Source organism: Microscilla marina ATCC 23134 (genome assembly GCF_000169175.1).
In the GTDB taxonomy this organism is placed as follows: domain Bacteria; phylum Bacteroidota; class Bacteroidia; order Cytophagales; family Microscillaceae; genus Microscilla; species Microscilla marina.
The window spans coordinates 1-57,671 of the sequence record NZ_AAWS01000054.1; the positions used below are offsets into that span (position 1 = coordinate 1).

Below are 57,671 nucleotides of genomic sequence, written 5' to 3' on the forward strand. Positions count from 1 at the left end.
AATCAAGAGCGATGCGCAGGCATTGGCAGAAAAAATCGGTGACTTGGTGTTGGAAATTCCAGCTAAAGCAAGTGAAACTGGAAAAATATTTGGTTCTGTAACTTCTACTCAATTGTCGGCAGCCTTGGCTAAAGCCAACCCTGAGTTCGAAGACATTGACCGTCGTAAAATCTCATTTGACAGCAAATCTGTTAAAACTTTGGGAGAATACGAAGCTACATTAGATTTGCATAGAGAAGTAAAACACACTATCAAATTCAAAGTGGTAATCTCTGAATAAGGAACCACCAATTACTTATTTAACACAAAAGCATCCAACCGGGTGCTTTTGTTGCTTTAGCCTATCTCATACACTCACTATGGATCACTTTCGTACCACTTTCAATATAGCCCCCAATCCTTTAGACATTGACTTGCATACGCCAGTTTTTAGCATAGGCTCTTGTTTTGCCAATGCAATGGGACAACGCCTACAACAAAACAAGTTTACTGCTTGTGTCAATCCATTTGGAGTTATATTCAATCCTTTGTCTATTTTTAAACTAATCAATGCAAGCCTATCTCGAGAAAAAGCAGCAGCGTTGATGAACGATGCGGCAATGGTAGAGCAACAAGGGGGATGGTACCACTATGATGTACACTCAGATTTTTACGCAAATAATGCGACAGCCCTCAGGCAAAAGTTACAGCATACTTTAGATACTACCCAACAGTTTTTACAAAACACCCAGGTAGTTATTTTGACCTTGGGTACAGCCTATGGTTATTTTCTCAAAGAGCATCGTTCCATTGTTGCCAATTGCCACAAGGTACCCCAACAATTTTTTGACAAACGTTTATTAACCGTTGAAGAGATTGCCCAAGGTTTTGAAGAAACTTACCAGGCTTTACAAAACATCAATGCCCACCTGCAAGTAATTGTAACGGTAAGCCCAGTGAGGCATATCAAAGATACCATTCCGTTAAATCAGGTCAGCAAAGCTACCCTCAGGTTGGCTTGCCATCAAATAAGTGAAAAATTTGCGCAAGTAGCATATTTCCCTGCTTATGAGTTATTGTTAGACGATTTGCGGGACTATCGCTTTTTCAAGGCAGATATGATTCATCCCACACCAGTGGCAGAAGACTATATTTGGCAAAAGTTTACCCAGGTTTTTATGAATGAGCAAACCCTTGCTTTTCTGAAGCAATGGGGCAAGATCAGACAAGCATTAAATCACCGATCTTTTCAACCTGGATCGGCAGCTCACCAAAAGTTTTTGCAAAAGTTACTTCAGCAATTAAACGGTTTGAAGGCAAAAGTAGATGTAACCGAGGAGTTGGCGCACGTAAAACAACAAATACTATAAAAAAAGCCCAACAAAGGTTGAGCTTTTCTATCTGTACAATGAGTTCAGGTTTATTCTTTGGCGAAGGTTGTTACAACTTCTATATTGGTAGTTGTTCCGTCGCTGGTGGTCGATGTTATCACTGTATACTGCATTGTGTTATCATCAATCAGCTTAAAGTTCTCAGTTACCTTTACGTTGTTAGCAACAGCAGAGAATTTTATTTCATCACCATCCAAACGCCACGAACCTTTAATATCAGTATCTGACGAACTACACTTTATTTCTCCAAAAGTTTTCAAATAACTATTATCTGCATTAAAAACTATTTTGTTGTCAAAAAGGCAAGGTGCAGTTGAGGCAACAGCTACCTCTTTTGTCACCACCTTTACATTAGTAGTACGCCAGGTTCCTATAAATTTTTCCTGGGTTGTTTTGGCAGTAGTGCTACCAGGTGTCGGATCTTCTTTTTTGTTTTTGCAAGCACTCATTGAAAGGGTCATAACAGTTAAGCAGGCGATTAAATATTTGATTTTTCTCATGTGAAAAACAGTTTAATTAAATATGATAATTACATTAGTGATCTGGAAAAAATAAGGTGTGCCAATTCAAGAAAATATATTGTTCTCAGACGATTCAAAAAAAACGGTGCATAGCCAAAGCTATGAAGCTTTTTTTTTGAGAAGAATGAGGGCAATAGATACACTTTAATGGCTCAAATTATTTATGAAAGATCACTTTTTGTACTAAATTCACTGAGCCATACGCGTTGATATACCGTCGGGCGAGGTGTTCTTATACGTAATGGTATAATGGTAATACAAACCTCATCTGTAGGTATATCAAAGAGGTCTGTCAGCTACAAAGAAGAGGGGGGAAAAACAATTTAAACTGATCAAGTAGAGAACATTGGTAGAGCAGAGAGTACCCCAAAAAAATAGCAGGTCTAATCTAAAAATCAGACCTGCTATTGTCAAGTTTTGAGGTATGTGGGCGATTCACTAAAATACTTCTTGATGCAAATAGTCAAAAATAGTTTGGGCAATCTTTATGTTGTTGACCTCTACATTGTTTGCCTTAGCACGAGCCGTTTTTACTGCTTCCAACAACTCTTCTATTCTTTGAATAAGCATTTTCTTTTGAGTAACTGTTATTTTACCCGAAAAATAAGTGGTTTCATATTTACCTACCTGAAAATCAAGGTATAACAACTCGGTTTGGGCGGGATGTTTTTCGGTAGCTTCGTATTTCACAATTACTTTAGGGCGCTTTACACTTCTAAACTTTACCTCTTCATCTGTTTTATACACTCCCTTCTGTGAGTCAAACTCCCACTTTTTGGTATGGTCTAAAGTAGGAATTGCCTGGTACATTTCCTTGATTTTGGCAAGGTGGGCTTCCAGGGCCAACAACGAAGTAGCCGAAAAAGTACCAAAATTGGTTTCTCCTACTATCAATTCTGATTTAGCAACATTAGAAGCATTGGTTTCCTCTTTAGAGATGTGGGCGTCTATGCCCGATACGATAGCGTCAAGGGCTGAATCCAGTTTTTCTTTGACCGTATTCACTATCTCTTTGTTTTCATCAGGTATTTGTTCTGAGTCCTCTTCTAATGGGACATATCGCTTGACCATCCCATCAAAATGGGTTTCTTTTTTAGTAAAAGTGTTTTTTGCTTCGCCAATGGCTTGATTAGATTTATGTTTACGGTCTTGCTCAACCGCTAGTAATTCATGGAGTTTGTTTGCCATTTTTTTAGGGTAATTAGGTGAATATATAAGCCACAATATACCAAGAAATCAAATAGATACAAGTAAGTTACACGTCAGATTTTAGATTTTCTGGTGTAGGTTTTTGGCAGTGTTTGTATGGGCTTGTCTTGTCTCAAAAATAGATATTTTCTTCAACATCCGTTTTTTAATTTTGATTATTTACTTTGTTGATTGATATTTACTAACTTTGAGTTGATATACTTTAAAAATCACCTTCTATTACAATTTAACTAATCAATCAACAAACAGACCTAGACATATCATTATGGAGTATCTATTTACCACAGAGGCAGCAATTAGCTTATTAAGCCTTACAGTATTAGAAATTATACTTGGGGTTGACAACGTGGTATTTATCTCAATTGTATCAGGTAAACTCCCCGCAGAGCAACAGCCCAGAGCCCGAAACATAGGTTTAATACTTGCCATCATACCTCGTGTGTTATTGTTGTTGGCAATCTCGTGGGTACTTACCTTGACCCAAGACCTGGTAGACCTTCATTTATTTGGATATCGTTTCGAACTTAAAGGAAAAGGACTTATTTTATTAATAGGTGGAATATTTTTGATCTATAGCAGTACCAAAGAAATTCACCATAAGATGACAGGCAAAGATGAGGAAGGGGGGAAGGCAGGAACAGCGTCATTCAGAAAAGTTATTTTATCTATAGTGCTGTTAAATATTGTCTTTTCTTTCGACTCTGTATTGACTGCGGTAGGACTTGCCAAACACGTAGAAATAATGATCATAGCAGTGATTATATCTTCCCTGATTATGATGGGGTTTGCGGGCAAAATCAGTGATTTTGTAAATGCCAACCCAACGGTAAAAGTGCTGGCGTTGTCGTTCTTATTAATGATTGGTATGTTATTGATGGCAGAGGCTATCGAGATCAACGGACACGAAGTAGAAGTGCCCAAAGGGTATGTGTACTTTGCTATGGCATTCTCTCTGTTTGTAGAGCTGCTAAACCTTAGAATCTCAAAAACAAACGAAAACTTAAGGCAAGAAGAGTAATTATCTAAATCAAAGAAGCGAGGATGTTTGAAGGTAACCCCATGGATGGGCAAACACGTCACTCACCTAAAAGCTTTTTGCCAGAAAGTGAGAGAATGCAAACCCTGCTTATACTTGTTTTCAGAAGACTTAAGGTGAAGTATAAGGAATACAACACCTGCTTTTTAGTCATGGGTATAGTTACCCAAAACAGTGATAAAAATAAAGTATACCAATAAAGATACGCTGTTCAATATAGTTATTTTTAAGCTAAGTACACTGTAAATTAAGTAAGTTGTCATTTAGTTCGAGTTTATTTTGTTTGCTGGCGATCTTTACAAATAGAGCATAGCCAAAGCTACGCGATTTTTGTAAAGAGAAGTCAGAGGGCAAAAGAAGCCGAAAAAAGCATAAGATATTTATTTTACAGTGTACTTAGTAACGGTTGAAAAATAAAATATCTTTTTGCAGCACATCAATGAAAATAGAAAGGGAATTAGCAATGCATTGATGGTTTTATTTTTTAGATTTCTTATGAAGTTCAACTCAATTCGTGAATTATACCAGCTTTATTTTAGCGAACGTCCTGCCACCCTGGATGTCCATCAATTTACCTTATTGGTAGAGTTTTTTCCCACCGTGCTTGTTGTTTTAAGCGATGGAGTGCTGGACGATAAAGAAAAAACTTATATCAAACGGTTGGCTGCCAGTGTAGGTAATATTTTTATGGAGGATGGGTATGCCCCTCAAAAGGCAAAGGAACTTGCGGTTATTTTTGGGGCAGAGTTTGAATACCTCATTCACCATCAGGACGAATGGAAAGACCAGTTTTTAAGTACCTTAAATGCACACTTAGAACGATTTCCTGAGCAGAAAGACAACATACTGGATACCATTTATCTTTTTGCTGAAGCATCTCAGGATCTTCAGTCTCCAGAAAAAGATATGATACTATTTTTGAAAGATGCCCTCAATCTGGAAGAAAATATATATTAAAAACACAGAAAGTTAGCCATTGTTTGTCAATGGCTAACTTAAATATACTCCAAAAGTAGCCTCATCATTTAATTCTGCCGTAATATGTTCCTTAAGGGTTGTAGATAGCTCGTATCCCACATAATCTGCCGCTACTGGAAACTTCTTATGACTGCGGTCTACCAACACGGCTATTTGCAGTTTTTCTACCCTTACATTAAAAAAAGGTTTAAGACTATAGGCAAGCGTACGTCCAGTGTTCAATACATCGTCTATCAATACCACCGTTTTGTTGGTAAGGTCTTCGGGTGGGCAATCCAGCGAAACATCTCCTTGAGTAGGGGTGGTTTTATTGAGACTTACCTTTACCATAGTGGGTGGGCGATTAGTGATTTGGGTAAAAGCTTTTTCCAGCATTTCGGCAAACAAATAACCACTTTGCCAAATTCCAGCAAAAACAATGTTCTCCTCTTGAAAATTATTTTCGTAAATTTGGTAAGCTATACGAGTAGTTTTTTGTAAAACCTGTTCTTTGCTTAATATAAGGTTTTGTTGCTCTAACATACACTCTTTTTTGAGTAATGACAAAATTGTTATACTGTCCAAAATTAAAGAAAACCATCTATTTGAAATCAACTTATGCTAAAAAAGTTAGAAAATACCTGGCTCGCCGATTTCTTTTCTTTGATATTCCCCAATTATTGTCTGGGTTGCGAAGCACCACTCACTAAAGGAGAGAAACAGTTGTGTACACGTTGTCTTTACGATTTGCCCCAAACCAACTATCATTTGCACAAAGACAATGTGTTGTCACAAAGGTTTTGGGGGAGGGTACCCATAGAGTATGCCTTCGCTTATTTAAAGTTTTCGAAAGGAGGGAAGGTGCAAAAAATCTTACACGAACTAAAGTACGACCATAACCAAACGATAGGCGAGATGGTAGGCAATTGGTATGGTCAGTTATTGATAGATGCAGCCTTGGCAAAACTGGATGGCAAGCAAGAACAAATATTTGATCTGATATTGCCTGTACCCTTGCACAAAGCCAAACTTAGAAGTCGAGGATACAATCAAAGCGATTGTTTTGCCAGGGGGTTGTCAGCTATTACCGATATACCCTGGTATGCAAATGTGCTTAGACGAAACAAAGCTACTAAAACCCAAACCAAAAAAGGGCGTATAGACCGCTGGAAAAACGTAGATAATATCTTTGAAGTGCTCAGGCCTGAGCTGGTAAAAGGCCAGCATGTTCTATTGGTAGATGACGTAGTGACCACAGGAGCTACGCTGGAAGCTTGCGCCAATAGTTTGCTCAAGGTAGGCACTGCCAAAGTAAGCGTTGCTACTATAGCTGTAGCCCTTTAAAAAAAACTTTTCTTTTGCAGGTTTTCTGCAATCCATTGCTCAAAATTCAAATAATCAAGACACTGATTTCGCTCTTTGGGTGAGCTGCCAACAAACAACTCCTCCTGAAGTTTGCCAAAAAGGTGTTGAAACTTATCTGGGGGTTGAGTACATATTTTCGAAAAAAAACTGAGCAACTTCTTTTCAAAAGTGGCTAACACCTTTTTTTCTTTCTTCAAAAATCTGCGGCAAGCTTCTACCGCATACTTAAGCACTATAATATTGCCTAGCTCAAAGTGTATAATAAGGTGAAGAAATCGAGTAAAACTTTGCAAGTCCTGACGCGAAGAATCAAACTTTGTAGCAAATATCATATTGAGCCACTGCAAAGCCTCAGGGTATTGCTTTTGCCTAAAATAAAGGTAAGCAAACTGGTAGTAGAAACATAACAAGTAATCGTCAGGAACAAGCGTAACCTGTGTTTGCAAAAAATCAGCTATTTCAGGAATCAAGGCTACCCCTGTTTCATAGGCATCAGTATCACGATAAAGTTCCAGCTCTAGGTTGTAGGTATGCAACTGTACCTTTAGATTGGCAGCAGTCACTGTTTTTACCTTATATTTGCTAGCAGCTGCCCTTATTTTTTGTAATAGCATCGGTATTGAGTCATATTGTTTCATGTCAAGCAACAACCCCACTTTATTGTTCAAGGCAGTAAGGTAAGCTCCCAAGTCTTCGGTGATATGTTTAGGGTTTTCTTCCAGTACTCTTATCAGGTCATCCACCACTTTTATTGCCTGTGTATAATCTTGCTTTGCCATTACATAATATGCCATCAATATATGATGATACAGTTTTTGTGCTTGTATGGTGTCAGCCTTGCTGGTATCTTGAAACCACTCATCAGTAAGCAGACTGTCAGGTTGATTTTTGTAAGGGGCAATGCGTTCGAACAAATTGATTGTCCAATCCCAATAATGGTGAAGATGGCTAAGTTTGGTCAGACACACCGTATTTTCTGAGTGTATGGCATTCAGCATTTTGCTTGAGTTTAAGCCAGCAGAGGTAGCAAGGCACAGCCGCCGTTTCCAACGGTTGACATCAAGTAGTAAATGCAAACACTCGTATTCCTGAGCCATGTGGCATGCCTTATTGATTACATCTTGGCATTGGGTGTACAGCTCTTTATGAAACAAAATTTCTATGTCTTTGAGCAAATCTCTCAACTCACTTTCTTTGGATAGTTTTGCGTGAAAGTTTCTGAGGCTCTTAAGAATTAATTGCGAAAGGTAGTTTTTAGTCACATGTAACTGCTTCGTAAAAGCCTGCTTCACAAAATATTGCTTGATAGCTGCTTCATCATAACTTTCCTGTTTGTCTATTGCCTCAAACAGCAAAAGGTAATTGTTGTGCTTTTGCTTGTCTCCTTTAGTGCTTGACGCAAATAGTTTAAAGTAGCGTTTTTCTGCCTTGGTGAGCGATTTTATTAGTAAAAACAGATTTTCTTTTTTAGACATAGACTTCTACGTTTTGAGCAAAAAATATGGCTATTTATGCCAATAAAAACAAGTTTTGCTGGCTTAGAAGTTTACGTTTTTTAAATATTTGCTATTATTTTTAGCGATTGCTCATTTATATTTACATCAACTAATTAAACAATCTCTATTATTTTTAATAAAACTAATTATGGCAAATGCAATCAATTGGTTCGAAATTCCCGCCAATAATCTTGAACGTGCGGTTGAGTTCTACAAAGCGGTACTGGGTGGCGAGTTTCACCAACAAGAAACCAACGGTGTAAAAATGGCTTTTTTACCAATGGATGGTCAGGGACAGGTAGGAGGTGCCCTATGTAAAAGCGAAATGCATATACCTTCGGCTGATGGAGCAGTGGTTTATCTTAATGGAGGAAAAGACCTGAGTACCCCTTTGTCAAAGGTGACCACAGCCGGAGGAGAAGTAGTCATGCCCAAAACAAAAATATCAGATGAAATTGGCTACATGGCTTTTTTTATGGACACAGAGGGTAACAAAGTAGCCTTTCATTCGCCTAATTAACCGCTTAATATTATTGAGTTACCATCAAAAATTGTAATTTCAAGTATTATCAAGAGTTTGTAATGACAAGCTCTCAACCTCAAAACTTTTAAAAATTATGACTACTAAAGAAATCGCCCAAAAGTACGTAGAATTAAACCGTACTGGACAACACATGCAGGCCTTGGAAGACTTATTTGCTAAAGATGCAGTAAGCATTGAGCCCAAAGGCACACCTACAGAGCACGCAGAAGGTTTAGATGCCTTGAAAAAGAAAAATGAAGAGTTTGCTACCATGGTAGAAGAAATGCATGGAATGGAAGTATCAGATCCCATAGTAGCTGATAACTTCTTTAGTTGCACCATGAAAATGGATGTTACCCTCAAAGGTATGCCGCGTAACCACATGGAAGAGGTTTGTTTGTACCATGTAAAAGATGGTAAAATTACATCAGAACAATTCTTTTATACGCCACCTTCTATGAATTAAAAATAGACTTATCATCCCCCTTGCCTTATCAAAATAGTCACAAGGGGGATAACTTTGATTTACTTCAATAAAAAAGCTACCGAAACCCAAAAGTTTCAATAGCTTATTAAAGTCCTGCCAATGATACGATATACCTACTGGTTGATCGTTTCAGAGTCTTTCTTTATATTAGTATTTAGCACTTCCTGTGTTTTGTTGCGTTGGGTCAGGAGGTAAATAAGCGCAACCAGCAATACCAAAATGAGGGCACCTAACCCAATGATAATATATAGAGACATATTGTTTTTAGAGGTTTCACCTTTGGCTTGGTTCTGCAATTTATCTATGTATGCATACAACCCAAGTAACAAACGTGCAGTATTGCTGTTTTCACCCAAAAAGTCTTCATTCTCCATGGCTTTGTGTAAAATGGCTTCAGCTTTCTTGTACTGCCCCAAGTGACTATACAATTCGCCAAGCTTCTCAGAGACCCGACTAATGCCTGCAATGTCCTTAGCTTGTTTTTTATAATCAAGTACTTGCTCATAAGTACTCAACGCATTTTTGTAGCTGGTTTCGTCTCCCAGGCGATAGTAAAAATCAGCGATGGCTTCCAACGCCTTCATAATACTCTGCTTATCTTGTAAATTTTTATAAATCTTCAATGCTTTTTGATAGTCGGCAATGGCTGTTTTAGCGTGATGTAATTCTTGATATTCTATAAATCCGTTATTCATCAACGCATCTGCTATTCCCTTATCATATTTGGCTTTTTGAGCCATTTCTAAAGCTTGTTTGGCCAAAAAAGCGGCCTTTCCCTGATGGTCGCGGCTATATTCATACACTAGAGCGTTTAAAGTGTTTATCTCCGCTTTTATATCTTTATCTTTTACCAATCGCCACATACGGTTTAGGCTATCAATCTTAGCACAATTTTGTGCTTGAACCTGGGGCATTAACACGATTGTAATTAGAATAAATAGCAATATCTTATTCATGATTATATAGATTTGTATCGCATATTTGTTTAAATGCAATAGGTTGATTTGATATATGGTTGACGAAAAGAGGTTTTTATACTTTCACAAGTGCAAAATTTTTACCAAAAACTTGTTATTTTGGAAAAAAACATAAAGTAGAACACTCAACGTACTTTCAGATATGTTCCCCAAAAATCAGGTAAAGCAGCTGGTTAACAGTTTATTAACTATTTCAAAACAAAACCCTTTACCACTACATGCTGAGCACATACATTTGCTGGTAGCTCAACTATTACACTACCACCAACACCAAACCTTACATAAATTACCCTATTTTATCGAAGAGTGTACACCTGCCATACAGCCGGGTATCACCCCATTTTATACAGCACTTTGCCATTGGTTAAACAACCCAGAAGAAGGTACTCAATTGTTGAGCCAGGCTTACAAAAGTGTTAGTATCAATGACTTATTGTTAATTTTAGGTCAAAGGCGTACCCCGGCAAGTATCACTACCGAACAAGCACTGCCCCCTTTAAGAAAACACCTGTCAACAGCATTTAGCACTTATCATAAACAACATACCTTGAGTGTGGGTGCCCGTGCCTGGTGCAAACACGTAAACCGTTCTGAGCAAGAGTTTTGGGGAGTAGTAAAGGGAAATGATGAAGAAAAAAATAAAGCAGCAGAAGAGTTATTAAATCACCTACTTGACAATACAACTTGGTGGAATGTGTTTGAGCATTACAAGCATGATTTGGTCTATGAGGTTCGTTTGCCATCAGGTCATGGGGCACGGTGGAGCGTAGGTGATATGAGGTTTATAGGGTTTTTGGAGCCATTTATTGAACAAGCATAAAAAAAACGGGCAATTTTTGATTGCCCGTTTCTGATATATATAATAAATATTTTCTACATCTTTTTTAGTAGTAATTGGCCTATTTCGGGGTCAGCCATAATAGACTTAAGGCTAGGATTGCTAGAGCTCACCAGGTCTTGTGCTGCAATTAGTCTCATATCATTGGGCAAAAAGTCCATCTTGAGAAATTTCTTAATATTATCTATCTGGCCTTGTTTAAACTTAGCCTCTGCTATAGTCAGATAGTTAATTAACCTGGTACAAATTACAGATAAGATGTCTACCCGTTTGGTTTTTTGATCTACCAAACCTTTTATTTTTTGGTAAACTTCTTTTTCAAAACTTTTGGTATTAATAATCTCTTCAGGAGTAATCAGTTTAGACAAGTCATTGTTTAGAAAAGCCATAAATGACGTCACTGTATTGCTATCCAAACAGGCATCAGCCAACATTTTTACCAGTCCAAGTTCTTTCTTTAAATCTTTAAGAGGTGAAATGTTTTCAAAGAATTGCACCAACGTACGGGGAGTGGTTCGTTCTCCTGTTACTGCCTCTGGGTAAGTAAGTACAAAACTGATTCCACGGGGGTCTACTCCATTTTGTTCGGCCCATAATGCCCATTTTTTCACATCAAATGTCAATGTAATGTGCATCATACGTGTAAGCATGGCAAAATCCATAGGGGTGACTGAGTAGTCGCCGCCGCCATCTGGGTTAGCCGTAAGAATGATATGCCATTTTTCGGGCAGTTTCCAACTTACCAACTCATAATTTTGGAGCAATTGCATGATACCTCGGAGTATACGGTCATCTGCGCGGTTTACATCATCAATTAATAATATGCCAGGACCTTCTTCTCTTGGAACCCAGTCAGGTGGAATAAAAACAGTGGAATTATCTTTTTCAGAGCTATTGTTGGTGTTAATAGCAGGCATTCCCAAGAGGTCACCCATTTCTTCAAATTGTGCGGGAGCTATATAAGTAAACTTGTATCCATTGGCTTTAGCAAAATTTTCTACAGTTTGGGTTTTACCAATACCGTGTTCCCCCCAAACACAGATAGGGGTTTTAAGTCTACCGCTGTTTTCAGCAATTTCATTGGTGGTTAAAGTATGTTTTACAAAGTTTATTAGTTCCTCAGTGTTACATTTTGTTCCGTAATATATATAACTGTTGTTTTTCATGTATTAAGTATGAAATGGTTTATTGCCGTACTAAAAAAGTGTTCTTTAAGATTCAAAGTTACACTTTTATACATACAATGAAAATAACTAAGAAGTTATATTTTTCTCACTTAAGAGAAGAAGAAATGTAGAAATTAAGAAGGGTAAAGATGGGTTATTGTATAATTTTTATGAAAACTAGTATTTAGCAGGGTAGATAATTTCGTTAATTATATGGATCAATAACCCAAAGCATGCTTGAAGGGAACATTTAGGTAGCAGGGTATTTCTTGCCTCGCAATAATTTGCCACAACATTTGCAAACAAATGGTTTTTGTAATTCATCAGCCATTATGTTTTTATCAAATGTAATTTCATCATTTGGTTTGAGGTCGTGTTGTGCCATTACTTTGCGTCCCACTATTTTAGCCGAGGGAGTACAATGATGATTGATGTATTGAGTATACGCATCTTCTATGTGTTTGGCTTTGCTTATTTGTATAGAAGTACTGGTTGCATCGGCTTTTATTGGTCCTCTAAGCTCGAACAATAACTCTCCTTTTTTGTAGGGACGTTCAGTATAAAGACCAATGAAACCATTGCTTTCTTTTAAATGCATGATTTTTTGAATGTTTATAATATTGCTTATATGCTATTTTTCTAACATAGCAAGAGGCAGTAGGAACCTTATGAAGGGCATGAAGTTTAGCTCAGGTGGCTATTGATATTCATCCAGCTTTTGAGGTCTTTGCCTAAAATAAACACAGGATAAGTGATAGAACCAAGGTAGTCAATACCTTCGCCCATACGTTGTACATGAACCCCTTTTACACGATAAATGCGGTATGCCATTGCGTCGGCCTCACCAATAATCATGTTGTGTTCTTCCTGGGTCACCACGTTGTAGCATTCCCACATGAGTTTATCCAGGATCTGCACTGATGACAGTTTGGTCTCAGCAGCCTGAAGGGTGTACTTGTTGATGGCTGTGCGTCCCATATGCCAAAAGTCTCTTGTAGGGATGTTTCCCATTTCAAAGAATTCTTTTAAGTTATAATTGAATTCTGTTTCGATGGCAAAATCTAAAGAGGGAACTTTTTTGGTTACTTTTGCTCCTCCTACAAATTCTCCTTCATGGGTTTTGAAAGCAAAGTAGTAAGAATGCTCAAATTGTTCTTTATCTTCTTGAATCATATGTTCCAGTTCTCCATCTACTGGCTCCCAGCCATTTCGTTTTTTGTAACTGTCAACATATACATCATATACAAACTTTGAATATTTTTCCAGGCTTTTGCGACCTACTTGACAAAATATTAAGCCATCAATAATACTTAATACTTTATCTTCTGTCAACGCCTGATTTTTAGCAGTCGATTTTTCGTTTATTGAATACATTTTATAACTCAAATTATCAGTTTTTCTAAAAAAATATAAATTCTTGAAACCTTTTTTTTGCCTTACCGTATTTCCTTGTAAGGTTAATTATATCTGATACCTTATACCCTTATTATTTATTTTGTTGCAAAGTAACGACAAAACCCGCGTAAAGTAAAGTCAAAATTTAATATATCTTACATACCATATTTTTTCATCAAATTTATTTAAATCAGCCTTTAGTAGTACAAAAAATACGACATGACAAATATTCGTCAAGGCCATGAGTATATATACCTATGTGTAAATAGGTGTAGGTATATATAGTTAACTTGCTATTTATTTTGTATAGCTAAACATTTGAGTTTAATATATTACTTATCTTACATTTGCCTCGCAAACAATAAATGAGGGTTTGGGAATGTTTTTACACTTAAAGCATCCATCTACAAATATTAAAACACCTGCAACAATAGTTAAGGTAAGCCTAAGCAATATGTTCAATGTTCACTCTTTGGGCGCAAAATAGGGGTTTTGAATACTGCACTTTGTCACGAAAATACTTTAACGATGCTAAACTCTTAAACTTCTCAGTTTTCCACTCGGAACAAAGTTTTTACACCTACTTTAAATTCATATCTTTTTATTAAAATAAGCCAGGAAAATAGCTGTTAAAGTTAGCTTGAACCTTCCATTATTTCTTGTTATACACTTGAGGATTGTTTGGTATAATTAAGTAAGCTACCTCACTTACTCAAAATTAAACGGGTGAATTACGGGAACTCTTTCTTTTTACTTACCAATCTTATCTAACTCAAAAGAAGCTGTTTTTTCTTTAAAATTCTTTTGTTTGTGAGGTTTTGCTTCAATGTCAGTACTTTAGGGAATGTTAATAAAGGAGTTGATGTTATGTACTGTCCTCAAAAGGCTTGATTAAATGGCTATATTTTTCTGCGGTGCATTGCGAAACAATATAGCAATATAACCATCAAAATAGAGGTGCTTAGAAGGATTTGCGTAACTCCCGTAAAATAATAGCTTTGTGTATTAAAACCGAACAGTGGTGTTCTATTCAGGACGATTATGTTTTATTTAAGTTTATTTATGTGTTTGATAGTCAGGGGTTTAATTAGCGGGCACTTATTTTGACTTAATCGCAAACACATCATGAACAAAACCATATTTCCATGTTAAAAAACTATCTTGTAATTGCGATGCGCAACATGCTTAGGCATAAGTTTTACTCTCTGTTAAACATCTTGGGGCTTGCCATTGGGCTAAACGCATTTTTGGTGATTATGCTATACCTAAATGATGAAAAAAACTATGATCGCTTTAACAAAGACATTGATCAAATTTTCCGGGTGACTCAGACTAATATGTGGGACAAAGATAGCCCGTTGTATCTTGATGCCGTAGGGCCGGCTGTAGCGCCTACAATAAGAACAGAAATACCTGAGGTAGAGGAGGTTTGTAGGGTACACTCGGACGGAGACTATTTGGGCGTTTATAAAGACAAACAGACTAATAATTTAATATCTTTTGACGAAAAAAAAATATTGATAACAGAGGCTAACTTTTTAAAAGTATTTTCTTACCCCTTGAAAGAAGGAGACCCTGACAAAATATTACACAAGCCCAACCTGGTAGTGATTAGTCAAGCTACAGCCCGAAGGTATTTTGGCGACAAGCCAGCATTGGGTAAAACCATTCGGTTAACCAAGGGTAAATATGACCAATTATTTGAAGTAAGTGGGGTAATAGATAACAAGCAGGGACAGTCACATATGGATTTTGATATGTTGGTGTCTATGTCTTCTTTTAACACCATAAGAAAGCGTGAGTGGATATGGATTTGGACTACTTTTGTGACTTATATCAAAGTGAAAAAACAAGCTTCGCTCGCTGAGCTACAACAAAAGCTGAAAGTTTTGCCTGAGAAACATGCAGAAGCATCTATTAAGCGAATTTACGGACAAAGTTACAAAGATTTTATAGGAGAATATAAGCCTTGGTATCTGCAAGCTCAACCTTTAGGCGATGTTTATCTTCAGTCTACTTATGCAGGCAATAGATTGGGTGCTCAGGGCGATATACGCTATTATTACGTGTTTTTAGCGGTAGGTATTTTAATTATTGTATTGTCTTGTATCAATTTTATGAACCTGGCAACTGCCAGAGCTACCCAAAGAGCCAAAGAAGTAGGCATACGCAAGGTATTGGGGTCAGAAAGAAGCTTACTTGTATGGCAGTTTTTAGGAGAAGCATTTATTTTTACTTTGCTGGCCACTGTATTGGCTTTAGTAGCTACAGAGGTAGGTTTAGGTTTTTTCAATCAGCTTACAGGCAGGGAGTTGAGTATAATGGTGTTGCTACAACCTACTTTTTTGTTGTCTGTGATACTTTTGCCTATAGTAATTGCCTTATTTGCGGGCGGGTATCCAGCGTTTTATATGACTAGGTTTACACCTGCCGATGCGCTCAAAGGCAAAATGAATAGTGGCAGAGAGGGGAGAAGCTTGAGAAATGGATTGGTAGTGCTACAGTTTAGCATATCTTGTGTGTTGATGATCTCCTCACTTGTGTTGTTCCAACAGCTTAAGTATTGGCAAACCAAGAAGTTAGGATTTGATCACAAACAACTGGTAGTGGTGCCAAAAGTAGAAAGGTTGGGTAACCAACTTGAGACTTTTCAACAAAAACTACTGCAGCATACAGGGATAGAGCAAGCTGGTTGGTCTGATGCGTCACCCCCTAATATATGGATGCAAGACCACCTAAAAGCCGCTGAAAAAAACGCCATTAAAATTCCTGTAAACATTATTAATACCCACGCTGATTACCTGAAGGCTTTGTCGCTGAGCGTTTTAGAAGGGCGCTTGTTTTCTCGGCAATTTTCTAAAGATACCAGCCATGTGATAATGAATGAAACAGCTGTGAAAGCCATGGGATGGAAGGTGCATCAGGCAGTAGGTAAAAAGTTGGTATATGGGGGCGATGCAAACTACTTTTATAAAGTGATAGGGGTTGTAAAAGACTTTAATTTTACTTCTTTGCAGCAAAATATCGAGCCTTTAGCATTTTTTCACCTAGGAGCAAACCTTTATGCAGGTACTCACCGTCATCTTACATTTAGGGTGAATAACTCAGCAGATGTGTCTCAAGTGTTGAGCTACGCAGAAGGTGTATGGAAATTGCTTGCCAAAGATCTGCCTTTTGAGTTTCAGTTTATGGATGGGCTATTCAGAAGAGCATATCAGGCAGAGCAGCGGGCTTCAGATATATTAATGATTTTTACGGGCTTGGCGTTGTTTATTGCGGCTTTGGGACTGATAGGGTTAGCCACGTTTTCGGCAGAGAGAAGAACCAAAGAAGTGGGAGTTCGTAAAGTGTTGGGAGCTAGCACATTACAGATTTTTACTTTGCTATCAAAAGAATATGCAAAGCTGATATTGTTGGCGTTGCTCATAGCTGTGCCATTGGCTTATTTGATGATGGATCGTTGGTTACAGGACTTTACTTACCGGGTGACTATTGATTGGCGAAACTTTTTATGGACAGCTATAGTAGCCCTGTTAGTGGCGGGTGTTGCCGTGGTATATCAGTCAGTTAGAGCGGCCTTTGTCAATCCGGTAGAATCGTTGCGGGATGAATAGGTATAAAACGAAAAATTGACTTTACCAACCTCTTTGAACACTCAAAGGGGTTTTTTTCATGCACAAGTTTTGCTACATTTAGCTTTTTGAGCACTGCTTTAAAGTTATGTCTTAGGTTTGGTTTGAATAAATTTTAAGTTGTTGAGAATGAGTCAAACGGTTGCCTTTGAATTTAGGCAAGTTTCAAGCGTTTATTTACACGGTAAAAATCAAACAATCAACTAATTTTTAAAACAATGCTCCTATACTCAGGTATTAATTACCTGTAAACTTATAATTTTTGAAAACGATTTTTTATTGATGAAAGCAGCAATTTATAACCATAGACTTTGGGTAGAAGAAGTATCCCCCCAGGTTTTGAAGAAATCATTTGATCATGTTTTAACTGAAAGTGGTTTCACGATATTAAATTTTATGGAGCATTTTTTTCAGCCTCAGGGCTATACTGCCATATGGCTGTTAGGCGAAAGTCATTTTGCCCTGCATACCTTCCCCGAAGAAAATAAAACTTATATAGAACTGAGTAGTTGTAATGAGCAAATGTATGATTTGTTTATAAAACTGATCAAACTACCTGTATTAAAAGAGTCTTAAAAGGATGGACTGGTTTTGCCCAACATACACAACGTTAGAACTAAAGGCGTGATGCTGTTGCAAACAACATTAATATATGCCATAGCTTTAGATTGATGTAATATGTATTATAGTGGTGAATACCTATTGTTCTGAGGTAGTACTTTAGATATATTGAATGTTTAATGATGAACGAAAGACTAAGTTTGCATTACCTTTCAATGTAATACCAGTTCTGCCCAAACTTAAATTTTATGTATTACCTCCAAGAGAAACTATATCAATTAGTTAAGGTAGATAAAAGTGTGTTTGATTTTGTAGTGACCACATCTAACCAGGGTTTATGGTGTTTGCAGGTAAAACCACCACAGGACCAATGGGTAAGCGAAGGGTTTTATGAAACTTTCGAGGATCAAATAATTGAAAAAAAAGTGTGGCAAGCACTGGTAAAGTCAAAAAACAAACAAGTCATACAGCGTAGCCTCGATTACTACCAAACAAACGACGCATTGCCTTACTTGCAGTTTGAGCTATGCTATACGCTTCAAAATGGTCAAGAGTTATGGGCTACTACCCAAACGCTGGTAACAAAAGACTTATCGGGTGTACCGGTATTTTTGATGGGAAAAGTACTAAGAAAATACCTTAAGTCACCTAATCATCGTAATTCTGCACCTGTGTTTGCCCAAGAGGGTACTATCCAGTCAAAACAAAGTGAAGGTACCTGGCCATTTCAAGATAAAGAGTTGAGCACTGCAACGAAACACTTGTTGGAGAAAACAAGTGCGATGGCAAAGCTGGGTGCCTGGGAGCTTAACCTGAACACTCAGCAGGGATTTTGGTCACATACAACCCGGCAAATATATGAAGTACCTGATGGCTTCGTGCCAACTGCTGATCGCATGTTAAACTTTTATAAAGCAGAAAGTAAAGAGCAGGTAAAACACCTGATTGCTCGTTGTATCAGGTCAAAAGAGGTGTTTAGTGAAGAACTAAAGGTGGTGACAGCCAAAAAACGCGAAGTATGGGTGAGGCTAGTGGGGCAGGGAGAGTTTGAGGGGGAGCAATGTCAAAGAATATATGGCACTGTTCAAGACATTAACGAACGCAAACATCAAGAGGAAGAAGCCAAAAAAATAAATACTCGCTTAGCGTTGGCTACTCAAACCGCTCGCGTGGGTATTTGGGAATACGATATTGTCAGTAACAAACTCACCTGGGACGACTCCATGTTTGAGTTGTATGGATTAAAATATGAAGATTTTGATGGGGTATACAGTGCATGGGTGGGTTTGTTGCACCCCGATGATGTACAAAGGGTAGAAGAGGAGGTAGCCTGGGCGATTGAGGGAAAAAAAGAGTTTGATACAGCGTTTAGAGTAGTTTGGCAAGATAGCTCCGTGAAGTATATCAAGGCTTTGGCACGGGTGCACAACGACAGTCAAGGCAGTGCTTTGTTTATGATTGGGACAAACTGGGATATTACCCACGAGAAACTGGCCAGCGAAAAACTCAAAGAAGCTAAAAAGCAAGCAGATACAGCTAATAAAGCAAAGTCGGAATTTCTTGCCAATATGAGTCATGAGATTCGTACCCCATTGAACGGAGTTATTGGGTTTGCAGACTTGCTGCAGAGAAGTAAACTGAATGAAACCCAACAAAAATATATTTCCACTATTTATCAATCGGCCACTTCATTGCTTGACATTATTACCAACATTCTCGATTTTTCTAAAATAGAGGCAGGCAAACTCGACCTTATGGTGGCTAAAACAGATTTGTTGAACTTAAGTCAACAAATTATAAATTTGATCAGGTATCAGGCACATAAAAAAGATCTGGAGGTGTTGTTGCATATAGACAACGACATACCAAGATTTGTATGGATAGATGAGGTGAAAATGAGGCAGGTATTGGTCAATTTATTGAGCAATGCTACCAAGTTTACAACCGAAGGTGAAATAGAGTTGAAAATAGACTTGCAGGAAAGGCTCGACGAAGAAATGGTTGTGTTGAGATTTGCAGTAAGAGATACAGGCATAGGTATAGCACCCGAGAATAAGGGTAAAATTTTTGAAGCATTCTCACAGGAAGACTCATCTACTACCCGAAGGTTTGGTGGCACAGGGTTGGGGTTGAGTATTTCTAATAAATTACTTGATTTGATGGGGAGTAGACTTTTGGTAGAGAGTATTACAGGGCGTGGAAGTGTTTTTTACTTTGATATTCCAGTAAAGGCAACAGTAGATGCTGCCATTGGTAAAGGAGGGTGGCAGAATATAGAAGGAATTGAAAAGGTGTTGATTGTTGATGACAATAAAAATAACCGGCAGATTTTGGCAGAAATGCTCACAATTAAAGATATTGAAGCAGAAGAGGTAACCAATGGGTTGGATGCGTTGGAGCGACTGGCTGCTGGCAAAAAGTATGACATTGTATTTGTTGACTATCATATGCCTTTTATGGATGGGCTGGAAACAATTAAAAATATTAGACAAGAGTTGGCAATTACAGCACAAGATCAGCCAATCGTTTTGTTTCATAGCGCCTCAGACTACGGTGAATTTACAGGTGACGTTGGTGCCTTAGATATTCAACAACAACTGATCAAGCCAGTAAGCATAGAGCAACTCTTCGAGTGTTTGGGCAGTTTACATAGTTTAAAAGAAGTGAGCGAGCCCAATGTTGTAGAAATAACGCAGCATTTGATGGATTTGTCGATAAAAATGCTCATTGTAGAAGACAATGCGGTAAATATGCAGTTGTCTAAAGTCATTGTACAAGGAATAATGCCAGATACAACAATAGTAGAAGCCTGTAATGGGCAAGAAGCCATTGACGTATGTAAGCAAGAATTGCCAGATTTTATTGTAATGGATATTCAAATGCCTCAAATGAATGGTTATGAGGCAACTACCTACATAAGAAAAATAAAAGGAGCTGAAAATACACCCATTATAGCACTTACTGCTGGCACTCTCAAGGGAGAAAAAGACAGGTGTTTGGCAGCAGGCATGAACGATTATATTAGCAAACCTATTGTAAAGCATGAATTTGTTCAAATGATTAACAAATGGGTAATTTCTGAAAAAAACATGGATACCAAAAATCATTTTAACCAAGAAGCTCTTTTAGAAACTATAGGAGATAATCCGAAAGTAAAAGAGAGAATTTATGCCAAAACAAGGGCTTACCTTGCTACTGTAATACCTGATATTCAAGCAGGTATTGTCAGTCAAAACTTTGACGCGGTAAAAGCCTCAGCGCATACCCTCAAAGGGGCATCAAGGTCAATGTATTTGGGCAAGCTTGCCCAAATGGCTGAAAAACTGGAAGGGGTAACCAATATGAATCCGCAAGAAACTGATGAACTGGTGGAAGCCATAATACAGGAAATTAACTATATAAAAACTTTGATTTAGGGCAAAAAAGGGCAGAATAACACTATTGATTTTCTGGAGTACCAGGTAATTTTAAACGCTACAAATCATTGGTTTAATTAAAGCTAAACCATTAATCCTGATATGAGAATACTATTATTTGAGAAAGATGAAGGTGAGAGGCAAAAGATCATTCAACTGTTTCGTCAGGTAGAGCTAAAAGCTGACCTTACAACTGATGTGGCAGAGAGTGAGGAGCAAATAATGCAGCTATTGCAACAAACTCATTATGATTGTGTGTATATAGGTGTTGATTTGTTTAGCATGCCTGATAGTGAAAAGCTATTAACACAAATACAGGAGCTTGGCAAACAAACGCCTATTGTGGTTTTGTTGGCTCACGAAAATGAAAAAAATATCTACCAAAGTATAATAAATGGTGTAAGTGGTTACTTGTCGAAGCAACAGTTGAACACCCCGTCTATTCTTACTAGTTTAAAGCAAGCCCTCAATAGCGTAGGCAACAAAGATCATTACGAGGTAAGCCATTTAAAGCAAGTGTTTCTCTCTGATATGGGGCATGAACTAAGAACCCCCATGTCGGCCATATTAGGGTTTTCAGGCTTATTGATGCAATCTAACCTTGACGAAAGCCAATACAAGTTTGCCCAATCTATTTACGAGGCAACCAACAACCTGTTGACCATTATCAACGATGTTTTAGATTACTCTAAAATAGAGTCTGGGAAGTTGACTATTGAGCAGGCAGATTTTAATGTAAGACACCTGTTGCATAAAATTCAAAAACGCTTTGAGAATCAGGGAATTCACCAGCATAAGCCTTATTTAGCGCTGTATATCGACGAAAAACTGCCCGACTTTTTGAAAAGCGATGATAAAAGATTAGAACAAATACTTTGGAACCTGATCAATGAGTCGACCAAGTTTATTGTGGGTAGTAGTATAGATTTGTTTGCACGCATGATTGCCTACAAAGAGGGACAAGTGAATGTTCAGTTTGAAGTGAAATGTGCAGGAGCAAGCATTTCACAAGACCAGGTGAAAACCATTTTTGATAGTCTTAATTACTTGGGTACCAATCACTTTCAACGTTTTGGTGACATAGGGCTTGGGTTAGTCATTGTTAAGAAACTGGTTAGTTTTTTGGGAGGCAACATTGTAGTGCAGCATAATAAGATTGGTGAGGTAAGTTTTATATGTGATTTTAGAATGGAAGTAGGGCAGGCAATTCAGGAACAAAGCAATGGCTTGGAAGATGGTGTAGCACTAGATAATGTGCGTGTATTGGTGTGTGAAGACAACATACTTAGCCAGGAACTAACTAAAGAAATATTGCACCGTTTGGGTTGTAAGGTAGACATTGCAGATAATGGCAAGGTAGGGGTAGAAAAACTGCAAAACAAAGCCGCGCAATACGATGTGGTGTTGATGGACATCCAAATGCCAAAAATGAATGGGATAGAGGCTACTTATGCCATTAGAGAGTTAGACAGTGTGGTCAAAGATATTCCGGTAATAGCACTGACTGCCCAAAATGTAACCGATGAAAAAGACAAGTACTTTGAAGCAGGAATGACTGATTATTTGACCAAGCCTTTTACACCAGCAGATATTACCCGAAAAGTATTGAAACATTTGCCCAAAAAGGCAACCAAAAGCCATCCCACAAGTACTACACAAACTACTGGTCAGACTACTTCACACACATTGTTTGACCTTAATTTTTTGCGCGATGCCTTTGGCGATAATCCAGTGATTTTCCAAGAGTTACTTCAGTTGCTTACCAATCAGTTCTTAAAGTTTAAACAAGATGTAAGCAACGGGTTATTTATGAAAAACTGGAAGGTAATTGCCAACGCTGCCCAAATCATCAAAACAAATTTGCGTGCATTTGGGCTCAAATCATTGGAAAATAAAGTAATTTTGATTGAGGAATACGCCAGTAAACAAGAAAGTGTAGGTCTTATTCCAGACCTGATCAGAGATTGTGAAGATATTTTTGCTGGTGCAATCAAAGAACTTAATTCTTTATTGGAAGATGAAAACACTACTCAAGGAAAACATTTATATAGAAACAGCTAGTGTGCAGGACGCCGAGCTATTGGCAGACTTGCAATGTAAAATGGCGTGGGAAACCGAAGAGTATATGCTTGATCGTAACACGGTGTTGCAAGGGTTACAAGCTTTGTTTAATGATGTTTCTAAAGGTATATATTACAAAGTGACTCATAATGAGCAGGTGATAGGTTGTATGCTCAATACGTTTGAATGGAGCGAGTGGCGTAATGGGTATGTCTTGTGGATACAGTCGCTGTATATTGTGCCAGAGTTTAGAGCCCAAGGTTTGTTTAAACTGATGTACCAATACTTACAACACAAAGTAAAAGCTGACAACAACCTGATGGGCATCAGACTGTATGTAGACAAAACCAACGTGAAAGCCTCGCAAGTATACAAAGCCATTGGAATGAGTGATGAACATTATACCTTTTTTGAGTGGTTAAACGAGTAAGCATTGTCTGAGGGTAACTTCCCCTAACTTACCTAAAGCAAAAACATTCAGCCGATAAAGACTGAATGTTTTTGACATCCTAAAAAATAAAACCCATTACAGGTATTGGGGTATACTTATTAATTGAAAGTATACGATCCTTTTTCGATCATCTGATCGGCAATTCTTCGGCGGGCAGCCTTGGCATTATAAGCGTGTGTGCGGCCAAAACCTCGCAATGCACCCATTAAATTTTTATACATATCACCTTCAGCAAAAGCACTGATGGCTTGTTTGCCCGACATATACACACTATCTACAGTATCGTGTAAGTATACGTTGCAAAGGTCTAACTGCATTTGACAAGCATCGGCTCCATTGCGGTTTACTAGTTTTTCTGTTCTTAACAGTGCCGACTCAGCCGTATAAATATTCATTAGCATGTCGGCCAGGTGTATCATAATTTCCTGCTCTTCGCTAAACGACTTGTTCAAGGCTTGAACTGCGGCACCCGCACTTACCAACAAAGCTTTTTTCATGTGGCTAATCAGGCTCTTCTCATAAGCAAAGTTAGGCGATCCCTCAGGAGCAATCTCTGGCTTTTTGCCACTCATCAACTCTTTTTGAACCTCCATAGCCGCACCCATTACGTTAAGCTCTCCCTTCATGCTGCGTGTTACGATGGTACCTATAGACAAAATACGGTTGATTTCGTTGGTTCCTTCAAAAATACGGTTAATGCGTGAGTCGCGGTAACAGCGGTCAGCAGGAGCATCGGCAGAATAGCCCATTCCACCATAAATTTGTACCATTTCGTCTGATACATAATCTATAGTTTCAGAACCAAATACCTTAAGCAGGGCGCATTCAATGGCAAATTGTTCAAAACTCTTAAGTTTAGCCTCAGCTTCGGGTGTGCCATTGGCAATCATAGCGGCAATACTGTCATCAATATTTTGTCCGGCGCGGTACATAGCCGACTCAGTAGCGTATAAACGTACCGCTTGTTGGGCAAGTTTATGTTTGATAGCTCCAAAGTTAGCAATAGAAGTTCCAAACTGCTTGCGTTCGTTAGCATATCCTATAGAATGGTTCAAGGCAGCCTTGGCGCCACCGTGGGTAGAAGCACACAACTTGATACGTCCAATGTTTAGAATGTTTACCGCAATCTTAAAACCGTTTTCACGGGTAGATAACATGTTTTCTATGGGCACTTTACAATCGTTGAAAAACACTTGGCGAGTGTCTGAACCTTTGATACCCATTTTGGCTTCAGGAGCATTCATAGTGATGCCACCAAAGTCTTTTTCTATAATAAAGGCAGTCAGTTTTTTGTCATCATCTATTTTGGCAAATACAATGAATATATCGGCAAACCCTCCATTGGTTATCCACATTTTTTGCCCGTTGATGATGTAGTGCTTGCCATCTTCGGTCAATTCAGCCTTGGTTTTGCCAGAGTTCGCGTCAGAACCCGCATCAGGCTCGGTCAGACAGTAACACGCTTTCCATTCACCAGTGGCAAGTTTGGGCAAATATTTTGCTTTTTGGGCTTCGCTGCCATAATATTGAATAGGCAGGGTACCAATACCAGTATGTGCCGATAGTGCTACTACAAACGAGTGTCCTTGCCCGGTATAGTCGGTAATCAACATCGATGAGTTAAAATCCATTCCAAAACCATCGTATTCGGTAGGTACACCAGTAGCAAGTAAACCAAGCTCGCCGGCTTTGTCTAGCAAACTACTCATGAGGGCAGGATCTTTAGCTTCATCTATTTCTTCTAAACGAGGAACCACTTCTTTCTGAACGAAGTCTTCACAGGTTTGCGCCATCATTCGTTGTTCTTCGCTAAAATCTTCAGGGATAAAGACTTGATCGGCAGTAGTTTCTTTGATAAGAAATTCCCCACCTTTAATTAATTCTTTATTGGCTGTAGCTTCCATATTATTGGGTATGTCTATTTTTATGATTTTCTGAATTGTGCGTCTATATAATAACAAATATACTACAAAAATGTTATGCGTGCATACTATTTAATCAAGAATATTCTTTTGTATTTGAAAGTATAATGGCTATTAGACAAATTAACTTATTAAAAATACAAAACCTTGTAGAAGGGGAATGTTTTTGGGAATACAAAGAATTTATAAAGCATTGCCAGTTTTTGATGAAGTAGGTTTTAGGATTTGAGCCTGGTAATTATTTAAGGTTTCTTTATGGATTTTGAAGAATTACAAAACCTTTTTTCTGATCATTTTTGAGATAATTTCCTGTGTTCAACACCAGATTAGTTTGACCCAATTGATTAGTTCAGCCCCTAGGTAGCATCCATTTACCCAAACTTAGGTAATTCTTCGACACAAGCTATGAGAAGTGTTTTCTTTTCGTAATTCGGACAATAGTTTTTAGCTCCCGCTTTTTCTGACACGTTGGCTCCACAAACGTATATCCCTAAGATAAGTCCCTGAGCATCTGTTAAGATAAAACGTTTCTGACCTCGTATATTTTTGCCTCCATCATAACCGGTTTCTTCTCCTCCTGAGGAGGTTTTATGCTTTTCGTATAAGGCAAGTGAGGTGTTAAGGTTGTCCAACCATTTTTACTAATATCACTTGGATATTTTCTGCGTTTTGTGCTTATTGATTCTTTGCTTATTCAATTTATTATTTGACTTTTCGCAGTACATACCTTTGCTTATATCCAAAGGAATACAGTTGCTGACTAAGGTCACGTTAGTTGGACTTAGTCTTAGTTTGTTGCCGTTAAGAATCTGTAAAACGAATACGTAATATAGCTGCAGTTCGGCACAATGCAACAGTGTAGCTGAAGGCAGAGCTTGGACTTCGGTTTTTTGATGACTGGTATATTATTCTGCTAAACAAATTTTTGATCTGTGAAAGGCCGGTTATTATTAAAGTTTTGCAACTCTAAAATAAATAATTTGAACACATTTTCATATTTAAACACCTTTTAAAACACTTTCTGAGACTAAAACTCATCGTGAATCACGCTAAACGCGAAAATTTAAACAAGCCCTTATTCTTTGGGGAACTAACAAAGTGCCAGAGCAAAAGAAACATATGAAATGGGTATGTTATTTCTTGATGGCTCCCTCACGGTATATTTAATAGGGTAGAAAGGAACTCAATTCTTGTTGTAGTATATTTTTTTGTAACAAACAGGTATTTCTAACGGATTTTGTTTGCCAGTATTTATACGCTAAAGTCTGACTATTCTTTGTGTTACTTTTAAGGATTAGTTTAAAACGTCGTTTTTGAGCAAAATGATTGAAACAGTAGCCTTTACCTAGCTTCTAAGTAGGTAAAGCGGAAATTTGGCAAACAGAAGCAAAATAGTCTTTTACATACTATAGACTTAAAAATCAATGACTTATTCATTATACATTGTAGAAGACAATCATTTTTAGTAATTGATAACCTGTATTTATTAACATTTTCCCTGAACTTATGATGGATTATTTTTAGTCCCAAAAATAGAATTAAACCAAAATTCACAAACTAAATTAACGACAAAATGATGAAAAATATTAGAAGAACAACTTGTTGTTTACTACTACTTATTTTTGTTCAAGTATCATTGGGTATAGGACAAGAAGTAGTACTTGATGGCAAAAGCCTTACACCTGAGCAAGTCACGCAGGTTGCTACAAATGTAGCGAAGGTGAAAATTAGCCCTGTTGCCCGAAAGCGAGTAGTAAAATCTCAGAAACTTTTGATGTTGGCGGCAAGAAAAGGGCATAAAATTTATGGGCTTACAGTTGGTGTAGGGCAAAATAAAGACAAAAAAATGCTCGATGCTCAAGGCAACCTTACCAAAGAAGTAATTGAAGCTTCTCAAAAGTTTAATGATGGGTTGATCCGAGCGCACTCAGCAGGAGCAGGCAAACCTATGCCAGAGGAAACAGTGAGGGCAATGTTGGTTACAAGATTAAACGCTATGTTATTTGGTGCTACAGGTGTACAGCCTAGAGTTATCGACTTATTTCGCGATTTTTTGAATAAAAACATCCTGCCTGTGATTCCGTCCAAAGGTTCGGTAGGCGAAGCCGATATTACAATCAATGCACATATTGCCCAGGCAATGATTGGGGAGGGTTATGTGTATTATGGCGGAAAAAAAATGTTGGCAAGTGAAGCGTTAAAACAAAACGGAATCAAGAAACTGGTGCCTTTTGGAAAAGATGCGTTGTCTATTTTTAGCTCTAATACTTATTCAGCTGCCTTGGGTGCACTTACCCTTCAGGAACTGTCACAGGCAGTGGAGGTTGCTAAACTTGTTTTTACGCTAAGTATGGAAGGATTCAACGGTAACATAGAACCTTTTTTGAAGCATGCCAATACCGTCAGACCCTTTAAGATGGTAAATAACATGGCAAAAGACTTTAGAACGATACTGAAAGGAAGCTATTTGTGGGACAAATCGGCTGAACGTGCTTTGCAAGACCCCTTGAGTTATCGTACCAGTGCTTATACATTGGGTACTTTAGAAGGTGCCAGGCAGGAACTGGTTCAGCTATTGGCAATACAACTTAATTCTTCTGATGACAACCCAGGAGTTGTACTAAATGTAGAAGCACCATCGAAGCGTGGGGAAGAATTTTCGCATTATGCCAGCGAAAAAGGACTAAAAGGAGCTGTAATTCCTTCTGCCAATTTTTCACCTTTGCCTTGGGTTATTTCTTTCGAAAAAGTGGCCATTGCTCTTGCCCATGCCTCTTGTGCATCAACACAACGAACTATTAAGCTGGCAGATCCACATTTTACTCATTTAAGCAGATTTTTGGGTACTAAAACAACGGTTCATGCCTATGGAGCGATCCAAAAAGTTTTTGTGTCACTTAATAGCCAAAATCAAGAGTTGGCTATACCAGTGTCTTTTAACTCTTATGCTGTTGCGGGCAACATCGAAGATGTAGCGACCAATGCTCCAAGGGTAGTATCCAGGGTACGCCAGGCAGTAGATAACTTGTATTATATTCTAGGAATAGAACTTATGCACGCTGCCCAGGCGATTGATTTACGTCTGGAAAAAAACACCAACTTCAAAATGTCGCCTGTAACCCGTAAATTCTGGAGTGCTTTCCGAAAAAAAGTATCTTTTATGAAGGTAGACAGGGCTTTGACTCCGGATATTAAAAATGCGTATGAGTTTGTGAAATCTTATAAGTAGTTTTTTTTGAGAAATTATAATTATTGAAGGTTTCCCTATGATTTGCCACAAAAAAAGCCCCACAACAATTGTGAGGCTTTTTTTTGCAGGGTTGGCTTGTCTACCTTCTACGTTGTCTTTTTTTAGGCTTATAAGCCTTATAAATAAATATTTGAGTTTCGCGGCGGTCTTTGAGTAATAAGATAAGTTTTTTAGAAGAAATTTTAATAATGTCAAACTCTTGCCGGGTTTCGGTACCACCTTTGATTTTGTGGGTAATGATGAGTTTCTTTTGTTCATCCTCAAACTTCCATTCATTACGTTTGGTAATGCGCCCTTGCGAAGTACTTATTTTCACACTACAACGACCGTTTTTTCTAAACTCCAGAATAGTGACCATGCCGTTGCGTTGCTGGCGCTCAATCATTTTGGTAGAAATAGCCTTGCCATTTACTTCCATCCCAGTCATAATCCATTGACGGGCAAGCAGTTTTGTCTTGTCTTTTTTTGGGGCAAACCCACTTAATAGGATGGTTAGCAGAAAAAATCCTGTAATAAAGTATTTACTTTGTTTTATCATTTTCACCTGTTTTTTATAAAAACAACTTAGCAAAATCGTTTTTATTGCATTAAACGATGTCGTCAGTGCTTTGTTGGGTTAGGTAGCTGCCTGAAACTCAAAATGCTGGTCAGTTTTTTCACCCGTATTTATATTGTACACCCTTTCAGTAAAGCGCACCTTATTATCATAGTCTATCAGAATAGTAGCCGAAGAGCAAGTACCATATTGAGGGCTTTTGATAAACATAGGCGACAACATAATTTCGCGTTCAATAGGCAAGCCAGTACGTTGCACCTCGGTTTTGTTGGCTTTGGTAGGATCATACATTAGGTCGAGCAGCGCATTTTCTTCAACTTTTGGTGCGTCAATCATTTCCGTAAACTTTTTCTTGAGCCGTTGTACTTTAAACCAATCAGTGTCTAACAAGGCATTGCTTAAGCCATAAATGCCCGCCTGTAATTGGATAATTTTATGTTGGTAGTTTGACAAATAATACAATTCTTCAGTATTTCCCGTTAGCAGGTTAAATCCATTGTAGGCGTCTATATTCTCAAAAATACCTTCCAGGTAAGCCTTGGGTGAATCGTTGCTTTGCAAGTAGTCAAGGGTAAGCATTCCACGCGATGGGGCAGTTGTTTTTATATTGTCAATATCGCGGTAGTTGGTCAAGGCTGTAAAGCGCCCATTCTTGTGCAGCCCCATCCAGGTACCACCTGCTTCCAGGTCTTTGCCTGCTAAAATTTGCTTGTTTTCATCCCAAAAATCGGCAGAAGCCGTATTACGTTTATAAAATTCATCGCGGTTGCTGGCAAATATTAATTTGTATTTTGGGTGGGTTTTCCACGCAAAAGTCAATAGACACATAGTTTTTTTAAATTTAATAATTGAGTACTGTAAATCGCTGGTTTTAAGAGTTATCTCAAATGCAAATATGGTGTAACTATAAACAGGTTGAACACAAAAGGGCAAAAAAATGTTCAAACCGAACAAAATATAATCATAGTAGAATTTGCATTATTTTGAGTATATGATTGGATTTATCTTAAAATATAGCGTAGTTCGCATTTTAGTTATAATACTGAGTTTTTTAATTACACTTAGAAGTTATCCCGACTTGAGGCAATCAACGGGAGTTTTTTTTGGTTTTTTCTTAAAATGAAAAAGCTTTTTTAACCATACATATCGTCTGTTTTAACCATTATTTACAAACATTTAAAACTACTGGTGATCAAAAAATAAATTCCTGAGCTTTTGCCCACTGCCTGGCTTCTGTAGTGTATTACATTGCAAAAACTAAAGGACGTAGGGTATCAAGTTTCAAGGTAACTTCTTTAAATGAGAGTTATTGAATGAGAAAAATTTTAAGTACAAAGTACCTGCTTACTTTGTTAGTGTTAACCACTTGCTTTTACAGTGTCAATGCACAAGAAGAGCGAGATTTAAGAGAAGACAGGGCAAAAGAAAGAGTAGAATACGAGCGAGCAATGCTTGTAGACCCTAAAACCGGAAAAATTCCGGATAGAATTTATCAGAAAAGTATTGAGTTTATATACTCACCCAAATCACAGCTACAACCCCAGCACCAAAAATTTACTACTTCAATTACGGGCATTAGTGGTGCCAAATGGGCACAACGAGGACCTCATAATGTAGGAGGGCGTACCAGAGCCTTGGCCATTGATCAGGCAAACGAGCAAGTGATTTTAGCGGGAGGAGCCTCAGGAGGAATGTGGCGCTCAGACAATGGAGGTGCCAGCTGGAGTAAAGTAACTGGAGCCTCGCAAAATCATAGTGTAACTGCCATTGCACAAGACCCACAAAGCCCTGCTACCTGGTATTATACCGCAGGAGAAGGCGCCGGCAACTCTGCCTCAGCGTCATTTTCGGCACCCTTTGTAGGCAATGGGGTATACAAGTCTACCGATAACGGGCTTACCTGGGTGTTGTTAACCAACACTGCCTCTGGAGCCAACGAAGGTGACAACCCTTTTAGAATTACCTGGAACGTAAAAGTACACCCCACCAATGGCGATGTATACGTGGCAAATGCCCGCCGTTACTCTAACGGACAAAGTGGCATTTGGAGGTCTACTGATGGTGGAACCAACTGGAACTTAGTATTGGATGGTGATGGCGCTGGTTATACCGATATAGAAATTGCTGCTGATGGAGTGTTTTATGCTACTATTTCGAGTAGTGGTGGTACCCATAAAGGAATTTATCGTTCTACGGATGGTACAAACTGGGTAAACATTAACCCTGGTTTTTTGCCAGGTAGTTATGCGCGTATTGTATTGGCTGTGGCCCCTTCAAACAATAATGTGGTCTATTTCTTTGCTGCGGCAGGCACCACTGCCAATGGCCACAGTTTTTATAAGTATACTTATACTGCCGGAGAAGGCAATGGCGATGGAAGCCTAAAAAATGGGGGAGCCTGGGAAGACCGCTCTGCCCAACTGCCTACTGGAGGAGGGTCTACTGATGGTGGTTTATTGCAAGAAAACTATAACCAGTATGTAAAAGTAAAGCCTGACAACGAAAATATAGTGTTTATAGGAAGCACCAACCTATACCGTTCTATGGATGGTTTTGCTACTACTGGCAACACTGCCTGGATTGGCGGATACCACAAAACTAACTTCTTTTATCCTGAGCATCACCCTGATAACCACAGCTTGGTTTTTTTCCCTTCTGATGCCAAAAAAATGATTAGCGGACACGATGGTGGTGTAAGTATTACTACCGATAACCTTGCTACAGGTGGAGACCACCCAGTGGCTTGGACTTACCTAAATAACGGATACTATACTACACAGATATACGGTATGGACATTGACGCCAAAACTGCAGGTGACCCCCGTTTGAGCGCGGGTTTTCAGGATAATGGAAAATGGACTACCCATAGTTTTAGTGGTACCAGTCCCTGGAAACAGGAAAACTTCTTTGGTGATGGTGGTTATACAGCCATTGTACCCGGCAAAGATATTCGGTTCTTTAGCAACCAAAACGGGCACATGTTCAGGGTAACCGGAAACGATCCCGAAAATCCTACCAGTGCAGTGTACTTACGCCCACAATCGTTTGGCTCTTACTTGTTTGTTACACCTTATGTGCTCGACCCCAACAATTCAAACACCATGTATTATTTGGTAGGGCCTACAGTATACCGTAATACCAATATCTTGTACACCAACAGTATCAATAACTGGGAGAACCTGGCAACTGCTTCTGCTGGAGGCGCCATTACTGCAATCAATGTATCTGAGGAGAATCCTAAGCACCGGATTTATTATGGTACCAACAATGGCAAAGTATTTAGAATGGATGATGCCGATTCGGGAGACCCAATACAAGTAGATATTTGGACGGGTAAAGGGTTGCCAGCAGGTGCTTATGTAAGTAATGTGGCAGTTGACCCAACCAATGGTGACAATGTTTTTGTGGTTTTCTCAAACTATGGCGTACAAAGTGTTTATTACTCGGCTGATGCAGGTGATACCTGGACGGCGGTAAGTGGAAACTTGGAAGAAAACCCTGATGGAACCGGAAATGGTCCTTCTACCCGTTGGTTAACTGTGCATGTTAAATCAGATGGTTCTAAGATATATTTGTTGGGTACAAGCGTAGGTTTGTATGCTACCAACATACTGGATGGTATGAACACTCAGTGGGTACAAGAAGGCGCCAATACAATTGGTAATGTACCTGTAGTAATGATTAAGTCTCGTCGTTCCGATGGTTTGGTAGCTTTAGGTACGCATGGTACAGGTTTGTTTAGTGGTTATATTGGTGCTTCTGCCGATCTTACCATTGCTAATGTGTCGCCGCAAAGAGGAGAAGTAGGCACTGAAGTAACCATCAATGGAACTAATTTTAGTGCAACTGCTGCCGATAATGTGGTAAAGTTTAATGGAACCATAGCTACAGTAACTGCTGCTACAGCAAATAATTTGACCGTAACAGTGCCCGCAGGAGCAACTACCGGAAAAGTGACTGTAGAGGTAAACACAAAAACTGCCACTAGTGCCAACGACTTTACAGTGGTACCTGTGATAAGTACTTACCCTCACTCAGAGAGTTTTGAAAATGGTGTATCAGACTGGATACAACCCACTACCGATGGTTTTGACTGGTCATTGGTGAATAAGTCTACCCCTACAGACCAAACTGGACCGGCAAAAGCATTTAGTGGAGACTTTTTCTTGTATACTGAGATCGACCAGTTTAGCCATGACACGTTTGATGAACAACCATTGAACAAAAATAAAACGGCGCTCTTTACCAGCCCTACCTTTGACTTAACCAGCTTGACCAATCCAGAAGTATTATTTGCCTACCACATGTTTGGCGATAAAATGGGAACTTTGAGTTTGGAAGCCAGCACTGATGGTACCAATTGGCAGTCGGTATGGACAAAAACCGGGAATCAAAGTGATGCCTGGGCAATTGCTGTGGTAGATGTGACTACCCACAAAAGTGCTACTACCAAGTTTAGGTTTGTAGGTGCCACTGGAGACGGTTCTACCAGTGACATAGCGATCGATGGAGTGATTGTGACAGAAGCTGGTACCCCTTTGATTTTTGACTTTGCCCCTCAAACCGTGATTGGTGGCTTTAGTAGTGTAGATATTTTGGGAGCAAACTTTGATGCTACAGCCGCCAACAACGAAGTGAAGTTTAATGGAGTGGCTGGTACAATAACAGAAGCAACAACTACTACACTGAAGGTAAAAGTACCTTTGAATGCTACCACGGGTAAAATAGCCATTACAGTCAATGGTAAAACAGTTACTTCTACCAAAGACCTTAAGGTAATCGCACCTATTACTACCTTCCCTTATATCGAAAGCTTCGAGGCGGGCTTGGGTAAATGGATACAGGCAGAGAATGACGATATGGATTGGATACGTAAAAACGGTAAAACCCCTTCAGATAATACTGGGCCAACTGCTGCCGCTGATGGTAGTTTTTATGTATATACCGAAGCTACGGGTAACTTTAACAAGAAAACTATTTTGGCAAGCGCATTATTTGATGCCAATACTGTAGACAACCCTTTATTTAGCTTTAAATACCACATGTATGGAGGCAATATGGGAAGCCTTGCGCTTGAGATTTCTTCAGATGGAGAAACTTGGACTTCCCTTTGGTCCAAAAGTGGAGACCAAGGCAATGCCTGGAAGAGTGATGGAGTGAGCCTGGAAGCGTATAAAAATGCGCCTTTTGTCTTACGCTTTGTAGGTACTACCGGGGGCGGCTTCATGAGTGATATTAGTGTCGATCATTTACAATTACTTTCAGGACCAGGCATTGCAAGTTTTACCCCTACCAATGGAAAGGTAGGCGATGTAGTAACCATTACAGGTAAAAGTTTTAGTACCGTAAAAGACGAGAATGTAGTAGAGTTTAATGGAATCAAAGCCATAGTAACTTCAGCTACTGCTACCCAAATTGTTACTACCGTACCAAATACAGCCACTACTGGAAAAATTAGAATAGCTGTAAACGGGTTACCCACCATTAGTAAGGATGACTTTACCGTAGTGGCTTCAGGAGCTGTGCCTACCATTACTAACATTAGTCCAATGGCTGGTGTAATTGGGCAAAGCATCAACATAGAAGGAACCAATTTTAGTGTACCCAAAGACAATAACCAAGTGTATTTCAATGGTCTGGTAGCTACTATAGAGTCTGCTACTGCTACATCGTTGGTGGTGAAAGTACCTACCAATGCTACCAGTGGTAAAATAAAGGTAGTAAATGTTGGAGGACAAAGTGTAGAGTCTACCAATGACTTTATTGTGTATTGTGCATCAAAAGCTGCATCAACCGATGACTCCAGGATCGATAATTTTACACTGAATGAAATCAACCATACGACTGATGGTGTAGGTGTGTGTTCAGATTACAGCGATTTTACCAGTATTTCAACCCATGTAATCACTGGAGTTACTTACCCCTTCAGTGTAAAAGCTGGAAGTTGTAATGGTGATTATACCAAGTTTGTAAAAGTATATGTTGACTGGAACCAGGATGGAGACTTTAGTGACGCAAATGAATTTTTGGGTGGAAATGCTGTGGCAATAAGAGAACCAGGTGTATTTGAGTCAACGGTTACGGTGCCTACCAATGCCTTGTTAGGAAGAACCAGATTAAGAGTAGTGTTAGGAGAGGTTGCTTCTGCTGATCAGGTACAAGCTTGTGGGCCATATAATTTTGGTGAAACTGAAGATTATAGCATTGTTATACTGGAAAAACCTGAAATAACATCTTTTGCTCCTGATAGAGGCAAAGTAGGGCAACACGTGAGTATCAATGGGAAGAATTTTCCTGACAAGTCGGCGTATGTGAGCGTGAAGTTTGCGAAAGGCATAGCGGCTACCGTAGCGTCAGTAAACAGCACCCAGATTAAAGCAATAGTACCTGAAGGAGCCATTACTGGACCTATAACTGTAACAGTGGCAGGGCAGTCTATTACCAGTACGTTTGATTTTACGGTGATTCCAGATACACCCGTTGCTCCTGATAAGCTGGCATTGAAGCTGGTAAATGGAATGGTACAACTTACCTGGAGCGACAACTCTGACAATGAAACCGCTTTTTATATTGAGCGTTCAGCCCCCGATGCCCTTGACAAATTTGTAAAAGTAGGTGAAGTATCGGCTGGCATCACAGAATATAGCGAAGATGTGAAGAACTTATTGTCTAAACATCATTACCGTGTGGCTGCAGTAAATAGTGCAGGTGTTTCTGCTTATTCTAATGTAGCATCGTTTGACGCCGAAGTATTAAGTGTACAAAGTGTGTTATTGGCACAAAGGTTAAAAATTACGCCTAACCCTAACCATGGTAAGTTCAATGTTGAGATTGGGCAAGCTAACCATGCGACCATCAAGTTAGAGGTGATAGATGCCAAAGGCCGACTTGTGAAAGTATTGAACTTAGCAGGACAACAAGGCAAGTACCCTGTAAACTTATCTGAGTTGCGTCAAGGAGTATATACCTTACGTATCTCGGCAGGTAAAGCCAATGCTGCCATTAAATATATGAAGCAATAAAAAGGTATAAAACGCGACTTTTACTTGTCGTTTATTGTTTTTAGTCAGGGCTACCTGCTAGGGATTCCTGACTTTTAACTGATACTAATTTGACCAAAAAAGCCGAATACGTTTTGTATTCGGCTTTTTTGCTTAAGAGCTTGAAAATTGATATAAAGCATTATAGTTATATATTGGATTTAAATAATTATATTTGTTAATATTTAACATACAATCATTCAAACTATTTGAATCAATGTTTTGCCTGAAATATATAATCTTTATGTTTGCTTTACATGACAAAAGAAATAAGCATACTATTATCAATTCTTAACCTGCTGCTGATTCTCTATAATTGGTAGTAGGGGTGATATGCTTATATCTAATTGTCAAAACAACGACATTACAACAACACCTCTAAAAAGCTTAGGGGTGTTTTTTTTTGTCTGATAATTAAAATATTGATTTTAAGCCAAGGCGGTGAATAAGTATCAAGGCAAAGTTAGTTTTATATATGGTTGAGTTTATTTGTAAATGAGCTGAGATCGGTATTTAAGGACTTGCTACCATTGCACCGTTATACATCGGCACCTAAGGACTTGCTGCTATTTAATATGGCAACACATTTTGAAACATTCATCATAATTATGAAGAGGTATGGAACAAACACCATCTCAAACATTATTTGATAAGATATGGAAACGTCATGTTGTGCAACAACAAGAAGGGTTTCCGGCGGTATTGTATATAGACCGTCACTTTATCCATGAGGTTACCAGCCCTCAGGCATTTACTGGTCTCAGGCAACGCAATATTGGGGTTTTCAGACCCAAACAGACCATTGCCACCGCTGACCATAACGTGCCTACTGTAGACCAACATTTGCCTATCAAAGAAGCGCTTTCGCGCAAACAAGTAGAAACCCTCACCAAAAACTGTGAAGAGTTTGGGGTTGAATTGTACGGTTTGGGGCATGAAAAACAAGGCATTGTACACGTAATTGGTCCCGAATTGGGCATTACCCAACCAGGGCAAACCATTGTTTGTGGCGATAGTCATACCTCTACCCATGGTGCTTTTGGTACTATAGCTTTTGGCATAGGTACCAGTCAGGTAGAGCAAGTACTTGCTACGCAAACCTTGTTGCAGTACCGCCCCAAGACAATGTTGATCAAAGTAGATGGAACACTCAATAAAGGGGTAACTGCAAAAGATGTGATTTTGTATGTGATCGCCAAACTAGGTACGGACGGAGGTACTGGACACTTTGTAGAATATGCTGGTACAGCCATTCAATCTTTGTCAATGGAAGGGCGAATGACCGTGTGCAATATGAGCATTGAAATGGGGGCTCGTGGTGGAATGATTGCCCCAGATGAGGTAACCTTTGACTATATGAAAGGCAGACCACATGCTCCACAGGGCGAACAATGGGACAAAGCAATAGCAGATTGGAAAACACTTTATTCTGATAAAGATGCAGTGTTTGACACGGTCTATGAGTTTGATGCTGCCGACATTGAACCAATGATTACCTACGGCACCAACCCTGGAATGGGCATTGGCATTAGCCAACACGTACCTGAACTCTCCCACCTCAAAGAAACAGAAAAAACCTCCTTTAAAAAATCCCTTGAATATATGAATCTAAATACCGGGCAATCGTTGCTGGGAAAAAAAATAGATTATGTATTTATAGGAAGTTGCACCAACGCCCGCATCGAGGATTTGCGTCTGGTGGCAGACTTTGTCAAGGGCAAACAAAAATCTGCTGATGTAGAAGTATGGATTGTGCCTGGTTCTCAAGCAGTATTGCGTCAAGCGCAAAAAGAAAAATTAGACATGGTGTTTAGCGAAGCAGGCTTTAAACTGCGTGAACCTGGTTGTTCGGCGTGTTTGGCAATGAACGAAGACAAAGTGCCTGCGGGTAAATATTGTGTATCTACTTCGAACCGAAACTTTGAAGGACGACAAGGCCCCGGATCGCGTACCTTTTTGGCAAGCCCGTTGATGGCGGCCGCTGCTGCCATCAATGGCAAAGTAGTAGATGTAAGGGCTTATTTATAAGGATTAGTTCATAGTTCCACTATGGGCAGCAAATCGTGAATAGCCGACCGTTACCTATTACATCTGAACATTAAATTAATCAAGCGTTTAGCCACTTACGACTACTTGTTGCTTGAAGCTAACTGCTTGCTACTTTTTTTAAACCAAAAAATTATGAAAGATTCATCATTTGGGTTGTTGCAAACGACTGGAGTGCCTGTAAAGGTAGAAAATGTAGATACAGATCAAATTATTCCGGCGCGTTTTCTCAAAGCCATTAGCCGTGAAGGCTTTGGTGAAAACCTGTTTTATGACTGGCGTTATGACAATGAGGGCAACCCCAAACCTGACTTTATATTAAACCAACCCGGCAACGATGGTCAGGTATTGGTTGGAGGCAAAAACTTTGGCTGTGGCTCTAGCCGTGAGCATGCTGCCTGGGCTATCAAAGACTATGGTTTCAAGGCGGTCATTTCCAGTTTTTTTGCTGATATCTTCAAAGGCAATGCCTTGAACAACGGGGTGTTGCCTGTGCAAGTGTCTGATGCTTTTTTGGCCAGGTTATTTGACTTGATGGAGCAAGATGCTACCACCCCTATAGCCATAGACTTAGAGGCACAAACTGTGGCGGTGACCAATAAGCAAACAGGTGAAACAATGACCGAAATTTTTGAAATAAATGAGTATAAAAAAATGTGTTTGCAAAAAGGCTACGATGATATAGACTATTTGTTAAGCCTGCAAACCCAAGTAGAAACCTACGAAAAAAATAAGGCTGTTTACTAAACACTAAATATTAAACAACATTATGACGCATAAAAAAATCGTGGTGCTTGCTGGAGATGGTATAGGACCCGAAGTAACCAAATGTGCCCGCGAGGTGCTTGAAGTAATAGGCACTATCAGTGGACAAAAATTTGAGTTTGAAGACGCCTTGATTGGGCACTCGGCTATAGAAGCCACTGGGGAGCCTTTGCCCCAAGCCACCCTTGACAAGTGCCAACAAGCCGATGCTATTTTATTAGGGGCAGTGGGGCATCCTATGTACGACAATAACCCAGGTGCTAAAGTACGCCCTGAACAAGGTTTGTTAAAGCTAAGAAAATCGCTGGAGTTGTTTGCCAACATTCGCCCCATCAAGTTATTTGATGAGTTGCTGCACAGTTCAAGCATCAAACCTGAAATATTGCAAGGGGTAGATATCTTGTTTTTCAGAGAATTGACCAGCGGTATTTACTTTGGTACACCCCGCGAGCGTTCGGCAGACGGCAACTCAGCAATTGATACCTTGGCTTATACCAAAGAAGAGGTAAGGCGCATTGCCAAAAAAGCATTTAAAGCCGCCAGCCAACGCAACAAAAAAGTATGCTCGGTAGACAAAGCCAATGTATTGGAAACCTCTCGCCTATGGCGCGAAGTAGTGACCGAGGTTGCCAAAGATTACCCTGAAGTAACCCTTACCCACATGTTTGTTGACAACGCCTCTATGCAACTGATTCGTGACCCGCGTCAGTTTGATGTAGTGCTTACTGGAAATATGTTTGGCGATATATTGACCGATGAAGCCTCACAAATTGCCGGATCGATGGGAATGCTTGCTTCTGCCTCTATGGGTGAACAAACCAGCGTATACGAACCCATTCACGGGTCGGCACCCGATATTGCCGGAAAAGGCATTGCCAACCCATTGGCAGCTATTTTATCAGTGGCACTCATGCTCGATTTGTCTTTGGGCATGCCCAACGAAGCTCGCCAGGTAGAGCAAGCCGTTGCCGATGTACTAAGCCAGGGCTACCGTACGGTAGACATTGCTGAAGAAGGTTTGACACCAGAAAAGCAATTGAATACTGAACAAATGAGTGAAAAAGTAAAAGAAGTATTGTTGAAGAATAAGTCAGTAGTCAATAGCCAGTAGCCCCGACAAGGTTCTAGGTACACCTTGCTCCATAGGCAACTAACAAATTCATAATATGCTTATTTTCAATAGGTGATGAAAAAGTGGTTTGCTTATTTGCAAATGTAAGAATTTTGTGGCTACCAAACTTCATCTACCGATTTTATAAGTATTTAAAAATCAAAGTATTATAAAACAGGTAGTATATTTGAAGAACTAGGACTTTCTTATAAAAAATGAGAATCCTCTCTGAAGCTTGCAAAGTACGAGGTTTCGATCGGGCGTGGAGACACTGCCCTCCGAGGGCAAGCTCGGAGCAGGCGAGGCGGAAATATGGTTTTTCGGGGGTATATTCTCTTAAATAGCTTTTTATAAGAAAACCCTGCTTGAAGAACAGCTTAAAGCTAATGGCTAAAGGCTTTAGGCTGTAGAAGCTACGGACTGCCGACTCCCAACTAATAACTAAATAAACACAAGAAAATAATGTCTGATAATAGAGTATATATATTTGATACAACCCTTAGAGATGGCGAACAAGTGCCCGGTTGTCAATTACAAACATCTGAAAAAATTGTAGTAGCAAAAACCCTCGAAAAACTAGGGGTAGATGTCATAGAAGCTGGTTTCCCAATTTCCAGCCCTGGCGATTTTCAATCAGTCATAGAAATATCCAAGGCAGTAAGCAACCCCATTATTTGTGCCTTGACCCGTGCCAACCAGAAAGACATTGAGGTAGCGGTTGACTCATTGAAACACGCCAAACGCAAACGTATTCATACAGGTATTGGAGCTTCTGACTACCACATCAAGCACAAGTTTCGCAGTACCCGCGAAGATATCATGGAGCGAGGCATAGCTGCAGTAAAGTTCGCAAAAAAATATGTAGAAGACATTGAGTTTTATGCTGAAGATGCCGGACGTGCTGATTTAGAATTTTTAGCCCGCATGCTCGAAGGCGTCATTGCGGCAGGTGCTACTGTAGTCAACATTCCAGATACTACCGGGTATTGCCTGCCCGAAGAGTATGGCGCCAAGATTAAATATTTGGTAGACAATGTCAAAAATATCGACAAGGCGATCATATCGGTACACTGCCATAATGATTTAGGCATGGCAACCGCTAACTCTATTGCCGGGGTGATTCAGGGAGCCCGCCAAATAGAATGTACCATCAATGGGGTAGGAGAACGTGCTGGTAACACCTCGCTCGAAGAAGTGGTTATGATTATGAAAACCCACAACGACCTCCACCTTGAAACTGAGATAAAAACTCAAGAGTTGAACTCAACCAGTGGGCTTATCTCTCGTTTGATGCGTATGCCTGTACAGCCCAACAAGGCTATAGTAGGACGCAATGCTTTTGCCCACTCCTCAGGAATCCATCAGGATGGGGTGCTTAAAAGCCGCGAAAACTACGAAATTATCGACCCTGCCGATGTAGGCGTGGCTAATTCGTCTATTGTGCTTACAGCGCGTAGTGGACGTGCCGCCTTGAAACACCGCCTGGAGCTATTGGGGCACCAGTATGAGGGCGAAAAGCTGGACGAAATCTATCAGCGTTTTTTGGTAATGGCAGACAAGCAAAGAGAAATCAGAGATGAGGATTTACTTACTTTGGCGGGTGATACTACGTTGGCAGACAGCCAGGTAACGCTGAAGTCTTTGAACGTAACTTGTGGTACTACTACTCCAAGTGCTACCATTGAGGTGATTTATCAAGGGGAGTTGAAAAAAGGTACAGCCAAAGGCAACGGACCTATAGATGCCGCAGTAAATGCCCTGCATACTATAGTGGGGCAACGTGTAGCGTTAAAAGAAATCTTGATCCAGACTATTACCAGTGGCAGCGATGATCTTGGGAAGGTGCACGTGCAGCTTGGGCGCGATAGCCTGGTGTATTATGGTTTTGCTGCTCATAGTGACATTGTACTTGCTGCAGTCAATGCGTATATTGATGCACTTAATAAGGTACCAGTAAAGGTAGAGGCATAGGTGAAGGCCTGGCAGGTTTCAAAAATATGTCAGGCATCAATAACTCTAAAAAAAGGTTTTATAAGTAAAACTGGGTAGTATTTGCCCTACAGATGGAGGGTATACCCATTAAAATCTAAATCCCTGCTGACTTAAGTTTTTAGCTTAAGTCGGCAGGGATTTTATTTAAAATATTATCTTGTTTTTTTAAGCGACGGCAACTCTGACCAATATGCCACTAAAAAAGTTTTCAATAGAATTAATTGCTCCTTCTACCCAGTTTTTAACATGCCCAAATGCAGTTTCTAACCATTGAACAATGTTACTAATCAGGGTGGTAACAAAGTTTACCAAACCATTGATCAAGCCACTAAAGAAAGATAAAATACTATCTGAAGCTGCCACAATTGCATTTTGAGCCTCAGGGTGCCTCTCTCCTACATCAATCATCTTGTCAATGTACTTGTCAATTGCTTGATTGGCATTTTGTTTGGCTTTGTTGCGTTGTTCGTTCATTCTTTGCTTGAACTTCTCAAAATCCTTATCCTTTACATAGCCATTAGTATTTTGATCAAGCGCTGTTTTTTCCCCATTAGTAAAAGATTTAAGCGTGTTCTCATACTCTTTAGTGTATTTTTTGGCCTCTTCGGGTAGTTCTGTTGATGCACTCTTGAATGAAACCAAGGTGTTGAGAGGGTAGCGAGTAGTTTGCCCTGATTGAAAGTGATGTTTAAGTGCCAACATAGTTGCTTTGAACTCGGTTGTTTCCATTGTTGCAGTAATCATAATTTTGGGGTTTAAGGTAAATTGCTTACTCTGTTGTTAGGTTTTCAGCATCGCCTGGTTATCAAGTAACTACACTTTGTAGTGTTGTTTGATATTACAAATGTAGCAGAGAAGGGAGAGGTTTATAGGGGTAAATCTACCTGTTTTGAAGAAGCTATATATATAGGTACTTTTACTTATTGAACCCTTTACATTTATTGACAGAAGATTATCTAAAACGCGAAATGAGTTTGCTAAAAAAGGTTTTGAGTCAGACCATTAATAGTGGTAGCAGTGATCTTGGGAGCAATTTGGAGGCTTAAGAAGCTCTACCCTATGGGTGTTTTGTGTGTTTTACAGATCTATTATTTTGTTTAAAATTGTAAACTTTCTGAAAATCATACTCCAATAAGTTGTCATCAGCAACACGTGAGGGAGCCAGATGCTTCACGTGCGTTCAGTATGACCAAAACATAAAAAAATGAATGGCAATTGCTTTGTTTATATCACTACCAAGCCTCCAGGCTTGTGTCCAGCATAGCATTTGTTTTTTACAAAAACATGGAAGCAAGATGCTTCCCCGATAATAGACACAAGCCTGGAGGCTTGCGTCAGATTGGGCTATAGCTTGCAGATTTTTTGTTTGATAATCAGAACTCACCGGATGAAGTGATACACTAGTGAATATACTTGAGCTGACGATAATGAGGCTTTTGCCAGAGTGAGGTTAACAAAAAAAACCTCTTACAAACTATGTTCATAAGAGGTTTTTAGTATTTAAAGAGTCGGGATAGCAGGATTTGAACCTGCGGCCCCTTGCACCCCATGCAAGTACGCTACCGGACTGCGCCATATCCCGTGATTGCTTAAAAGCGGATGCAAATATACATACGATTTTTTGAATGTTGCAAATCATTACTTAAAAAAAATAAAAAAAACAGACAGACGTTTCCGCCTGCCTGCCTGTTCTGTTTTGAATGAAATGATGTTATAAAACGAAAAAACGCTTTGCGCCAATCATATAACAATAAAGTCATTCAACAATCTATTTAGTGATCTGGAAAAAATAAGATGTGCTAATTTAAGAAAATATATTGTTCTCAGACAATTCAAAAAAAACGGTGCATAGCCAAAGCTATGAGGCTTTTTTTTTGAGAAGAATGAGGGCAATAGATACACTTTAATGGCTCAAATTATTTATGAAAGATCACTTATTAGATTTTTCTTTTTTCTCTTTTAACTCCTTAAACTTAGACCCCTTCTTAGCCCTTGGGAACGTGTTGTTTTTAGTGTCAATATCGGCAGTCATTTCGTTCGGATCTAACTGAAACGATTTTACTGGCTTGTCGAAGATCAACCCTTTGTATACCTGATTGGGGCTTTTTCTGAATATTTCAGCCGGCACTTTTACCAACTGCTTGCTGCCATCTACAAAGTTTGCCTGAATAAACAAAGGCATAATATTACCTCCAATATTTTTCACTTTTACTGAGTAGTAATATTTACCTGGCTTCAGCATCGCCATTTCTTTATCAGTCAGGCGTAAGCCAAAACCTTTGCTTAAGCGTTCTCTTAAACCATTAAACTTTTTGTTGGCAAAAGCCTTGTGTTTTAAACCTCCTGCTGGAGCTTCTACCGTTTTACCCGATTCAGAGAAAGCAAAAGCCTTTACGTTGTCAATGCTCATATCTACCGGAAGCGTAGAGTAGAACCATCCCCGCCAAAACCAATCCAGGTCAACCCCTGAGGCATCTTCCATCGTGCGGAAAAAATCGGCAGGCTTGGGGTGTTTAAAGTACCAACGCTGAGAGTAAGTTTTAAAAGCATGGTCAAACAACTCTTTGCCCATCACTACCTCACGCAAAATGTTCAATGCAGTAGCAGGTTTGCCATAGGCATTGTTGCCAAACTGTGGAATAGACTCAGAGTTGGTCATAATAGGAACAATCTTGGTGGGGTCGGTACGCATGTAACGTACAATGTTTTTGGCAGGTCCACGGCGGTGAGGGTAAGTTTTTGGGTAATCGGCTTTAGCCCAGCTCTGTAATGGAATTTCTTTTTCAGAAAGGAACTGTAAAAACGAGTTCAAACCCTCATCCATCCAGGTCCACTGTCTTTCGTCTGAGTTTACAATCATCGGGAAATAGTTGTGCCCTACTTCATGAATAATCACCGAGATCATGGCTTTGCGGGTACGGGCTGGCACAGTACCATCGGCACGAGGGCGCCCACCGTTGAAACAAATCATTGGATACTCCATACCAAATATAGGCCCATGTACCGACACTGCTACTGGGTAAGGGTAGTCAAAGGTATACTTAGAGTAAGTTCTGAGGGTGTGTGCCACTACTTGCGTAGAATATTTGCCCCACAATGGATTACCTTCTTTGGGGTAATAAGACATCGCCCATATATCGTTGTTTCCTACTTTTACCTTCATCGCATCCCAGATAAACTTACGAGAGCTTGCCCAGGCAAAGTCACGTACATTTTTAGCCTTGAATACCCAGGTTTTGGTACCACTGGCTTTGGTTTTTTCTTTGGTTTCTACTTCTTTTTGGTCTACAATCAGCACAGGGCTTGTGGCAGAAGCAGCTTTCTTTAAACGGTTCAGTTGGTCAGAAGTCAGCACCTTTTTGGCATTTTGCAATTCACCAGTTGCCCCCACAATATGGTCAGCAGGAGCCGTGATAGCTACCTCATAATCGCCAAATGTAAGCGCAAACTCACCATTGCCCAAAAACTGCTTGTGTTGCCATCCGTTTACGTCGTCGTATACACACATACGAGGAAACCATTGGGCTATTTCATACAAGTAGTTGCCATCTTTAGGAAAATACTCGTACCCACTGCGGGAATTGGTTTTTTTTGCATCTACAATCTTGTGTTCCCACTCTATAGAGAAAGTCATATTTCCTCCTTTAGCCTTAAGGGGTTGGGGCAAATCAATGCGCATCATTGTTTTGTTAATGACATACTTCATTGGTTTACCACTTTTGTCTTTTACACTTTTGATTTTGCAACCCCACTCAGAAGCTTGTCCTACAACAAGGTTGATCATGCCAAAGTTTGGTCCATCGTTGAGTCGGGTGTTTCGAGTTTCAAAAGCATCAGACCCTTTCTTAAAACGGTTTTGGTCTATCTGCACCCACAAATATTTAAGATTGTCGGGCGAATAGTTATAATAAGTAATGGTTTCGGCACCCGTTAATATATGTTTTTTTTCGTCTAAAGCCACCTTAATTTTATAATCAGCTTTTTGTTGCCAGTATTCGTGCCCTGGTGCCCCCGACCCTGTGCGGTAATTGTTAGGTGTGGGTAATAGTTGCTCTAACTGCGCAAATTTCGAACTTACATAAGGCTTGTCATGTTGCGCCATTGCAGTAACCGAAAAAAGGCTTAGAAATAAACACAGAAATCTTTTCATGATGTTATAAGGTTTTAAAATTGAAATTTTTTATCGAACTCAAGATCAGCATCACTACTTGTGTTGCCACAAACAGCATCACTTTTCTAATAGTACAAAAATCAAGCTGCTCCCCCTAATCGCTGAAATATCAAAAACAAAGAAATGCCTAAAGCTGCACCCGAAAGTAACACATTCCAGTCGTGTTCTTTCTTTTGAAGTTGGCGAGTAAAAAGAAAGGATAGTAACAAAATTAATAAAACTATTACAATTTGACCTATCTCAAGTCCAATATTGAAAGCCAGCAATTTAAAAATCAGGTCGCTGATGCCTCCTGAGATAGATTTGAACTGCCTGGCAAAGCCTAAACCGTGAATGAGGCCAAAGCAAAAAGCGATGCCATACCTGATCAAAGCCTCTCGGGTAGAAGGCTGAGGAGTTGTTTTAGGTAGTTTTTGCCCAAGGTTCACAATGGCAGTTACCAAAATACTAAACGCAATCAGTATTTCTACGGTAGTAGTGTTACTGGTAACATAACCCAAGCCTGATATGGCCAGAGTAAGTGAATGCCCCAGGGTAAATGCTGTCACTAAAATTAAGATTTTACGCCAATCTTTGAGTTGGTAAATAGCCATCAGTGCTACTACAAATATGATATGATCCTGGGCATCGAGTGCTATAATATGCTCAAAACCGAGGTCAAAGTACATTTTAAATTGCGACCACATAATAAAATTAAAAAGTATAAAGGTTGGTAATACAGTCTGGGCAAATATCAGATATAGTTATTGGAATAACAAAATAGTTTGGAGCTTCTACTACCTCAAGTTTTAGTGATTAGCTTGAGACTGTTTGTCAAACATGTAATTGATTTTATAGTTCATAAACCTCATTTAGCATGTTCCATATATCTATGTGATGTTTGTTGTTATACCTTAAAGCTTCCATGTTAACTAGCAGGTACAAGCTATGTTGTGGGACTTCAATATGTTGAAAGTCAATAGGCTTAAAAAAGTTTTGCATGACAAGCCTGTAAATACGAAACCTTTGGGTTGTATCAGTATCTTCTTGAGGTTTTGCTGCACCAATAAAGGCAAAGGATGCATCTTCCCGATTATGGTATAAACTTATCATGATTTCTACACAGGTTTTTATGATTCTTGTTGCCTCTGTGCTAGAATAACTCTGGGTAATTAAGTTATACTTATCTTTACTATGTGTAGCTTTTTTTGGGTAAAACTTAATAACAAAAGTATCTAGTTTAAATTCTTCAACTTCAACAATAAACTCATCTTTTTTGAGATCTTTAAATTTGAAAAGGTGGGTTTGAATGAGTGGGGATAAACCTTGACTGTGGTTTTTTTTAGTGCCTAGGCGGGTAGTAGGATAAAACTTTTCAAACATATACCAAGCTTTGGTTCTTGTTGGTAAATAAATGCAAACAAAGGCTTACCGGTAGTTGTAAGCCTTGTTACGCGAGTTCCATAAATCTTCTTCTGTGAGGATAACCATTCCTGATGGTATACTTTGTCTATCAACAACTGAATCAAGAAGTAAAAATTGATCCTTAATATCTTGGTTAGTGTCTTGAATAAGATTATTTATATCCAATAAATTTTCTACAAAATGTTGAAAAGATTGAGGGAATGCATCGAACTCTCCTGTATTCTTTAAATTATTAACATCGTGTTCAATACCTTTAAGTTTGTTGATGGTATTATCGTAATAGTGACAAAAATATCGAGCAAGATGATAGTTTTTCTTGTTTACTTTTATAGGATTATTTTTACCAAAAACAAGCTGAATATTTTTTTGATGAATCTTCTTTGAAGCAATAATAACTAAATTACCAAAAAAAAATAAAACTCGTGAAGTTACTGAGAAGCTTGTTTTTGTTATGGCATTATTTGCGAAGTTTGCAAGCTTTTGCAAACTATCATTGCCCCTTAAATGAATTGGTATATTTGTAGCCTGCATAATATTTATAAGACTTTTAATAGAAAGCAAAGTTATTGCTTTTAATAACGAATAACAATAAATACATGGTGCATTTTAAAAGTAATTATTAGCTTTTAATTGAATTGGTTTTTATTAAGACTTATACTTATTGTTTTTGTAATCCAAGTTTGTTTGCACAAATTGTTCTAGGCGACAATATAGGCAAAGGGTGCAAGAAATATTGGTAAAATGCTGCTTTTTGAATGCGGGTAAAGACCAGAAACCAACTCAACCAAACTTTCCCCGGATATAATTTTGGGTTTTTTCGGACGCAGGACTTTTGAAAATTCTGGAAGTTTCATCGTACTCTTCCAGGTCACCCAGATAGAAAAAAGCTGTTTTGTCGCTTACCCGGCGGGCTTGTTGCATATTGTGAGTCACAATGATGATGGTAAAGCGTTCTTTGAGCTCCATAATCAAATCCTCGATTTGCGAGGCTGAAATAGGATCCAGGGCTGAAGTAGGCTCATCCATCAAAATAATGTCGGGTTGAATGGCAATAGTGCGGGCAATGCACAAACGTTGCTGTTGCCCCCCGGAAAGACCCAGGGCCGATTTTTTCAGGTTATCCTTCACTTCATTCCAAAGGGCCGCCTGCTTAAGCGATTTCTCGACTCTTTCTGTGAGGTTTTCCGTCATACCATTGACGCGCAATCCATAGGCTACATTCTCAAAAATAGACTTTGGAAAAGGTGTAGGTTTTTGAAATACCATGCCTACATTTTTTCGCAACTCGTTGATGTTTAGTTTTTTATCATAAATATTTTGACCATCAATCAAGACTTCCCCTTTTACTTTGGCTCCCTCTATCAAATCGTTCATTCGGTTGAGCACCCGCAAATAAGTAGATTTTCCGCAACCCGAAGGACCTATCAGGGCGGTTACCGTGTGTGCATCTATTTGGGCATTGATGTTTTTAAGTGCCTGAAAATCGCCGTAAAAAAAATCAAGGTTACGGGTAATAATCTTTGCCTCAGCAGTCATATTTTTTGCGGTTTTGTCAAGGTTTAGACCCTGCTCAGGAAGCGAGTTTTGTGAGCTCATATCGTTAAACTTTAATTTTTTTATTGAGTCTTTTTCTATACCAATTGGCCAACAGGTTGAGACCAAAAACCAATATCAACAAAGTAAGTGCGGTGCCGTCGGCATAAGGGCGGGCCTTTTCAATGTCGGTACCACTCGTAGAAATCACATATAAATGATAAGGCAGTGCCATTGTTTCATCATAAATAGAGGTGGGCATTTTGGGGAGAAAATAAGCCGCCACCGTAAAAAGGATGGCGGCAGTTTCGCCGGCTACCCTCCCAACTGCCAAAATAACCCCGGTTACAACGTTGGGCAAAGCCGCTGGGAGAATAACCCGCCAAATGGTTTGCCACTTGCTGGCTCCCAGAGCATAGCTGGCCAGTCGGTAGTCATCCGGAATAAACTTGAGGGACTCTTCGGTAGTGCGGATAATGATGGGTAAGATTAAAACTCCTAGGGTTAAACACCCCGACAAAATGCTCACTCCAAAGCCCAGACCGTTCACAAAAAAAGCCATGCCAAACAAACCAAAGACAATGGAAGGAATACCTGCCAGGTTATTTGTCATGAGCCTGACAAATTTTTTGAACCAATTTTGGTGGGCGTATTCGTTCATAAAAATACCCGCCAAAATGCCCATGGGGAAAGCCACCAGGCCACTTCCCACAATCAAAATGAGGGTTCCCATAATGGCCGGAAAGATACCTCCTTCGGTCATGCCGTTTTCTGGCACTCCCGTAAAAAATCCCCAACTCAATACACTGATTCCATTGAAAAAAATATAGAAAAAGACACCAATTGAAATAGCACCTACCAGCACCGTAATAACCATAAAAGTGGTAAATACTATTGTTTGCTTCTGTTGTTTGCTTTGTGACATTGCTAAATAATGAATAGTTTTTATTGTTAAGCTTGCTCTTTCTGGGTTTTTATCTATTTCTGGGTTTTTTTTGCCACAATCCATTCGGCCAGCAAATTGAGCCAAAAGGTTAAAATAAAAAGCACACAAGCCAGCATAAAAAGCGCCCGGTAATGAATGCCCCCCTGGGCTGTTTCGCCCAGTTCGGCGGCTACAGTAGAGGTAATTACCCGCACCGAATCTAAAAACGAAGAAGGCATTTGAGCCGCATTACCAGTGACCATCAACACAGCCATTGTTTCGCCTATGGTGCGCCCCACTCCCAAGATAGCCGCTGACACAATGCCCGAAAGGGCATAAGGAACAATTACTTTGAAAATGGTTTGTAAGTGGTTGGCTCCCAGAGCAAAACTAGCTTCTTTGAGTTCACGGGGCACCGAACGGATGGCATCTTCTGAAATGGTAATAATGGTAGGCAATGAAATAATGCCCAAAATAATACTTCCGGTCAGGGCAGTTTCTCCCATATCCAGGGCAAAAGTTTTTTGGATAAAAGGAACAATCACCACCAGCCCAAAAAAACCATAAATCACCGAGGGAATCCCCGCCAGAAGTTCTATAAAAGGGTTAATAATGTTTTTTACTTGCTTGTTGGCAATTTCTACCAAATAAATGGCGGCAATAATTCCGGTAGGAATTGCGAACAACAAGGCCCCAAAACACACCAGCAAGGTGCCCACAATAATGGGCAACACCCCAAAACTATGTATGGGTTCTGAGGTAGGGCGCCACTCTTTGCCCCTAAAAAAAGCCTCGATGCTCATATGCTCGGTAGGAATGAGGACAAACTTGTCGGGCATAAATTTTTTAGGCATCACCACCACCAGGTTTTCCTTGTTTTGGGCATAGGTAGTTACCAGGTCTTTTAGTTTGCTAAATGCCTCTCCCAAGTCCTGGCCTTTCAGGTGTTTTTCTATGTCTTCCGAACTAAAAGTCTCAATGGACTGGTTTTTACCCCCAAAGGTTTTCCAGTTTTTTTCTTTTTTTGAAAAAATAGCCTTCAACTGGTCAATGCTGAGCTGGCGTACTGGGTTTTGGGGGTGCACTGCCACCGTATAGGTTTTTTGCATTGGTGCTTGCCGAAATAGCCCCAGCCCCTCCCGAAACAAAAAAAACACAATGAGGAGCACCACAATGGTAGTAGCGGTGCCACTGGCATAAATGACAGCTTCAATAATTTTTTCAAATATCTTTTTATGGGTCATCATACAATAGTTAGAAGTTAGCGATTGGGTATGTAACCAATGTCTTTGATTAGTTTTTGTCCAGTGGGCGAATACAGGTATTGCATAAAATCAACCACCTTAGTGGTTTGGCTTTGGTCGTAGTAATAAAACAAGGGGCGGGAAATGGGGTATTTTTTTTGTTTGGCGTTCTCAAAAGTAGGCATTACAAAGCTTTTGCCCTGATCGAAAGAAACCGCCAATGCTTTGGTTTTGGACGAGATATAAGCCAGGCCTATGTAACCAATGCCGCCTTTGGTTTGGCTCACCGACTGAATAATGGCCCCATTAGAGTTAAGTGATAAAACCGTATTGTCGTATTCAGAGCCGTTAAGTGCTTTCTTTTTGAAATATTCATAAGTACCCGAACTTGTTTCGCGGGAGTAAGCCACAATATTGCCAGGGTCTCCGCCTACTTCCTGCCAGGTTTTTATTTTTCCGGTAAAAATACCTTCAATTTGTTCACGGGTAAGTTTTCTGACAGGGTTGGAAGGGTGCACCACCAAAGCCAGGGCATCATGTCCAATAATATCTTCTTTTATTTTTTTGTCAGTGGCCTGGATCTTAAGCTGCTCCGAGATTTTGATTTGCCGCGAGGTCATGGCAATATGGGTAGTGCCATTGATCAGAGCAGCAATGCCTACACCACTGCCCCCACCGGTAACCGTGATGCTGGCTTTTGGGTATTGTTGCATAAAAGTTTCGGCCGCTTTTTGCGAAATGGGCAGCACCGAGTCACTTCCTTTGATTTTGAGCGAGGTTTTTTTGCGGCTACATGCCTCTGTTCCTGCTAAAAGTACAATTAAAAGAATTAATCGAACAATAAATTTCACAAGTATAGTCTGTTGGGTTAAAAAAAAATCAAGCTAAGCAAACTATGGGGTTTTGGCTGAAGGATATTGTGAAATTTGTATTAATTTTAAATTATCGAAACTATAAATCAGCTTGTTGGTCTGGTCTTTTGACCTTACTTTAGCCTACACTTGTTTTTTAATACTTTGCTACCCAACATGAATAATATAGACACCCCCAATCCCGATTTACGCCAAAACCCACAAGAGGTACAATACATTTTTGAAGAAGACAACCTGCAAAAATCAGAACCAAATAAATATACCCCTGCCGATCTTGGTTCAGAAGAAATGGTGCTCAACCTGGGACCTCAACACCCTTCTACCCACGGCGTACTGCGCCTGGAATTAATTACCAATGGAGAGTACATTGTAGACGTAGTGCCTCACCTGGGCTACTTACATCGTTGTTTTGAGAAACATGCCGAGGCGTTGCCCTATAACCAAATTATTCCATACGTAGATAGAATGGACTACATTGCCGCTATGAACTCAGAACATGCGTATGCAATGGGGGTAGAGAAGATGTTGGGCATCAGCGATAAAATCCCGAAAAGGGTAGAGTATATCAGAGTATTGGTAGCTGAGCTTAACCGTTTGGCGTCTCACTTTGTGGCTTTGGGTACTTATGGGGTAGACATTGGTTCGTTTACGGTGTTTATGTGGATGATGCGTGACCGTGAGCATATTTTGCGTTTGTTAGAATGGTTGAGTGGTGCCCGAATGTTGTACAACTATATTTGGGTAGGAGGACTGTTTTATGATTTGCCAGTAGGTTTTGAAGAGCGTTGCGCAGAGTTTGTAAAATACCTGAAACCAAAAATTATAGAAACCCAGCAAATACTGATAGAAAACAAAATTTTTGTACAAAGAACCGCTAAAGTAGGTGCCTTACCCCTTGATTTGGCCATTAACTATGGGGTGTCAGGCCCTATGCTGAGGGCGTCAGGCTTAAAATATGACTTACGCAGGATAGATGGTTACTCGGTGTACCCCGAACTAGACTTCGACATACCAGTAGGCAAGGGTGAAATGGGTACCCAAGGCGATTGTTGGGACCGTACCTGGGTAAGATTACAAGAATGTTTTGAATCGGCAAAAATCATAGAACAATGCATTACACGCCTTACCACCGACCTTAAACGTACCCGTGACTTTGACCCGCAGGCATTGGTACCCAAAAAAATACGCCCCAAAGCAAACGATTTTTATGTAAGAGCCGAAAACCCTAAAGGAGAGCTAGGGTATTATTTTAGGGCAGATGGCAGAAGTGACAAGCCTTTTCGCTGCAAAGCAAGGTCTTGCTGTTTTGTCAATTTATCTGTGTTGCCCGAAATATCGCGGGGCACTATGATTGCCGACCTGGTAGCCATTGTAGGCTCACTTGACATAGTATTAGGAGAAGTAGATAGATAAGGAATGGTGAAAAAATAAATTACCGATTTTGAGGTAGGGATTTTATTCTGAGATGAGGCACTTTTTGCAGGTGTAGCCGTAGCTACGGCTAAAAAAAGTAACGAAGTATCAGGGTGAAAGAGCATCTCCAAACTGAAAAGTTATTTTTTTTCCGTTCCTAAAACAACAAAGATTTTGTAATTTAGATGCGCTAAGACAAATAAACTGTGCAAGGGTATACCCACCTTGGTGTTACCTGCTATTGCCAGTACATAAGAAAGACTAATAAGATAATATTTAAACACAATTTTATATGAGTCACAACCCTAAAAACCCATCGTGTCAAACCTGTGGAATGCGTCATAAGGGTGTTTTTTCAAATTTAGATCGGGATAATCTTGCAGAAATATCTTCACAAAAGAGTTGCAACCTTTACCGCAAAGGTGATGTCATCTTTCACGAAGGAAACTATCCCTTGGGGCTTTTTTCAATATTTAGCGGCAAAGTAAAAGTTTTTAAAACCTCTGAAACGGGCAAAGATCATATCTTGCGGCTTGCCGGAGCTGGCGAACCTTTAGGATATCGTTCGTTGGTGTCGGGAGAAAAGTACGAAGTATCGGCTGCAGTGTTAGAAGATACCCGGGTGTGTTTTATACCCAAAGCGTTATTTTTAAATACGTTGCAGGGCAGTAGTAACCTAACGGGGCGGGTCATGGAGTTTTTGACTAAAGACCTGAAGCTTGCCGAAAGTAAAATTGCTGACCTGGCCCAAAAAACTGTAAAAGAACGCGTGGCAGAAACTATTTTAATGCTGAAGCAATTTTATGGAATGGAAAGCGATCACAAAACCATCAACGTGAGTTTGTCGCGTGAAGATCTGGCAAACCTAGTAGGTACCGCCACCGAAACCTTGATTCGGTCTTTGTCAGAGTTTAAGAAAAATGAAATAATTGACCTGAAAGGAAAAAAGATAATCATATTGAATGCCAAAATTTTAGAGAAAATAGCCAACATTTTCGATTAAAAAACAGTCATTCTTCGGAATATTGTATTAAACATCATATTGATATATGATGTTTATCATTTTATGTGGCAGAGCAAAAGGCTACCTTTGGTATAACTTACTCTTATTGTATATATCTTTCTGAACGAATATGTTGGATAAAGCACAAAATATACCGACAAATGCGTGTGACCACTGCGCATTTGCAAGCACAACCACTGAACGCAAGGCCTCATTTTCTGATAGTCGCAAGGAAATGATCATTCGTTCCAACGATTTTCTGTTTAAAGAAGAACAGTTGGCAATGGGGATTTTTTGCGTAGAAGCAGGCACTTTACTTACCCTAAAGCAAGCAGAAAGTAAAGCTACAGTGTTGAATGTAATAAAGCCAGGGCATATCTTAGGCACCAATGCCATTACCTCTGCCACCTATCAATACTCTGTAAAAGGACTCACTGACGCCAAGGTATGTTTTATTCCTAAACCATTGGTAATAAAACTCATGAACGAGCATTTGCCCTTTAAACTTGCCATCATGAAAGCCCTTTGTCAAGAGATAGAAGCTACTCAGCAAAAGAGTTTATCGTTGATTTATAAATCAAGCAAACAACGCATTGCCACTCTATTGCTCGAAGTAGCAGACACTATCAGGAGTCAATCGCGTGAAAAAGCATCTATTTACTTTGTTCCCGAAGAGTTTGCCGGGTTGGTAGGCATTGCTGCCAAAAGCTTGATGAAAATACTGCATGAGTTTGAGCAAAAACAATGGGTACAATGCCGAAAAAATCAGCTCATGGTATTGAATGCCAACGCGTTAGGTAAACTGTTATGAGCTTTTGGCTGGCTAGAAAAAACTCCTTGACGGGTAACATGACTAAACGGCGGAATGATTTGAAAATCTCCAATGACTACATCATCGTCTACCCGTACAAAGTTACCCAACTTAGTGTTAAGCCCGAGGCGCACCCTGTCGCCAAGTTGTGCTCTGTGCCCAACAATACTACATTCTCCTACAGTGATTGAGTTGCCCAGTGTACATTTTAAACCAATAGATGACTTAAACCTTACTTGTACATCTTGTCCTATTTGCGTGTCTAAGCCCACACTGCAGTGCTGGTCAAATATGGTGTTTTTGCCAATCCTAATCCGTCCTACTTTTATAAATTGTTGATTTTCTGATATTTGATTGGTTCCCAGTAGTATACCATCACCAAAGTATACATTTTCGCCTATGTCCAACAATGGAAGGTCACGCAACCAGGCATTGGGGTATATGGTAAAACGGGTATTGCCCTGGTAGCCAAAAGTGCGAAAGAAAAGGTGTTGTAGAGAAGCATCAGAAAAAATAACGTTTAATCGGGCAGGGTCATACATATAATTCCGCAAATGCTGGGTATAAGTAACGCGGTATTGGTAAGTAACTTGGTTTACATCCCTTTTAAACCTTCCTGTTTTGATGCCAGCTACAGCTTGAGTAAAACCTGTGTTTGCCTGAAGGGTTAATAACTCCTCTTCGATTTGATTGCCTGAAATAAACATTGCTATAAAAAAATAAAGTGAATAATCTTTCCATAGCTTTATAACCTAGTAGCTGCCATAGTTAACAGTAGCAGCGTATCTTGCCAAAGCAAAAAAGTCAGGCAGTAACCAACGGCTATTGCCTGAACTTATCCCTGTTTAATCAACCAAATCCATCACTAACCAACTGTGCATGAGTATCCATGCACTCTTCAAAAGTAGAATATTAAACGTAATGATGCAATAAGGTAATTGATATGTTTACAATTTGCTTTATTGATGAAACCTGACCGTGCGAAGGTTACACTAAAAAGCTAAGGTGTTGGTGGGCAATAGTTTAGAGGTTTCATCGCAGAGATTATCCATTTTTTTGTAATGATTGATATGTTTCCTGTTTTTTTTGAAAGAAGAAAGGTAAAAACTTCTCCCAATCCCGTCAGTTGTATATATTGATTAATTATTACCAAACTCCCAATTGATGCTCAGACTACTGTACCCACTATATTTGATTTGTTGGCTTACCTTGTTGGCAAACGCCCAAACCATTCGCAACCCCTCATTTGAAGGTACACCTGGCACTTCTACTGTGCCTGTTCATTGGTTGCCTTGCCAGTTGGGGAGCACCCCAGATATACAGCCAGGCTATTGGCTGGTAACTTTGCCACCGTCTGACGGCAAATCGTACTTGAGCCTGGTATGCCGTTACGATAGTTGGGAGGCTTGTCAGCAGCAGCTTTCTCAGCCTTTGCTCATGGGCAAGTGTTACCAGTATACTATAGATTTGGCTTATTCGCCCAATTTTGCCGGAAGCTTCGGGGCAGTAGCTCAGCTCAGGGTATGGGGAGGTACTAAAAGCTGTAAACAAAGCGAGTTGTTGTGGGAGTCGGGGCCAGTAAAAAAGACAGCGTGGCAACGATACCTGGTAGAACTTGCCCCCCAAAAAGCCAACTACCCCTTTATAATATTGGAAGTGTACTATGTAAAAGCAACCCGTTATGAGGGCAACCTCCTGCTCGACAACTTTAGGTTCAAGCAAGAGGTGCCCTGTCAGTTTTAGTCATTGACCTGCAGTAGTACTCCAGACACTACATCATGTTTGTTTAATCTTTCACTCTTGAGAAGCCAATCGTAGGGCGGTTTAGCTCAGTGAATTACTGGAAGCTTTGGGTAAAAAACTATCCCCATGCTTTGTCTTCAAACTGTTTTTTACGAATTTGCTTGCTATACTATTCTGCGAACCCAATTGAAATTGCTATGGCAAACACCAATCAACATCCTGAACAAATTGCGCGTGATAAGATAGATCAACTACTACAACAAGCAGGCTGGGCTGTGCAAGCCAAAAACAAGGTAAACCTCAACGCAAGCCAAGGCGTAGCAGTACGCGAATACCAAACCGACGTAGGACCTGCCGACTATGTGTTGTTTGTAAAACGCAAACCTGTAGGCATTATAGAAGCCAAACG

The 57,671-nt window shown here is 39.6% G+C and carries 46 protein-coding genes and 1 tRNA gene (1 of these 47 running past the window's edge); 24 read left to right on the plus strand and 23 right to left on the minus strand.

The genetic code is table 11. From position 1 onward, the window contains the following. Positions 1-280: bL9 family ribosomal protein (locus M23134_RS30960; RefSeq protein WP_045114691.1), on the plus strand; the 280-nt coding region annotated here is incomplete at its 5' end. Positions 281-359: 79 nt separating this feature from the next. Beyond that, complete coding sequence (locus M23134_RS30965) at positions 360-1,349, plus strand: GSCFA domain-containing protein (protein ID WP_002703361.1); 990 nt, start codon at positions 360-362, stop codon at positions 1,347-1,349. Between the two features lie 50 nt (positions 1,350-1,399). On the opposite strand, the gene M23134_RS30970 is transcribed toward M23134_RS30965, so the two are convergent. Together M23134_RS30970 and M23134_RS30975 are read right to left on the minus strand one after the other, a co-directional pair. Then, positions 1,400-1,870: a lipocalin family protein gene (locus M23134_RS30970; protein ID WP_157558737.1), complete on the minus strand. Its 471-nt coding sequence runs from the start codon at positions 1,868-1,870 to the stop codon at positions 1,400-1,402. Between the two features lie 459 nt (positions 1,871-2,329). Next, positions 2,330-3,079, minus strand: coding sequence for a DUF7873 family protein (locus tag M23134_RS30975; RefSeq protein WP_045114693.1), 750 nt, complete (start codon positions 3,077-3,079; stop codon positions 2,330-2,332). A gap of 286 nt (positions 3,080-3,365) precedes the next feature. On the opposite strand from M23134_RS30975, the gene M23134_RS30980 reads away from it, so the two are divergent. Then, entirely contained in the window at positions 3,366-4,118 is a 753-nt protein-coding gene (locus M23134_RS30980) for a TerC family protein (RefSeq protein ID WP_002703367.1), read from the plus strand. Between the two features lie 513 nt (positions 4,119-4,631). Further along, positions 4,632-5,093, plus strand: a complete 462-nt coding sequence (locus tag M23134_RS30990; RefSeq protein ID WP_157558738.1) for a hypothetical protein — start codon at positions 4,632-4,634, stop codon at positions 5,091-5,093. Positions 5,094-5,126: 33 nt separating this feature from the next. On the opposite strand, the gene M23134_RS30995 is transcribed toward M23134_RS30990, so the two are convergent. Continuing rightward, on the minus strand, positions 5,127-5,636 hold the full coding sequence (locus tag M23134_RS30995; RefSeq protein WP_045114694.1) for a phosphoribosyltransferase family protein: 510 nt from the start codon (positions 5,634-5,636) through the stop codon (positions 5,127-5,129). Positions 5,637-5,711: 75 nt separating this feature from the next. Here M23134_RS30995 and M23134_RS31000 point away from each other — a divergent pair, with 75 nt between their 5' ends. Next, positions 5,712-6,437: a ComF family protein gene (locus tag M23134_RS31000; RefSeq protein ID WP_002703375.1), complete on the plus strand. Its 726-nt coding sequence runs from the start codon at positions 5,712-5,714 to the stop codon at positions 6,435-6,437. Here M23134_RS31000 and M23134_RS31005 read toward each other — a convergent pair. Further along, positions 6,434-7,933, minus strand: a complete 1,500-nt coding sequence (locus M23134_RS31005) for a hypothetical protein (RefSeq protein ID WP_002703378.1) — start codon at positions 7,931-7,933, stop codon at positions 6,434-6,436. The genes M23134_RS31000 and M23134_RS31005 overlap by 4 nt on opposite strands. A 169-nt stretch (positions 7,934-8,102) precedes the next feature. Between M23134_RS31005 and M23134_RS31010 the strand changes: the two genes are divergently transcribed. Both M23134_RS31010 and M23134_RS31015 read left to right on the plus strand, forming a co-directional pair. After that, on the plus strand, positions 8,103-8,474 hold the full coding sequence (locus M23134_RS31010; RefSeq protein ID WP_002703380.1) for a VOC family protein: 372 nt from the start codon (positions 8,103-8,105) through the stop codon (positions 8,472-8,474). A gap of 97 nt (positions 8,475-8,571) precedes the next feature. Next, positions 8,572-8,943, plus strand: coding sequence for a nuclear transport factor 2 family protein (locus tag M23134_RS31015; protein ID WP_002703383.1), 372 nt, complete (start codon positions 8,572-8,574; stop codon positions 8,941-8,943). A 134-nt stretch (positions 8,944-9,077) separates the two neighbouring features. On the opposite strand, the gene M23134_RS31020 is transcribed toward M23134_RS31015, so the two are convergent. Next, on the minus strand, positions 9,078-9,920 hold the full coding sequence (locus M23134_RS31020; RefSeq protein ID WP_157558739.1) for a tetratricopeptide repeat protein: 843 nt from the start codon (positions 9,918-9,920) through the stop codon (positions 9,078-9,080). Between the two features lie 163 nt (positions 9,921-10,083). Between M23134_RS31020 and M23134_RS39190 the strand changes: the two genes are divergently transcribed. Beyond that, positions 10,084-10,761, plus strand: a complete 678-nt coding sequence (locus M23134_RS39190; RefSeq protein ID WP_002703387.1) for a hypothetical protein — start codon at positions 10,084-10,086, stop codon at positions 10,759-10,761. A gap of 53 nt (positions 10,762-10,814) precedes the next feature. Here the strand turns inward: M23134_RS39190 and M23134_RS31030 are convergent, their stop codons facing one another. The 3 genes from M23134_RS31030 to M23134_RS31040 form a co-directional block, all read right to left on the minus strand. Continuing rightward, positions 10,815-11,945, minus strand: a complete 1,131-nt coding sequence (locus M23134_RS31030) for an AAA family ATPase (RefSeq protein ID WP_002703389.1) — start codon at positions 11,943-11,945, stop codon at positions 10,815-10,817. A 250-nt stretch (positions 11,946-12,195) separates the two neighbouring features. Then, entirely contained in the window at positions 12,196-12,543 is a 348-nt protein-coding gene (locus M23134_RS31035; protein ID WP_002703398.1) for an SET domain-containing protein, read from the minus strand. A gap of 86 nt (positions 12,544-12,629) precedes the next feature. Then, on the minus strand, positions 12,630-13,319 hold the full coding sequence (locus M23134_RS31040) for a hypothetical protein (protein ID WP_002703401.1): 690 nt from the start codon (positions 13,317-13,319) through the stop codon (positions 12,630-12,632). Positions 13,320-14,485: 1,166 nt separating this feature from the next. Here M23134_RS31040 and M23134_RS31045 point away from each other — a divergent pair. The 5 genes from M23134_RS31045 to M23134_RS31065 all read left to right on the plus strand — a co-directional run bounded on the left by M23134_RS31045 (position 14,486) and on the right by M23134_RS31065 (position 23,440). Next, entirely contained in the window at positions 14,486-16,954 is a 2,469-nt protein-coding gene (locus M23134_RS31045) for an ABC transporter permease (RefSeq protein WP_002703405.1), read from the plus strand. 300 nt (positions 16,955-17,254) lie between these two features. Continuing rightward, positions 17,255-17,548, plus strand: a complete 294-nt coding sequence (locus tag M23134_RS31050; protein WP_045114696.1) for an S-adenosylmethionine decarboxylase family protein — start codon at positions 17,255-17,257, stop codon at positions 17,546-17,548. A gap of 233 nt (positions 17,549-17,781) precedes the next feature. Continuing rightward, complete coding sequence (locus tag M23134_RS31055) at positions 17,782-20,949, plus strand: hybrid sensor histidine kinase/response regulator (protein WP_002703409.1); 3,168 nt, start codon at positions 17,782-17,784, stop codon at positions 20,947-20,949. A gap of 102 nt (positions 20,950-21,051) precedes the next feature. Beyond that, positions 21,052-23,010, plus strand: a complete 1,959-nt coding sequence (locus M23134_RS31060) for a response regulator (protein WP_002703411.1) — start codon at positions 21,052-21,054, stop codon at positions 23,008-23,010. Continuing rightward, positions 22,967-23,440 carry a GNAT family N-acetyltransferase gene (locus M23134_RS31065; RefSeq protein WP_002703413.1) on the plus strand — a complete coding sequence of 158 codons (474 nt, stop codon included), beginning with the start codon at positions 22,967-22,969 and terminating at the stop codon, positions 23,438-23,440. Before M23134_RS31060 ends, M23134_RS31065 begins: the two co-directional genes overlap by 44 nt. A gap of 119 nt (positions 23,441-23,559) precedes the next feature. On the opposite strand, the gene M23134_RS31070 is transcribed toward M23134_RS31065, so the two are convergent. Then, positions 23,560-25,365 carry an acyl-CoA dehydrogenase family protein gene (locus tag M23134_RS31070; RefSeq protein WP_002703415.1) on the minus strand — a complete coding sequence of 602 codons (1,806 nt, stop codon included), beginning with the start codon at positions 25,363-25,365 and terminating at the stop codon, positions 23,560-23,562. Positions 25,366-25,754: 389 nt separating this feature from the next. Further along, a complete protein-coding gene (locus M23134_RS31075) occupies positions 25,755-26,015 on the minus strand; it encodes a hypothetical protein (protein WP_002703417.1) in 261 nt (86 codons plus the stop codon). A gap of 941 nt (positions 26,016-26,956) precedes the next feature. Here M23134_RS31075 and M23134_RS31080 point away from each other — a divergent pair. Continuing rightward, entirely contained in the window at positions 26,957-28,612 is a 1,656-nt protein-coding gene (locus M23134_RS31080) for an HAL/PAL/TAL family ammonia-lyase (protein ID WP_002703420.1), read from the plus strand. A 100-nt stretch (positions 28,613-28,712) separates the two neighbouring features. On the opposite strand, the gene M23134_RS31085 is transcribed toward M23134_RS31080, so the two are convergent. Continuing rightward, positions 28,713-29,171: a hypothetical protein gene (locus M23134_RS31085; RefSeq protein WP_045114697.1), complete on the minus strand. Its 459-nt coding sequence runs from the start codon at positions 29,169-29,171 to the stop codon at positions 28,713-28,715. Positions 29,172-29,249: 78 nt separating this feature from the next. Beyond that, the gene (locus M23134_RS31090; RefSeq protein WP_002703426.1) at positions 29,250-30,017 is read right to left on the minus strand and encodes an NRDE family protein; all 768 of its coding nucleotides are present in this window, start codon (positions 30,015-30,017) and stop codon (positions 29,250-29,252) included. 485 nt (positions 30,018-30,502) lie between these two features. Between M23134_RS31090 and M23134_RS39195 the strand changes: the two genes are divergently transcribed. From M23134_RS39195 to M23134_RS31115, 5 genes are all read left to right on the plus strand, one after another. Further along, complete coding sequence (locus M23134_RS39195; RefSeq protein WP_002703429.1) at positions 30,503-36,211, plus strand: IPT/TIG domain-containing protein; 5,709 nt, start codon at positions 30,503-30,505, stop codon at positions 36,209-36,211. 636 nt (positions 36,212-36,847) lie between these two features. Continuing rightward, on the plus strand, positions 36,848-38,257 hold the full coding sequence (gene leuC, locus M23134_RS31100; protein WP_002703432.1) for a 3-isopropylmalate dehydratase large subunit: 1,410 nt from the start codon (positions 36,848-36,850) through the stop codon (positions 38,255-38,257). A gap of 153 nt (positions 38,258-38,410) precedes the next feature. After that, positions 38,411-39,022 carry a 3-isopropylmalate dehydratase small subunit gene (gene leuD, locus M23134_RS31105; protein WP_045114698.1) on the plus strand — a complete coding sequence of 204 codons (612 nt, stop codon included), beginning with the start codon at positions 38,411-38,413 and terminating at the stop codon, positions 39,020-39,022. A gap of 22 nt (positions 39,023-39,044) precedes the next feature. Next, positions 39,045-40,151: a 3-isopropylmalate dehydrogenase gene (gene leuB / locus M23134_RS31110; protein ID WP_002703436.1), complete on the plus strand. Its 1,107-nt coding sequence runs from the start codon at positions 39,045-39,047 to the stop codon at positions 40,149-40,151. 462 nt (positions 40,152-40,613) lie between these two features. Next, a complete protein-coding gene (locus M23134_RS31115; RefSeq protein WP_002703438.1) occupies positions 40,614-42,122 on the plus strand; it encodes a 2-isopropylmalate synthase in 1,509 nt (502 codons plus the stop codon). Positions 42,123-42,308: 186 nt separating this feature from the next. Here M23134_RS31115 and M23134_RS39200 read toward each other — a convergent pair whose 3' ends face one another. The 10 genes from M23134_RS39200 to M23134_RS31165 all read right to left on the minus strand — a co-directional run bounded on the left by M23134_RS39200 (position 42,309) and on the right by M23134_RS31165 (position 52,271). Then, on the minus strand, positions 42,309-42,887 hold the full coding sequence (locus M23134_RS39200) for a hypothetical protein (RefSeq protein WP_002703439.1): 579 nt from the start codon (positions 42,885-42,887) through the stop codon (positions 42,309-42,311). Positions 42,888-43,651: 764 nt separating this feature from the next. Continuing rightward, a tRNA-Pro gene (locus tag M23134_RS31125) sits at positions 43,652-43,725 on the minus strand. Positions 43,726-44,073: 348 nt separating this feature from the next. Continuing rightward, a complete protein-coding gene (locus M23134_RS31130) occupies positions 44,074-46,293 on the minus strand; it encodes a M1 family metallopeptidase (RefSeq protein WP_045114699.1) in 2,220 nt (739 codons plus the stop codon). Positions 46,294-46,394: 101 nt separating this feature from the next. Further along, positions 46,395-47,000 (minus strand): HupE/UreJ family protein, encoded by a 606-nt coding sequence (locus M23134_RS31135; protein ID WP_045114700.1) that lies wholly within the window; start codon positions 46,998-47,000, stop codon positions 46,395-46,397. A 145-nt stretch (positions 47,001-47,145) separates the two neighbouring features. Continuing rightward, the gene (locus M23134_RS31140) at positions 47,146-47,676 is read right to left on the minus strand and encodes a hypothetical protein (RefSeq protein WP_002703445.1); all 531 of its coding nucleotides are present in this window, start codon (positions 47,674-47,676) and stop codon (positions 47,146-47,148) included. Positions 47,677-47,721: 45 nt separating this feature from the next. After that, a complete protein-coding gene (locus M23134_RS31145; RefSeq protein WP_002703447.1) occupies positions 47,722-48,249 on the minus strand; it encodes a hypothetical protein in 528 nt (175 codons plus the stop codon). 249 nt (positions 48,250-48,498) lie between these two features. Beyond that, on the minus strand, positions 48,499-49,254 hold the full coding sequence (gene pstB / locus M23134_RS31150; RefSeq protein ID WP_045114711.1) for a phosphate ABC transporter ATP-binding protein PstB: 756 nt from the start codon (positions 49,252-49,254) through the stop codon (positions 48,499-48,501). Between the two features lie 64 nt (positions 49,255-49,318). Continuing rightward, complete coding sequence (pstA, locus tag M23134_RS31155; protein WP_002703463.1) at positions 49,319-50,176, minus strand: phosphate ABC transporter permease PstA; 858 nt, start codon at positions 50,174-50,176, stop codon at positions 49,319-49,321. Positions 50,177-50,229: 53 nt separating this feature from the next. Further along, complete coding sequence (gene pstC, locus M23134_RS31160; RefSeq protein ID WP_002703466.1) at positions 50,230-51,423, minus strand: phosphate ABC transporter permease subunit PstC; 1,194 nt, start codon at positions 51,421-51,423, stop codon at positions 50,230-50,232. A gap of 14 nt (positions 51,424-51,437) precedes the next feature. Next, a complete protein-coding gene (locus M23134_RS31165; protein ID WP_002703468.1) occupies positions 51,438-52,271 on the minus strand; it encodes a PstS family phosphate ABC transporter substrate-binding protein in 834 nt (277 codons plus the stop codon). Positions 52,272-52,448: 177 nt separating this feature from the next. Between M23134_RS31165 and M23134_RS31170 the strand changes: the two genes are divergently transcribed. The 3 genes from M23134_RS31170 to M23134_RS31180 all read left to right on the plus strand — a co-directional run bounded on the left by M23134_RS31170 (position 52,449) and on the right by M23134_RS31180 (position 55,519). Continuing rightward, a complete protein-coding gene (locus M23134_RS31170) occupies positions 52,449-53,705 on the plus strand; it encodes an NADH-quinone oxidoreductase subunit D (protein ID WP_045114701.1) in 1,257 nt (418 codons plus the stop codon). Between the two features lie 292 nt (positions 53,706-53,997). After that, positions 53,998-54,708 carry a Crp/Fnr family transcriptional regulator gene (locus M23134_RS31175; RefSeq protein WP_002703472.1) on the plus strand — a complete coding sequence of 237 codons (711 nt, stop codon included), beginning with the start codon at positions 53,998-54,000 and terminating at the stop codon, positions 54,706-54,708. A 130-nt stretch (positions 54,709-54,838) separates the two neighbouring features. After that, positions 54,839-55,519 carry a Crp/Fnr family transcriptional regulator gene (locus tag M23134_RS31180; protein ID WP_045114702.1) on the plus strand — a complete coding sequence of 227 codons (681 nt, stop codon included), beginning with the start codon at positions 54,839-54,841 and terminating at the stop codon, positions 55,517-55,519. On the opposite strand, the gene M23134_RS31185 is transcribed toward M23134_RS31180, so the two are convergent. Next, positions 55,474-56,226 carry an LbetaH domain-containing protein gene (locus M23134_RS31185; protein WP_002703477.1) on the minus strand — a complete coding sequence of 251 codons (753 nt, stop codon included), beginning with the start codon at positions 56,224-56,226 and terminating at the stop codon, positions 55,474-55,476. The genes M23134_RS31180 and M23134_RS31185 overlap by 46 nt on opposite strands. Before the next feature lie 457 nt (positions 56,227-56,683). Here M23134_RS31185 and M23134_RS31190 point away from each other — a divergent pair, with 457 nt between their 5' ends. After that, positions 56,684-57,262 carry a hypothetical protein gene (locus tag M23134_RS31190; RefSeq protein ID WP_045114703.1) on the plus strand — a complete coding sequence of 193 codons (579 nt, stop codon included), beginning with the start codon at positions 56,684-56,686 and terminating at the stop codon, positions 57,260-57,262. Between the two features lie 197 nt (positions 57,263-57,459). Beyond that, positions 57,460-57,671 carry the 5' end (the start) of a type I restriction endonuclease subunit R gene (locus M23134_RS31195; protein WP_002703481.1) on the plus strand. The gene runs 2,596 nt beyond the window's last position, so 212 of the gene's 2,808 nt are visible here — the first part of the coding sequence; the start codon lies at positions 57,460-57,462; its stop codon lies off the right edge, out of view.

Excerpts from the sequence above, each read along its gene's own strand:
- M23134_RS31050 (WP_045114696.1), top strand. The coding sequence starts at position 17,255 with ATGAAAGCAGCAATTTATAACCATAGACTTTGGGTAGAAGAAGTATCC.
- M23134_RS39190 (WP_002703387.1), top strand. The coding sequence starts at position 10,084 with ATGTTCCCCAAAAATCAGGTAAAGCAGCTGGTTAACAGTTTATTAACT.
- M23134_RS31040 (WP_002703401.1), bottom strand. The coding sequence starts at position 13,319 with ATGTATTCAATAAACGAAAAATCGACTGCTAAAAATCAGGCGTTGACA.
- M23134_RS39195 (WP_002703429.1), top strand. The coding sequence starts at position 30,503 with ATGAGAAAAATTTTAAGTACAAAGTACCTGCTTACTTTGTTAGTGTTA.
- M23134_RS31090 (WP_002703426.1), bottom strand. The coding sequence starts at position 30,017 with ATGTGTCTATTGACTTTTGCGTGGAAAACCCACCCAAAATACAAATTA.
- leuB (WP_002703436.1), top strand. The coding sequence starts at position 39,045 with ATGACGCATAAAAAAATCGTGGTGCTTGCTGGAGATGGTATAGGACCC.
- M23134_RS31020 (WP_157558739.1), bottom strand. The coding sequence starts at position 9,920 with ATGAATAAGATATTGCTATTTATTCTAATTACAATCGTGTTAATGCCC.
- M23134_RS30980 (WP_002703367.1), top strand. The coding sequence starts at position 3,366 with ATGGAGTATCTATTTACCACAGAGGCAGCAATTAGCTTATTAAGCCTT.
- M23134_RS31130 (WP_045114699.1), bottom strand. The coding sequence starts at position 46,293 with ATGAAAAGATTTCTGTGTTTATTTCTAAGCCTTTTTTCGGTTACTGCA.
- M23134_RS31170 (WP_045114701.1), top strand. The coding sequence starts at position 52,449 with ATGAATAATATAGACACCCCCAATCCCGATTTACGCCAAAACCCACAA.
- M23134_RS31060 (WP_002703411.1), top strand. The coding sequence starts at position 21,052 with ATGAGAATACTATTATTTGAGAAAGATGAAGGTGAGAGGCAAAAGATC.
- M23134_RS31065 (WP_002703413.1), top strand. The coding sequence starts at position 22,967 with ATGAAAACACTACTCAAGGAAAACATTTATATAGAAACAGCTAGTGTG.
- leuD (WP_045114698.1), top strand. The coding sequence starts at position 38,411 with ATGAAAGATTCATCATTTGGGTTGTTGCAAACGACTGGAGTGCCTGTA.
- M23134_RS31135 (WP_045114700.1), bottom strand. The coding sequence starts at position 47,000 with ATGTGGTCGCAATTTAAAATGTACTTTGACCTCGGTTTTGAGCATATT.
- pstC (WP_002703466.1), bottom strand. The coding sequence starts at position 51,423 with ATGATGACCCATAAAAAGATATTTGAAAAAATTATTGAAGCTGTCATT.
- pstB (WP_045114711.1), bottom strand. The coding sequence starts at position 49,254 with ATGACTGCTGAGGCAAAGATTATTACCCGTAACCTTGATTTTTTTTAC.
- M23134_RS31070 (WP_002703415.1), bottom strand. The coding sequence starts at position 25,365 with ATGGAAGCTACAGCCAATAAAGAATTAATTAAAGGTGGGGAATTTCTT.
- M23134_RS30975 (WP_045114693.1), bottom strand. The coding sequence starts at position 3,079 with ATGGCAAACAAACTCCATGAATTACTAGCGGTTGAGCAAGACCGTAAA.
- M23134_RS31055 (WP_002703409.1), top strand. The coding sequence starts at position 17,782 with ATGTATTACCTCCAAGAGAAACTATATCAATTAGTTAAGGTAGATAAA.
- M23134_RS31140 (WP_002703445.1), bottom strand. The coding sequence starts at position 47,676 with ATGTTTGAAAAGTTTTATCCTACTACCCGCCTAGGCACTAAAAAAAAC.
- M23134_RS31185 (WP_002703477.1), bottom strand. The coding sequence starts at position 56,226 with ATGTTTATTTCAGGCAATCAAATCGAAGAGGAGTTATTAACCCTTCAG.
- M23134_RS39200 (WP_002703439.1), bottom strand. The coding sequence starts at position 42,887 with ATGATTACTGCAACAATGGAAACAACCGAGTTCAAAGCAACTATGTTG.
- M23134_RS30970 (WP_157558737.1), bottom strand. The coding sequence starts at position 1,870 with ATGAGAAAAATCAAATATTTAATCGCCTGCTTAACTGTTATGACCCTT.
- M23134_RS30990 (WP_157558738.1), top strand. The coding sequence starts at position 4,632 with ATGAAGTTCAACTCAATTCGTGAATTATACCAGCTTTATTTTAGCGAA.
- M23134_RS31005 (WP_002703378.1), bottom strand. The coding sequence starts at position 7,933 with ATGTCTAAAAAAGAAAATCTGTTTTTACTAATAAAATCGCTCACCAAG.
- M23134_RS31190 (WP_045114703.1), top strand. The coding sequence starts at position 56,684 with ATGCTCAGACTACTGTACCCACTATATTTGATTTGTTGGCTTACCTTG.
- M23134_RS31000 (WP_002703375.1), top strand. The coding sequence starts at position 5,712 with ATGCTAAAAAAGTTAGAAAATACCTGGCTCGCCGATTTCTTTTCTTTG.
- M23134_RS30965 (WP_002703361.1), top strand. The coding sequence starts at position 360 with ATGGATCACTTTCGTACCACTTTCAATATAGCCCCCAATCCTTTAGAC.
- M23134_RS31180 (WP_045114702.1), top strand. The coding sequence starts at position 54,839 with ATGTTGGATAAAGCACAAAATATACCGACAAATGCGTGTGACCACTGC.
- M23134_RS31035 (WP_002703398.1), bottom strand. The coding sequence starts at position 12,543 with ATGCATTTAAAAGAAAGCAATGGTTTCATTGGTCTTTATACTGAACGT.
- M23134_RS31010 (WP_002703380.1), top strand. The coding sequence starts at position 8,103 with ATGGCAAATGCAATCAATTGGTTCGAAATTCCCGCCAATAATCTTGAA.
- M23134_RS31015 (WP_002703383.1), top strand. The coding sequence starts at position 8,572 with ATGACTACTAAAGAAATCGCCCAAAAGTACGTAGAATTAAACCGTACT.
- M23134_RS31045 (WP_002703405.1), top strand. The coding sequence starts at position 14,486 with ATGTTAAAAAACTATCTTGTAATTGCGATGCGCAACATGCTTAGGCAT.
- pstA (WP_002703463.1), bottom strand. The coding sequence starts at position 50,176 with ATGTCACAAAGCAAACAACAGAAGCAAACAATAGTATTTACCACTTTT.
- M23134_RS30995 (WP_045114694.1), bottom strand. The coding sequence starts at position 5,636 with ATGTTAGAGCAACAAAACCTTATATTAAGCAAAGAACAGGTTTTACAA.
- M23134_RS31030 (WP_002703389.1), bottom strand. The coding sequence starts at position 11,945 with ATGAAAAACAACAGTTATATATATTACGGAACAAAATGTAACACTGAG.
- M23134_RS31085 (WP_045114697.1), bottom strand. The coding sequence starts at position 29,171 with ATGATAAAACAAAGTAAATACTTTATTACAGGATTTTTTCTGCTAACC.
- M23134_RS31115 (WP_002703438.1), top strand. The coding sequence starts at position 40,614 with ATGTCTGATAATAGAGTATATATATTTGATACAACCCTTAGAGATGGC.
- M23134_RS31175 (WP_002703472.1), top strand. The coding sequence starts at position 53,998 with ATGAGTCACAACCCTAAAAACCCATCGTGTCAAACCTGTGGAATGCGT.
- leuC (WP_002703432.1), top strand. The coding sequence starts at position 36,848 with ATGGAACAAACACCATCTCAAACATTATTTGATAAGATATGGAAACGT.
- M23134_RS31080 (WP_002703420.1), top strand. The coding sequence starts at position 26,957 with ATGATGAAAAATATTAGAAGAACAACTTGTTGTTTACTACTACTTATT.
- M23134_RS31145 (WP_002703447.1), bottom strand. The coding sequence starts at position 48,249 with ATGCAGGCTACAAATATACCAATTCATTTAAGGGGCAATGATAGTTTG.